Source organism: Nitratireductor sp. (assembly GCF_017794765.1).
Lineage (GTDB): Bacteria > Pseudomonadota > Alphaproteobacteria > Rhizobiales > Rhizobiaceae > Nitratireductor.
The window spans coordinates 1,500,305-1,556,122 of the sequence record NZ_CP051236.1; the positions used below are offsets into that span (position 1 = coordinate 1,500,305).

Annotated in this window: 59 protein-coding genes (2 of these 59 only partly in view); 31 read left to right on the top strand and 28 right to left on the bottom strand. The window is 60.0% G+C overall.

Annotated elements, in window-relative coordinates; genetic code table 11:
• The 6 genes from HF949_RS07115 to lpxK all read left to right on the top strand — a co-directional run.
• Positions 1 to 1,150, top strand: partial view of a TldD/PmbA family protein gene (locus tag HF949_RS07115; protein ID WP_292899387.1) — the 3' portion only. It extends 197 nt beyond the left edge of the window; the window shows 1,150 of its 1,347 coding nt (coding positions 198-1,347); its start codon lies beyond the left edge, outside the window; its stop codon occupies positions 1,148 to 1,150.
• The gene (locus tag HF949_RS07120) at positions 1,137 to 1,952 is read left to right on the top strand and encodes a 3'(2'),5'-bisphosphate nucleotidase CysQ (RefSeq protein ID WP_292899389.1); all 816 of its coding nucleotides are present in this window, start codon (positions 1,137 to 1,139) and stop codon (positions 1,950 to 1,952) included. Before HF949_RS07115 ends, HF949_RS07120 begins: the two co-directional genes overlap by 14 nt.
• 110 nt (positions 1,953 to 2,062) lie before the next feature.
• On the top strand, positions 2,063 to 2,311 hold the full coding sequence (locus tag HF949_RS07125) for a DUF4170 domain-containing protein (protein WP_007010079.1): 249 nt from the start codon (positions 2,063 to 2,065) through the stop codon (positions 2,309 to 2,311).
• A gap of 25 nt (positions 2,312 to 2,336) precedes the next feature.
• On the top strand, positions 2,337 to 3,122 hold the full coding sequence (locus HF949_RS07130; protein WP_404933572.1) for a lysophospholipid acyltransferase family protein: 786 nt from the start codon (positions 2,337 to 2,339) through the stop codon (positions 3,120 to 3,122).
• A 3-nt stretch (positions 3,123 to 3,125) separates the two neighbouring features.
• Positions 3,126 to 4,445 carry a lipid IV(A) 3-deoxy-D-manno-octulosonic acid transferase gene (gene waaA / locus HF949_RS07135; RefSeq protein ID WP_292899392.1) on the top strand — a complete coding sequence of 440 codons (1,320 nt, stop codon included), beginning with the start codon at positions 3,126 to 3,128 and terminating at the stop codon, positions 4,443 to 4,445.
• Positions 4,438 to 5,478, top strand: a complete 1,041-nt coding sequence (lpxK, locus tag HF949_RS07140; protein ID WP_292899394.1) for a tetraacyldisaccharide 4'-kinase — start codon at positions 4,438 to 4,440, stop codon at positions 5,476 to 5,478. The genes waaA and lpxK overlap by 8 nt, the downstream gene beginning before the upstream one ends.
• A gap of 1 nt (position 5,479) precedes the next feature.
• Here the strand turns inward: lpxK and HF949_RS07145 are convergent, their stop codons facing one another.
• The 4 genes from HF949_RS07145 to HF949_RS07155 form a co-directional block, all read right to left on the bottom strand.
• Complete coding sequence (locus tag HF949_RS07145) at positions 5,480 to 5,710, bottom strand: DUF2093 domain-containing protein (RefSeq protein ID WP_065816268.1); 231 nt, start codon at positions 5,708 to 5,710, stop codon at positions 5,480 to 5,482.
• Positions 5,711 to 5,773: 63 nt separating this feature from the next.
• Positions 5,774 to 7,630 carry a DNA mismatch repair endonuclease MutL gene (gene mutL / locus HF949_RS07150; protein WP_292899397.1) on the bottom strand — a complete coding sequence of 619 codons (1,857 nt, stop codon included), beginning with the start codon at positions 7,628 to 7,630 and terminating at the stop codon, positions 5,774 to 5,776.
• Between the two features lie 393 nt (positions 7,631 to 8,023).
• Positions 8,024 to 8,653: a HEPN domain-containing protein gene (locus HF949_RS17600; protein ID WP_366931296.1), complete on the bottom strand. Its 630-nt coding sequence runs from the start codon at positions 8,651 to 8,653 to the stop codon at positions 8,024 to 8,026.
• Entirely contained in the window at positions 8,637 to 9,824 is a 1,188-nt protein-coding gene (locus tag HF949_RS07155) for a DUF262 domain-containing protein (protein ID WP_292899398.1), read from the bottom strand. The genes HF949_RS17600 and HF949_RS07155 overlap by 17 nt, the downstream gene beginning before the upstream one ends.
• Before the next feature lie 425 nt (positions 9,825 to 10,249).
• Here HF949_RS07155 and HF949_RS07160 point away from each other — a divergent pair, with 425 nt between their 5' ends.
• The 3 genes from HF949_RS07160 (at position 10,250) to tdh (ending at position 14,046) form a co-directional block, all read left to right on the top strand.
• Complete coding sequence (locus HF949_RS07160; protein WP_292900055.1) at positions 10,250 to 11,461, top strand: acyl-CoA dehydrogenase; 1,212 nt, start codon at positions 10,250 to 10,252, stop codon at positions 11,459 to 11,461.
• Positions 11,462 to 11,784: 323 nt separating this feature from the next.
• Positions 11,785 to 12,972: a glycine C-acetyltransferase gene (locus HF949_RS07165; protein WP_292899400.1), complete on the top strand. Its 1,188-nt coding sequence runs from the start codon at positions 11,785 to 11,787 to the stop codon at positions 12,970 to 12,972.
• Between the two features lie 39 nt (positions 12,973 to 13,011).
• Complete coding sequence (gene tdh, locus HF949_RS07170) at positions 13,012 to 14,046, top strand: L-threonine 3-dehydrogenase (RefSeq protein ID WP_292899402.1); 1,035 nt, start codon at positions 13,012 to 13,014, stop codon at positions 14,044 to 14,046.
• 3 nt (positions 14,047 to 14,049) lie between these two features.
• On the opposite strand, the gene HF949_RS07175 is transcribed toward tdh, so the two are convergent.
• From HF949_RS07175 to HF949_RS07185, 3 genes are read right to left on the bottom strand one after another with little or no spacing between them, the layout of a single operon-like run.
• Positions 14,050 to 14,457, bottom strand: coding sequence for a type II toxin-antitoxin system VapC family toxin (locus HF949_RS07175; RefSeq protein WP_292899404.1), 408 nt, complete (start codon positions 14,455 to 14,457; stop codon positions 14,050 to 14,052).
• Positions 14,454 to 14,711: a type II toxin-antitoxin system Phd/YefM family antitoxin gene (locus HF949_RS07180; RefSeq protein ID WP_040665463.1), complete on the bottom strand. Its 258-nt coding sequence runs from the start codon at positions 14,709 to 14,711 to the stop codon at positions 14,454 to 14,456. Before HF949_RS07180 ends, HF949_RS07175 begins: the two co-directional genes overlap by 4 nt.
• Before the next feature lie 51 nt (positions 14,712 to 14,762).
• Positions 14,763 to 15,209 (bottom strand): MarR family winged helix-turn-helix transcriptional regulator, encoded by a 447-nt coding sequence (locus HF949_RS07185; RefSeq protein ID WP_292899408.1) that lies wholly within the window; start codon positions 15,207 to 15,209, stop codon positions 14,763 to 14,765.
• Between the two features lie 109 nt (positions 15,210 to 15,318).
• Here HF949_RS07185 and hmgA point away from each other — a divergent pair, with 109 nt between their 5' ends.
• From hmgA to HF949_RS07220, 7 genes are all read left to right on the top strand, one after another.
• Positions 15,319 to 16,632 (top strand): homogentisate 1,2-dioxygenase, encoded by a 1,314-nt coding sequence (hmgA, locus tag HF949_RS07190; RefSeq protein ID WP_292899410.1) that lies wholly within the window; start codon positions 15,319 to 15,321, stop codon positions 16,630 to 16,632.
• Positions 16,633 to 16,723: 91 nt separating this feature from the next.
• The gene (locus HF949_RS07195; RefSeq protein WP_292899412.1) at positions 16,724 to 17,740 is read left to right on the top strand and encodes a fumarylacetoacetate hydrolase family protein; all 1,017 of its coding nucleotides are present in this window, start codon (positions 16,724 to 16,726) and stop codon (positions 17,738 to 17,740) included.
• Positions 17,741 to 17,743: 3 nt separating this feature from the next.
• Positions 17,744 to 18,079, top strand: a complete 336-nt coding sequence (locus HF949_RS07200) for a hypothetical protein (protein WP_292899414.1) — start codon at positions 17,744 to 17,746, stop codon at positions 18,077 to 18,079.
• Between the two features lie 24 nt (positions 18,080 to 18,103).
• Positions 18,104 to 19,054, top strand: a complete 951-nt coding sequence (locus tag HF949_RS07205) for an MBL fold metallo-hydrolase (RefSeq protein WP_292899416.1) — start codon at positions 18,104 to 18,106, stop codon at positions 19,052 to 19,054.
• 24 nt (positions 19,055 to 19,078) lie between these two features.
• On the top strand, positions 19,079 to 19,420 hold the full coding sequence (locus HF949_RS07210; RefSeq protein ID WP_292899418.1) for a hypothetical protein: 342 nt from the start codon (positions 19,079 to 19,081) through the stop codon (positions 19,418 to 19,420).
• A gap of 67 nt (positions 19,421 to 19,487) precedes the next feature.
• Positions 19,488 to 21,104, top strand: coding sequence for an FAD-dependent oxidoreductase (locus HF949_RS07215; protein ID WP_292899420.1), 1,617 nt, complete (start codon positions 19,488 to 19,490; stop codon positions 21,102 to 21,104).
• Position 21,105: 1 nt separating this feature from the next.
• Positions 21,106 to 21,303 (top strand): DUF2783 domain-containing protein, encoded by a 198-nt coding sequence (locus tag HF949_RS07220; RefSeq protein WP_292899422.1) that lies wholly within the window; start codon positions 21,106 to 21,108, stop codon positions 21,301 to 21,303.
• A 44-nt stretch (positions 21,304 to 21,347) separates the two neighbouring features.
• Here HF949_RS07220 and HF949_RS07225 read toward each other — a convergent pair whose 3' ends face one another.
• The 3 genes from HF949_RS07225 to hppD all read right to left on the bottom strand — a co-directional run bounded on the left by HF949_RS07225 (position 21,348) and on the right by hppD (position 24,683).
• Complete coding sequence (locus HF949_RS07225; protein ID WP_292899424.1) at positions 21,348 to 21,743, bottom strand: c-type cytochrome; 396 nt, start codon at positions 21,741 to 21,743, stop codon at positions 21,348 to 21,350.
• A 26-nt stretch (positions 21,744 to 21,769) separates the two neighbouring features.
• Positions 21,770 to 23,395: a flavin monoamine oxidase family protein gene (locus HF949_RS07230; protein WP_366931297.1), complete on the bottom strand. Its 1,626-nt coding sequence runs from the start codon at positions 23,393 to 23,395 to the stop codon at positions 21,770 to 21,772.
• A 175-nt stretch (positions 23,396 to 23,570) separates the two neighbouring features.
• Positions 23,571 to 24,683, bottom strand: coding sequence for a 4-hydroxyphenylpyruvate dioxygenase (gene hppD, locus HF949_RS07235; RefSeq protein WP_292899426.1), 1,113 nt, complete (start codon positions 24,681 to 24,683; stop codon positions 23,571 to 23,573).
• A gap of 146 nt (positions 24,684 to 24,829) precedes the next feature.
• On the opposite strand from hppD, the gene HF949_RS07240 reads away from it, so the two are divergent.
• The 4 genes from HF949_RS07240 (at position 24,830) to HF949_RS07255 (ending at position 28,606) form a co-directional block, all read left to right on the top strand.
• A complete protein-coding gene (locus HF949_RS07240) occupies positions 24,830 to 25,297 on the top strand; it encodes an Lrp/AsnC family transcriptional regulator (RefSeq protein WP_229447771.1) in 468 nt (155 codons plus the stop codon).
• Positions 25,298 to 25,501: 204 nt separating this feature from the next.
• On the top strand, positions 25,502 to 26,551 hold the full coding sequence (locus tag HF949_RS07245; protein WP_292899430.1) for a TRAP transporter substrate-binding protein: 1,050 nt from the start codon (positions 25,502 to 25,504) through the stop codon (positions 26,549 to 26,551).
• A 205-nt stretch (positions 26,552 to 26,756) separates the two neighbouring features.
• Complete coding sequence (locus HF949_RS07250; protein WP_292899432.1) at positions 26,757 to 27,287, top strand: TRAP transporter small permease; 531 nt, start codon at positions 26,757 to 26,759, stop codon at positions 27,285 to 27,287.
• Positions 27,284 to 28,606 (top strand): TRAP transporter large permease, encoded by a 1,323-nt coding sequence (locus HF949_RS07255; protein ID WP_229447768.1) that lies wholly within the window; start codon positions 27,284 to 27,286, stop codon positions 28,604 to 28,606. The genes HF949_RS07250 and HF949_RS07255 overlap by 4 nt, the downstream gene beginning before the upstream one ends.
• 65 nt (positions 28,607 to 28,671) lie before the next feature.
• Here the strand turns inward: HF949_RS07255 and HF949_RS07260 are convergent, their stop codons facing one another.
• The 14 genes from HF949_RS07260 to ccoN all read right to left on the bottom strand — a co-directional run bounded on the left by HF949_RS07260 (position 28,672) and on the right by ccoN (position 41,558).
• Positions 28,672 to 29,010, bottom strand: a complete 339-nt coding sequence (locus HF949_RS07260) for a TIGR01244 family sulfur transferase (protein ID WP_292899435.1) — start codon at positions 29,008 to 29,010, stop codon at positions 28,672 to 28,674.
• Positions 29,011 to 29,018: 8 nt separating this feature from the next.
• Entirely contained in the window at positions 29,019 to 29,465 is a 447-nt protein-coding gene (locus tag HF949_RS07265; protein ID WP_292899437.1) for a DUF6691 family protein, read from the bottom strand.
• A gap of 3 nt (positions 29,466 to 29,468) precedes the next feature.
• Positions 29,469 to 29,891: a YeeE/YedE family protein gene (locus HF949_RS07270; RefSeq protein WP_292899438.1), complete on the bottom strand. Its 423-nt coding sequence runs from the start codon at positions 29,889 to 29,891 to the stop codon at positions 29,469 to 29,471.
• Between the two features lie 97 nt (positions 29,892 to 29,988).
• A complete protein-coding gene (locus HF949_RS07275) occupies positions 29,989 to 32,061 on the bottom strand; it encodes a 3-hydroxyacyl-CoA dehydrogenase NAD-binding domain-containing protein (RefSeq protein WP_292899439.1) in 2,073 nt (690 codons plus the stop codon).
• A gap of 40 nt (positions 32,062 to 32,101) precedes the next feature.
• Positions 32,102 to 32,899 (bottom strand): 3-oxoadipate enol-lactonase, encoded by a 798-nt coding sequence (gene pcaD, locus HF949_RS07280; RefSeq protein WP_292899441.1) that lies wholly within the window; start codon positions 32,897 to 32,899, stop codon positions 32,102 to 32,104.
• Positions 32,900 to 32,986: 87 nt separating this feature from the next.
• Positions 32,987 to 33,400 (bottom strand): OsmC family protein, encoded by a 414-nt coding sequence (locus HF949_RS07285; protein WP_292899443.1) that lies wholly within the window; start codon positions 33,398 to 33,400, stop codon positions 32,987 to 32,989.
• A 73-nt stretch (positions 33,401 to 33,473) separates the two neighbouring features.
• Positions 33,474 to 33,641, bottom strand: a complete 168-nt coding sequence (gene ccoS / locus HF949_RS07290; protein WP_292899445.1) for a cbb3-type cytochrome oxidase assembly protein CcoS — start codon at positions 33,639 to 33,641, stop codon at positions 33,474 to 33,476.
• Positions 33,638 to 35,917 carry a cation-translocating P-type ATPase gene (locus tag HF949_RS07295; RefSeq protein ID WP_292899447.1) on the bottom strand — a complete coding sequence of 760 codons (2,280 nt, stop codon included), beginning with the start codon at positions 35,915 to 35,917 and terminating at the stop codon, positions 33,638 to 33,640. The genes ccoS and HF949_RS07295 overlap by 4 nt, the downstream gene beginning before the upstream one ends.
• Positions 35,914 to 36,411, bottom strand: coding sequence for a FixH family protein (locus HF949_RS07300; protein ID WP_292899449.1), 498 nt, complete (start codon positions 36,409 to 36,411; stop codon positions 35,914 to 35,916). Before HF949_RS07300 ends, HF949_RS07295 begins: the two co-directional genes overlap by 4 nt.
• Positions 36,408 to 38,000 (bottom strand): cytochrome c oxidase accessory protein CcoG, encoded by a 1,593-nt coding sequence (gene ccoG / locus HF949_RS07305; protein WP_292899451.1) that lies wholly within the window; start codon positions 37,998 to 38,000, stop codon positions 36,408 to 36,410. The genes HF949_RS07300 and ccoG overlap by 4 nt, the downstream gene beginning before the upstream one ends.
• 140 nt (positions 38,001 to 38,140) lie before the next feature.
• The gene (gene ccoP, locus HF949_RS07310; protein WP_292899453.1) at positions 38,141 to 39,007 is read right to left on the bottom strand and encodes a cytochrome-c oxidase, cbb3-type subunit III; all 867 of its coding nucleotides are present in this window, start codon (positions 39,005 to 39,007) and stop codon (positions 38,141 to 38,143) included.
• 1 nt (position 39,008) lies between these two features.
• On the bottom strand, positions 39,009 to 39,161 hold the full coding sequence (locus tag HF949_RS07315) for a CcoQ/FixQ family Cbb3-type cytochrome c oxidase assembly chaperone (RefSeq protein WP_007009020.1): 153 nt from the start codon (positions 39,159 to 39,161) through the stop codon (positions 39,009 to 39,011).
• Positions 39,162 to 39,173: 12 nt separating this feature from the next.
• A complete protein-coding gene (gene ccoO, locus HF949_RS07320) occupies positions 39,174 to 39,905 on the bottom strand; it encodes a cytochrome-c oxidase, cbb3-type subunit II (RefSeq protein WP_025030523.1) in 732 nt (243 codons plus the stop codon).
• 12 nt (positions 39,906 to 39,917) lie between these two features.
• Positions 39,918 to 41,558: a cytochrome-c oxidase, cbb3-type subunit I gene (gene ccoN, locus HF949_RS07325; RefSeq protein WP_292899456.1), complete on the bottom strand. Its 1,641-nt coding sequence runs from the start codon at positions 41,556 to 41,558 to the stop codon at positions 39,918 to 39,920.
• Positions 41,559 to 41,715: 157 nt separating this feature from the next.
• Here ccoN and hemN point away from each other — a divergent pair, with 157 nt between their 5' ends.
• Complete coding sequence (hemN, locus tag HF949_RS07330) at positions 41,716 to 43,092, top strand: oxygen-independent coproporphyrinogen III oxidase (protein WP_292899458.1); 1,377 nt, start codon at positions 41,716 to 41,718, stop codon at positions 43,090 to 43,092.
• A gap of 340 nt (positions 43,093 to 43,432) precedes the next feature.
• On the opposite strand, the gene HF949_RS07335 is transcribed toward hemN, so the two are convergent.
• Positions 43,433 to 43,741, bottom strand: a complete 309-nt coding sequence (locus HF949_RS07335) for a DUF6455 family protein (RefSeq protein ID WP_292899460.1) — start codon at positions 43,739 to 43,741, stop codon at positions 43,433 to 43,435.
• A 182-nt stretch (positions 43,742 to 43,923) separates the two neighbouring features.
• On the opposite strand from HF949_RS07335, the gene HF949_RS07340 reads away from it, so the two are divergent.
• From HF949_RS07340 to HF949_RS07375, 8 genes are all read left to right on the top strand, one after another.
• The gene (locus HF949_RS07340; RefSeq protein WP_292899462.1) at positions 43,924 to 45,411 is read left to right on the top strand and encodes a PAS domain S-box protein; all 1,488 of its coding nucleotides are present in this window, start codon (positions 43,924 to 43,926) and stop codon (positions 45,409 to 45,411) included.
• A complete protein-coding gene (fixJ, locus tag HF949_RS07345; protein ID WP_292899464.1) occupies positions 45,404 to 46,021 on the top strand; it encodes a response regulator FixJ in 618 nt (205 codons plus the stop codon). The genes HF949_RS07340 and fixJ overlap by 8 nt, the downstream gene beginning before the upstream one ends.
• 121 nt (positions 46,022 to 46,142) lie before the next feature.
• Complete coding sequence (locus HF949_RS07350; RefSeq protein WP_292899466.1) at positions 46,143 to 46,514, top strand: DNA-binding response regulator; 372 nt, start codon at positions 46,143 to 46,145, stop codon at positions 46,512 to 46,514.
• A 67-nt stretch (positions 46,515 to 46,581) separates the two neighbouring features.
• Positions 46,582 to 47,250, top strand: coding sequence for a helix-turn-helix domain-containing protein (locus tag HF949_RS07355; protein ID WP_292899468.1), 669 nt, complete (start codon positions 46,582 to 46,584; stop codon positions 47,248 to 47,250).
• A 417-nt stretch (positions 47,251 to 47,667) separates the two neighbouring features.
• Positions 47,668 to 48,462: an ABC transporter permease gene (locus tag HF949_RS07360; protein ID WP_292899470.1), complete on the top strand. Its 795-nt coding sequence runs from the start codon at positions 47,668 to 47,670 to the stop codon at positions 48,460 to 48,462.
• The gene (locus HF949_RS07365) at positions 48,459 to 49,184 is read left to right on the top strand and encodes an ABC transporter ATP-binding protein (protein WP_292899472.1); all 726 of its coding nucleotides are present in this window, start codon (positions 48,459 to 48,461) and stop codon (positions 49,182 to 49,184) included. Before HF949_RS07360 ends, HF949_RS07365 begins: the two co-directional genes overlap by 4 nt.
• Before the next feature lie 176 nt (positions 49,185 to 49,360).
• Positions 49,361 to 50,509: a UDP-galactopyranose mutase gene (gene glf, locus HF949_RS07370; protein ID WP_292899473.1), complete on the top strand. Its 1,149-nt coding sequence runs from the start codon at positions 49,361 to 49,363 to the stop codon at positions 50,507 to 50,509.
• Complete coding sequence (locus tag HF949_RS07375; RefSeq protein WP_292899475.1) at positions 50,500 to 51,519, top strand: glycosyltransferase family 2 protein; 1,020 nt, start codon at positions 50,500 to 50,502, stop codon at positions 51,517 to 51,519. Before glf ends, HF949_RS07375 begins: the two co-directional genes overlap by 10 nt.
• A gap of 22 nt (positions 51,520 to 51,541) precedes the next feature.
• Here the strand turns inward: HF949_RS07375 and HF949_RS07380 are convergent, their stop codons facing one another.
• Genes HF949_RS07380 through HF949_RS07390 form a run of 3 tightly spaced genes read right to left on the bottom strand, consistent with a single transcriptional unit; the run spans position 51,542 to position 54,088 of the window.
• On the bottom strand, positions 51,542 to 52,720 hold the full coding sequence (locus HF949_RS07380; RefSeq protein WP_292899477.1) for a glycosyltransferase family 2 protein: 1,179 nt from the start codon (positions 52,718 to 52,720) through the stop codon (positions 51,542 to 51,544).
• Between the two features lie 10 nt (positions 52,721 to 52,730).
• Entirely contained in the window at positions 52,731 to 53,408 is a 678-nt protein-coding gene (locus HF949_RS07385) for a sulfotransferase (RefSeq protein WP_292899479.1), read from the bottom strand.
• 5 nt (positions 53,409 to 53,413) lie between these two features.
• Positions 53,414 to 54,088 (bottom strand): FkbM family methyltransferase, encoded by a 675-nt coding sequence (locus HF949_RS07390; RefSeq protein ID WP_292899481.1) that lies wholly within the window; start codon positions 54,086 to 54,088, stop codon positions 53,414 to 53,416.
• A gap of 259 nt (positions 54,089 to 54,347) precedes the next feature.
• Here HF949_RS07390 and HF949_RS07395 point away from each other — a divergent pair, with 259 nt between their 5' ends.
• Positions 54,348 to 55,196: a hypothetical protein gene (locus HF949_RS07395; protein WP_292899483.1), complete on the top strand. Its 849-nt coding sequence runs from the start codon at positions 54,348 to 54,350 to the stop codon at positions 55,194 to 55,196.
• Positions 55,193 to 55,818, top strand: the 5' portion of a protein-coding gene (locus HF949_RS07400; RefSeq protein WP_292899485.1) for a glycosyltransferase. The gene runs 391 nt beyond the window's last position; the window shows 626 of its 1,017 coding nt (coding positions 1-626); it begins with the start codon at positions 55,193 to 55,195; its stop codon lies off the right edge, out of view. Before HF949_RS07395 ends, HF949_RS07400 begins: the two co-directional genes overlap by 4 nt.

Here is a 55,818-nt window from a genome sequence, read left to right on the forward strand (position 1 = left end):
CAGGCAGGTTGCCAGCGTGTCGGCTCCGGCCAATGCAGACCCGACACCACTGGCGGAGCGCGCCGTCGCCATGGCGAAGGCATCGCCGGAAGACCCGTATCAGGGGCTGGCCGAGAAAAACCTCCTCGCGCGTACCATCCCCGACCTCGATCTTTTCGATGGAACGGACGTATCTGCCGAGCGTCTGAAGGAAGACGCTCTGGCCGCCGAGGCAGCGGCGCTCGATGTGCCTGGCGTTACCAATTCATCCGGCTCGGGGGCGAGTGCGGGTTCCGGCGGCCTGGTTCTGGCGACGTCTGAGGGATTTATCGGAGCCTATGAAGCGACACGCTTCTCCCGCTCGGTGAGTGTTCTGGCGGGTGAAGGCACCGGCATGGAACGCGATTACGACTACTCCTCGCGCCTGCACTTTCTGGATCTCGAGGACCCGGAAAAGATCGGCCGCAGCGCTGGCGAACGGGCCGTCCGGCGGCTTAATCCACGCAAGGTGGATACAGGCCGCTACCCGGTCGTTTACGATCCGCGTGTTGCGCGCGGCGTTGCCGGCCATCTGGCATCCGCAATCAATGGGGCCGCGGTTGCGCGCAAATCCAGTTTCCTGCGCGACATGATGGGCAAAAAGGTTGCTGCCGCCGGCATCACGGTAACGGATGATCCGCAGCGTCGGCGGGGCTCTTCCTCTCGCCCGTTCGACGGCGAGGGCGTTGCCGGCGAAAAACTCGTCATGATCGAAGACGGTGTCCTGAAACACTGGTTCCTGTCGACCGCGGTTGCGCGACAGCTGGGGCTGCCGGCCACCAATGGGCGCGGGACACGTGGATCTTCTTCGGTTAATCCGTCTTCCACCAACCTGGCACTTGAACCTGGCACCCAGTCCCCCGAGACTCTGATCAAGGGGATCCGTTCTGGATTTTACGTGACGGAGGTGTTTGGGCAGGGGGTCAATCTCGTAACCGGTGAATACAGCCGTGGTGCTGCCGGCTTCTGGATCGAGAACGGCGAGATCACCTATCCGGTCTCCGAGGTTACCATCGCCTCGAACCTGAAAGACATGTTCTTCAACATGACGGCAGCCAGCGACATTGATCGAAGCTTCGGGACAGCCGCTCCCACCCTGCTTGTGGAAGGCATGACGCTTGCCGGAAAATAGCCCGCACGACCAGACACTTCAGGCCGATCTCGATCTGATCGCAGCCGCAGCGCGGGAGGCAGGCAATATTGCACTCAAATATTTCCGCCGTGACCCGGAAGTATGGTGGAAAGAAGGTGTTTCACCGGTCAGTGAAGCCGATTATGCGGTCGACAGCTTTTTGAGGAGCGAGCTTCTGGCAGCGCGTCCCGATTATGGCTGGCTATCGGAGGAGACGGCGCTTGCAGAGCAGGAATTGGCCCGCGACAGGGTGTTCGTCGTGGATCCCATAGACGGAACAAGGGCGTTTATCGACGGGCGGCCGATCTGGTGCGTCAGCATCGGTGTGGTGCATCGCGGTGTGAGTGTCGTTGGGGTGCTTGAATGCCCGGAGCTTTCCGAAACCTACCAGGCACTGACGGGCGGTGGCGCATTCCGCAACGGCGACCGTCTGACAGTAAAGTCTGCGCGCGATTCATTTGTTGTTGCCGGCCCCAAGGCGATGGTGTCCGGCTTGCCGTCCAGTCTTTTGCAGAAAACCCGGACCCATGGCTACATCCCGTCACTTGCCTATCGCATCGCCATGGTTGCGAGTGGGGCGCTTGATGCGACCTTCGTGAAGCCGAATTCCCATGACTGGGACCTGGCCGCAGCCGACGTGATCCTTCGTGAGGCAGGTGGCGCGATATGCGATGCTGAGGGCAAAGCGCCCTCATACGCCGGACCAGAGCCGAAGAAGGGGGCGCTCGCTGCGGGCAGTGGTTCACTCCTGCAGGCCATGAAGCGTGCCCTGAGGGGCGAGCAGCCGGAAGCCTCGCCATGACCGGAAGCGGTGAAAGCCGGCTCTAAACGGTTCCAAAATCGCAGGAATTACTCTACACGGGCGGTTAGCGATTTGCTTGTTGCCACATTCGTCTGCAAATGGGCTTGACCATGTCTGAGAAAAAAGAGAATTCCCAGCTTCTGCATCTGGTCTTTGGCGGCGAATTGACGTCGTTGACCGGGGTGACCTTCCGCGATCTGGACGAGGTCGACATTGTCGGCATCTATCCGGACTACAAATCCGCGGAGAAAGCCTGGCGCGCCAAGGCGCAGGAGACCGTTGACAACGCGCATATGCGTTATTTCATTGTTCACCTTCACCGCCTGCTCGACCCCGCCTCCGATGAGACCCGGGGATAGCCCCAGGGGTAGCAAGGAACCGCATATGGAAAACAAGGCGACCGCGCCTTCCCCTGCCATGACCGCCAATCGGAAGAAGACTGGCCGCCGCCCTTTAAAGGAGCTGTGGCGCCGTGTTCGCAAACCGCTGGCCAGGTCCCGCTTCGTGAAACAGGCGCTGGCAACGCTCATGGCGGGCGCAATTCGCCTGATTGACCGCACGAATCCGCGCGTGAAGGGATCGCATGATCTGCAGGCGGCTATCGATGCGCATTCGCCGGCAATTGCCGCTCTCTGGCATGGGCAGCACATTCTGGGACCGGCCATCAATCCCCGGCGTCACAAGATTGTGGCGCTGTTTTCCCGCAGCGCCGATGCGGAGCTGAACGCGCTGGTGGCGGAGAAACTCGGTTTCGAGACCGTACGCGGATCCGGTGGCCGGAAAGGCGAACGTGATATCCGCAAAGGCGGCGCCAAGGCGCTCATCATGCTGAAAAGGACCATCGACCGCGGATGCAATGTGGCGATGATCGCAGACATACCGCATGGTACGCCGCGCGAAGCCGGGCTTGGAATTGTTACCCTTGCCCGCATTTCGGGCCGTCCGATCGTGCCTGTTGCGATCGCCACGAGCCGACGCAAGGTGCTGGAGCGCACCTGGGACAAGACGACGATCAACCTGCCATTCGGCCGCAGCGCGGTAATCCTGGGCGAACCCATCTATGTGAAGCCCGACGCCGATGACACGATGATGGAAGAAAAGCGCCGCGAGGTGACCGACGCACTCAACGAGGCAACGCGGCAAGCCTATTCTCTGGTCGATGGTCAATGAGCCATGAGTGAACGCTGGGCTCGCGCCATACTCACAACCTATCGCTGGGCGGGGGCCGCAGCCTTCCCCATGGTTGGCGGCTACATCGTCTGGCGTGCCGGCAAAGGCAAGGAAGACCGGGTTCGCCGGCACGAGCGCTATGGCCGCGCGGGCCACCCGCGCCCCGATGGCCCGCTGATCTGGATGCACGCGGCCAGTGTGGGTGAAACCATGGCCGTGACCGGCCTGATCGAGCATCTTCTGGGCTACGGGATCAACATTGTCCTGACCACTGGAACCGTGACCTCGGCACAGGTTGCGGAAGAACGCCTCGGCGGCGACGTGATCCACCAATATGTGCCGCTCGATCTGAAACCGGCTGTCAGCCGGTTTCTAAACCACTGGCAGCCGGACCTGGCCATCATGGCAGAGTCCGAGATCTGGCCGATGACCATTCTCGAACTGGGCGCACGGCGTGTGCCACAGGTGCTCGTCAATGGCCGGCTTTCGGACCGTTCCTTCGAGCGCTGGAAGAAGCGGGCCTATCTCGCCGAGGCGCTGTTTGAAAATCTCGCGCATGTGGTGGCGCAGTCTGAAGTGGACGGCGAACGTTTCCGAACCCTCGGCGCAAGGCCGGTCACGGTCTCCGGCAATCTCAAGGTCGACACCCATGCACCGCCGGTGGAGAAGGAAGCGCTGGCGACCCTTGAAGAGCAGATCGGCGAACGGGAAACGTGGGCCGCCGTCTCCACACATGAGGGTGAGGAGACGATTGCCGCCGATGTGCATACCAAACTCAAGTCCCGTCACGCCGACCTTTTGACAATCATTGTGCCGAGGCACCCCGAACGGGCCGAAGGGCTGGAGGAAGAGTTCACGGCACGCGGTCTGAAGGTCGCGCGGCGCAGCCGTAACGATACGGTCCTGCCGGAGACGGACATTCTGCTTGGCGATACGATCGGCGAGATGGGACTTTATCTCAGACTGACCGAGGTGGCATTTGTCGGGCGCTCTCTTGCGCAATCGGGCGGGCAGAACCCGATCGAGCCGGCGCGGCTCGGCACGGCGGTGCTTTCGGGCTGCAATGTGCAGAATTTCCGCGATGCCTATCGCCGCCTCATCGACGCCGGCGGCGCGCGGCTGGTGCGCGATGGCGAGATGCTGGCCGGTGGCGTGAACTTCCTGCTCAACAATTATGCGGCACGCCGCACGATGATCAAGGCAGGCCGGGCGGCGGTCGACGACATGTCGGGCGCGTTGAACCGGACGCTGCAGGCGCTCGATCCCTATATCCATCCGCTGATCGTCAAGAGCAGGCTCGAGGGCGACGAGGGTCATGGCTAGCGAGGCACCTCCATTCTGGTGGGAGGCGGCGGACTGGCGGGCCTGGAGCCTTTTGCCGCTGTCAGCGCTCTACGGCCTCGTGGCCGGATACCGGATGGCCTCTGCAAAGCGCGCCAGGGTGGATGTGCCGGTCCTGTGTGTCGGCAATTTCACCGTTGGCGGCGAGGGCAAGACGCCGGTCTCCATCGCGCTTGCCAAACAGGCAAAAAAGCTTGGCCGGAAGCCGGGTTTCCTAACGCGCGGGCATGGTGGCTCAATGGGGGGTGGCTCGATGACGGTCGCGCATCTGGTGGATGCGAAGAAGGATCTCTCGCGCCATGTGGGTGACGAGCCGCTGCTTTTGGCGAGGCATGCGCCGACGCTGGTCGCCCCCGACCGCCTGATGGGCGCGCGGGAGCTGATCGGCATCGGCTGCGATTTCATCATCATGGATGACGGCTTCCAGAGTGCGCGGCTGCACATGGATTATGCGGTGATGGTGGTGGATGCGCGGCGGGGGCTGGGCAATGGCCATGTGATCCCCGGCGGTCCCATGCGCGCGCGGCTGATCGACCAGCTGCGCTATGCGGATGCGATCCTCACCATGGGCGAAGGGAGTGCGGCCGATCATGTGGTGCGCAGGGCCTCGCGGGCGGGACGACCGGTGTTGCAGGCGAGACTGAAGCCGCGCGGTGTGCGCGCGATCCGGGGCGGGCGGTTCCTGGCCTTTGCCGGGATCGGCAACCCGAAGAAATTCTTCGACAGTGTCGCGGAAGCCGGCGGCACGGTGGTGGAGGCGCGGAGCTTTCCGGACCACCACCCCTTCGATGATGACGAGGCGCGCGACCTGATCGCGGCGGCGGAGAAAAACGGGCTTGAGCTCATCACCACCGAGAAGGATCTCGTGCGGCTCAGGGGCGGAAGCGAGGCGCTTTCCGCGCTGGCCGAACACTGCCGCGTGCTGCAGGTGGAAGCGCAGTTCGATGCGCCCGACATGCCGGTGACCATCATCGAAAGCACGATCGAGGCCTGGCGCGAGCGCATTCTGAAATAGGTTAGCTACGCTTCCTGAGTTCCGGATGCATTTCCAGCTCGCGGGCGAGCGAGGTGTCAGCGTTCACATAGGCTTCCTGCCGCGCGACGCTCCAGTATTTCAGATCGTCGAGCTGGATCGGCTGTTCGGTGACGGCGCAGCGCACAAAGGCGCCGGGCGTCATGACCTGAAAATCGCCATCCAGATAGCGAATGCGCGCCTCGCGGGCGCCGGGTCCTTCAAAACGGTTCATCGGTACAACCTCTCATCGGGGTTCCTTGCGCCATATTTCGAAGCAGAGGTCAAGCGCATCGCCTCACCGCCGCCCGAACAGTCGCTCGATATCGGTCAGCTTCAGTTCGATATAGGTCGGCCGGCCGTGATTGCATGTGCCGGAGCCGGGCGTCGCCTCCATCTGGCGGAGCAGCGCGTTCATCTCTTCGGCCCTGAGCCGCCGCCCCGAGCGCACCGAGCCATGGCAGGCCATGGTGGCGGCGATGTGGTCGATCCGCTCTTTCAGCGTGTCGGCGGTGTCGTTCTCGGCAATCTCGTCGGCGAGATCGCGCACCAGCTGCGGCACATCCACCTTGCCAAGCATGGACGGCGTTTCGCGCACGGCGATGGCGCCGGGGCCGAACCGCTCCAGCCCCAGGCCGAACCGGGCGAGGAAGTCCGCATGGGCGGACAGCCGGTCGGCATCCTCCTCCGGCAGGTCGACAATCTCCGGCAAAAGCAGCATCTGCGCGGGGAGCGGACGGGCATGCAGCGCCTCTTTCAGCGCTTCATAAACGAGGCGCTCATGGGCGGCGTGCTGGTCGACAATGACGAGCGAATCCTCCGTCTGCGCGACGATGTAATTCTCATGCACCTGCGCCCGTGCGGCCCCCAGCGGCGCGCGCATCAATTCGGGTGCCGCCTCCACTTCGCCCGCGCGCGCATCGGCGGAAAGCGCTGACCCCACATCGAATGCCGCCTGGCCGGGCTCGGCAAGGCCCGATGCCGTGCTCATCTCCAGCGGACGGGTGGGGGAGGTGGCTGCACTCCAGCCATGCGCAGGGCGCGGCGGCGGCGTGTAGCGCTGTGGCGTGGCGTGGCCCGCTGCCCGCTGCTCCGGCCTCTGGAAGGCGGCGAACATGGCGTCGGCCCCGGAGGTGGAGGCGCGCATGCCGCTCATCTCCAGCGCATGGCGGATCGCGCCGACGATCAGCCCGCGCACCAGCCCCGGATCGCGAAAGCGCACATCGGCCTTGGCCGGGTGCACATTGACATCGACCAGCGCCGGATCGAGCGTGATGAACAGCGCCGCCACCGCATGCCGGTCGCGCGGCAGCGCGTCCATATAGGCGCCGCGAATGGCGCCGGTCAGAAGCTTGTCGCGCACGGGCCGGCCATTCACATAGAAATATTGCAGCATCGCATTGCCGCGCGAGAAGGAGGGGATCGACGCATGGCCCGAAAGCGCCACGCCCTCACGCGCGGCCTCGATGGGCAGCGTGTTGTCGGCAAAGTCGCGGCCCATCACCTGCGCGATGCGGCGCAGAAGCCCCTCGCCATCGGCGGGCACGGCGGGCAGCTCCAGCGTGTTGCGGTCGGAGCCCGTCAGCGTGAAGCGCACATGGGGGAAGGCGAGCGCCATGCGCTTCACCACCTCGGTGATGGCGGCAGTTTCGGCGCGCTCGCTCTTCATGAATTTGAGCCTTGCGGGCGTGGCGAAAAAGAGGTCGCGCACCTCCACCGTCGTGCCGCGATTGGCGGCCACGGGCTTCACCACTGAGACGCGCCCGCCCTCGACGGAAATCTCCGCCGCACTGTCGGCCCCTTCGGGCCGCGAGCGCAACGAAAGCCGCGCCACCGAGCCGATGGAGGGCAGCGCCTCGCCGCGAAAGCCGAGCGAACGAATGTCGTGAATATCGTCGGTGAGTTTCGACGTGCAATGGCGCGAGACGGCGAGCGGCAGCTCTTCGGGCGGCATGCCGCCGCCATTGTCGGTGACGCGGATCAGCGAAAGCCCGCCGCCGGCTGTCGCCACCTCGATGCGTGTCGCGCCCGCATCGAGCGCGTTTTCCACCAGCTCCTTCACCACGCTCGCGGGGCGCTCGATCACCTCGCCAGCGGCGATCTGGTTGATCACGGTATCGGTGAGCTGGCGAATGGTGCGGGGGGCTGTGGTCATGGGGGCGATTTTACGGGGATTCGGGGGTGGGGAGAAGGGTGGGGTGGTGAATACAACCCCCTTCTCCCCGCAGGTGGGGAGAAGGGGGCGCAGGCGCTGATGCCTTTCCACAGGCGCGGCATCTCTGTGCCTTCACCCTCATCCTGAGCTTGTCGAAGGGCGGGGGTGAAGGCACGCACCGCGCTTGACGCTGTTCCGTTCATGCCGCCCTCGCCCTTCGACAAGCTCAGGATGAGGGCTGTGGAACAATTCCATGGGTGTCAGGTAGGGATTTGTCTGTCAGAAAAGGCTCATGCTCCGGGGGTCAGAAAGAGCATGAAAGGATGATATTGAATTCCGAAAATATGCTGAAAATTATAATTATTCAAATATCAATAAGTAAACATATCAATGTTAACTATTCATCCCCTCGTATAGCTGTAGACATGCAGCTTGATCAATAATCAGAAGACCTCGCAGAATCTCCGTTGTCTCTGATAGAACAGAGTTTCGTGTTTCGTTTGTTTTCATTTTGAACTTATGAGCAATAGATCCTCTTTTGGTTCCGAAGGCGTTCAATGCTGCAGAAACAGTAAGATTAGTTTCCTCTGGGTCGATGCCGATCGGTAAAAGCAAACTCCTCTGATTTGCTGTTGTAATTCCATGATTAGATTTAACATCAATATTGATATTCGAGACTGCTATCGAGGCGAAGTCAAGTAAATTGGAGGCAACCGAGGATTTTATTTTACGCCGTGAAATTTCGTCGTCGACTTGCTTAATTGCCTCGTGCGCGACGATACTAAGCATGGCGCGACAAACTCGTTTTTCCTTCTTAAATTGTGTGTGGGCTTCTCGAGATATGAGCAAGACGATGTCCTCAATGTACTGCTCAAATGCAGAGTGAGAAAGTAGAATATACGACTGAACTTTTAAGTGGTCGAGCTCAGTTCGGCATTCACTCTCAGGTACTCTGATCAATATCTTTTTGATGTTTTTCAGAGATGTTCGTAGCGAGATGTAAGGATCAGTTGGTGACTTCATCTGCAATAGCCGGAATGTTTATAAGAATTCCTGATCTTTTAGAAATTTCATCATAAAATAGTGTAAATCTTGTCTTAGTTGATGTTATAGATTTTGTTGTAGTTTCTACAGATCGCCTAAAGTCATCAATATCTGAAACGTCTTTATAGCATTGAATGAAATTTATTTTATTTTCCAAAGCCCATTCCCTGACTTGATTGTGAGAAAGGGCGCCGACAAGTACATCAAAAATGGCTCTATTAAATTGATTTTCGTATTCACCGTTTGTGAATTTTCTACAAAATTTCCTATCAGGAAATATTTTAAGACCCGCATCAATGGCTTCATTCATGTTGTCCAGATGAGATATGACATTATTCACCTCACTGGGGTTTTGGGCAAAGGCGTTATTATACTGAATGCAAAGCTCGTCGATGAAGTTCTTAAGGTCGCCAGCGTAAACGATGTCTGGATCTGAAAACGCTAGAAAGCGGGCTGCCAGTTCGACGTCGTTCATACGTGGATCTGGTCGCTGTTTTGAAATCAGTTGATGTAGCGGGCCTATAGTTTCAGTCCACTGAATAAGGAACTTCAAGAAATCGCCAGGATGCAATGACATGCGAAGTTCCATGGGAGAGAGCTTTACAGAGCCGGAATTCAAACGGTGAAATATTTCATAAAGAACACGTTCGTCCTCCCATCCTCGGATTACAGCAGTGCGTTGCGTTTGATTAAGTAATTCGAAGCTCCATTGATCGTTTTTCTCTATTTCGTCCCAAGTTTTTCCCTCTAGTTCCTTTAGAACGCGAAGTTTTTTTAGTCTGAATGCCTGTCCACTGGGGAGTGAGCCGTCAATGAATTCTTTAATTGTTAAAAGGCGTTGTTTTCCATCAAGTACTAGGAATGATCTAGTGCTGCCACTGCTGGCAGAGAGCAAAATCTGTGGGATAGGGACGCCCAAAAAAAGCGATTCAATAAAGCTTATTTTAGTCTGTGTTGACCATACATTGCGGCGTTGAAATTCGGGTGTAAGATCTATTTGATTTCCAATTTGCCGATATAAAGTTTCGATCGTCCAATCGGTCGGCGAAATGAGCAGGGACGAAAAATCAGCGGCCGTTACATTGGGTGTGCCAGCCTCTTCCGTGGGCTCTTGTTCTTCGAACGGTTCATCTCTGTCTTCGTAGGCCAAGCGGATCTCCAGTGTAACTTTGGCAGCCTAAGTTGGTTGCATCCCAGTCAATCAAATCCTAATGATTGATGCTATTCAAGTCATGGAATTCCCAATTGACAGCACTCTTCGTCAGTTTGCCAGAGCGGCGGTTGTCTCCATCAGGTTGAGTATAGGTAGTAGCCTGTACCGAACGCCATGCCCCCTGCCCCCCCCATCCATCCCCTCCCGTCACAATCCCCTTCCAAAAAATCATTTTAAGCTTGAAGCAATTTGGCATAGGATGCTGTATGCTCCGCTCAGGCGTCAGGAGTGCAAGCGCCCTTGCGGCGCGCAGGGCACCCTCTGGCGAAGGGTTTTTCCGCATTTGCGCGGAGGTCAGGTGAGACCATCTGGCTGCAGACGGCTTGAAAGAGCGCAACCGCATCAGGAAGGCATGAATGACTATGGAAGCACAGAAATCCGCGGCGAAATCGTCCAAATCGACATTCGTGTGGGACGATCCCTTCCTCATGGAAGAGCAGCTCACCGATGAAGAGCGCATGATCCGCGATGCGGCCGCCGCCTTCGCCGCCGACAAGCTCAGCCCCCGCATCGAGCATGCATACATGAACGAGGAAACCGACCCGGAAATCTTCCGCGAGATGGGCGCGGCGGGGCTTTTGGGCGTGACGGTGCCGGAGGAATATGGCGGCGTGGGGGCCGGCTATGTGTCCTACGGGCTGGTGGCGCGCGAGGTGGAGCGCATCGATTCGGGCTATCGCTCCATGATGAGCGTGCAGTCCTCGCTGGTGATGTACCCGATCCATGCCTATGGCTCGGAAGAACAGCGCAAGAAATATCTGCCGAAACTGGCGTCGGGCGAGTGGATCGGCTGTTTCGGCCTCACCGAGCCGGATGCGGGCTCCGATCCCGGCGGCATGAAGACGCGCGCCGACAAGATCGACGGCGGCTACAGGCTCACCGGCTCGAAAATGTGGATCTCCAATTCGCCGATTGCCGATGTGTTCGTGGTGTGGGCGAAATCGGCGGCCCATGGCGGCAAGATCCGCGGTTTCGTCTTGGAAAAGGGCATGAAGGGGCTTTCCGCGCCGAAGATCGGCGGCAAGCTTTCGCTGCGCGCCTCGATCACCGGCGAGATCGTGATGGATGGCGTGGAAGTGGGCGAGGATGCGCTTTTGCCCAATGCGGAAGGGCTTGGTGGGCCGTTCGGCTGTCTGAACCGCGCGCGCTATGGTATTTCCTGGGGCGCGATGGGGGCGGCGGAAGATTGCTGGCACCGCGCGCGGCAATATGGGCTCGACCGCAAGCAGTTCGACAAGCCGCTGGCGCAGACGCAGCTTTTCCAGAAGAAGCTCGCCGACATGCAGACGGAAATCGCGCTCGGGCTTCAGGGGAGCCTGCGGGTCGGCCGGCTGTTTGACGAGGGCAAGATGGCGCCGGAGATGATCTCGGTCGTCAAGCGCAACAATTGCGGCAAGGCGCTGGAGATCGCGCGCATGGCCCGCGACATGCATGGCGGCAACGGTATCCAGATCGAATATCACGTGATGCGCCATGCGCAGAACCTGGAGACGGTGAACACCTATGAGGGCACGCATGACGTTCACGCGCTGATCCTCGGCCGCGCGCAGACGGGGCTGCAGGCGTTTTTCTGATCGGGTGACGCGCGTATCGCGCTGGTGAATTGAGAAGGGGCGGGTGCTGCGGTGCCTGCCCTTTTTTGTTGCGGGTGGCACTCGCCCCTCATCCGCCTGCCGGCACCTTCTCCCCGTGAACGGGGAGAAGGAGGAGGTGGAGAGGCTGGGCTCGTTGTTTGAGATTGGCTGGAACGTTGAGGTCCCCCTCTCCCCGCGCGCGGGGAGAGGGTAAGGGTGAGGGGCGGGCGGCGGAGGAGCGTTGCAGAAAAGCAGGTGGTCGAAAGCGGTGTCACTCTGTAGTAGAGGAGGGAAAGCCTGTCCCCGTTCGATCCGAGGTGTTCATGACCGCGTCTTTTCTCTCCCATCTGCGCTTAGAACTCGATGGCCTGAAAGAGGCGGGGCTTTATAAATCCGAGCGGGTCATCACCTCCATGCAGTCGGCCAGGATCGAGAGCGGCGGGCGGACGGTGCTGAACTTCTGCGCCAACAATTATCTGGGCCTTGCCGACAATGAGGAACTGCGCGAGGCGGCCAAGGCAGCGCTTGACCGCTATGGCTACGGCATGGCCTCGGTGCGCTTCATCTGCGGCACGCAGGAAGAGCACAAGGCGCTGGAAGCGAAGATTTCCGGCTTTTTGGGCTATGAGGACACGATCCTCTATTCCTCGTGCTTCGATGCCAATGCGGGGCTTTTCGAGACGCTGCTGGGACCGGAGGATGCGATCATTTCCGATGCGCTCAACCATGCGTCGATCATCGACGGGGTGCGGCTTTGCAAGGCCCAGCGCCACCGCTATGCCAACAACGACATGGCAGCACTTGAGGAATGTCTGAAACGGGCCGAGGGCGCGCGCTTCAGGCTGATCGCCACTGATGGCGTCTTCTCCATGGATGGCATCGTCGCCAATCTGGGCGCGGTCTGCGATCTCGCCGAAAAATACGATGCGATGGTGATGGTGGACGACAGCCATGCGGTCGGTTTCGTGGGCGAGAACGGGCGCGGCACGCCGGAGCATTGCGGCGTGGAAGGTCGGGTCGACATCATGACGGGCACGCTGGGCAAAGCGCTGGGCGGGGCCTCTGGCGGCTATACCTGTGCGAAGGCGGAAGTGGTCGACTGGCTGCGCCAGCGCTCGCGGCCCTATCTCTTTTCCAACACGCTGGCGCCGGTGATCGCGGCGGCTTCGCTAAAAGTGTTCGACATGGTGGCGGGTGGGGCGGCCTTGCGCAAAAGGCTTTACGACAATGCGGCACGCTTTCGCGCGGGGATGGAGAAATACGGCTTTAAGCTTGCGGGCGCCGACCATCCGATCATTCCGGTGATGCTGGGCGATGCAGCCCTTGCGGAGAAAATGGCTGCGCGGCTTCTGGAGGAGGGGATCTATGTGATCGGCTTCTCCTTCCCCGTGGTGCCGAAGGGGGCTGCCCGCATCCGCACGCAGATGTCGGCGGCGCATTCGGCCGAGGATATTGACCGCGCGGTGGAGGCGTTCGCAAAAGTGGGGCGTGAGCTTGGGGTGATCGCGTAGGCGCGGATCGCAGATTTCGCTTTGGAAGGATAATCGACCATGTCCAACATGATGAAGGCGCTCGTGAAATCCAGACCCGAGGAAGGGCTTTGGATGGAGCGTGTTCCGGTGCCCGAGGTGGGGCCCAATGACGTGCTCATCAAGGTCAGGAAAACCGCGATCTGCGGCACGGATGTGCATATCTGGAACTGGGACGAGTGGGCGCAGAACACCGTGCCGGTGCCGCTGGTGACTGGGCATGAATTCGTCGGCGAGGTGACGGAGGTTGGCTCGGCGGTGACGGAGTACAAACCCGGCCAGCGGGTTTCGGGCGAGGGGCACATCGTGTGCGGCCATTGCCGCAACTGCCGGGCAGGCCGCGGGCATCTTTGCCACAACACGCTGGGAGTGGGCGTTCACCGCGCCGGCGCGTTTGCCGAGTTCATAGCACTGCCGCAGCACAATGTGGTGCCCATTCCCGACAACATTCCAGATGAGATCGCGGCGATCTTCGATCCGCTGGGCAATGCCGTTCACACCGCACTTTCCTTCGATCTCGTTGGCGAGGATGTGCTGGTGACGGGGGCGGGGCCGATCGGCATCATGGGCGCGCTGGTGGCGCAGGCCGTGGGCGCGCGCAAGGTGGTCATCACCGACATCAATCCCGGCCGGCTGGAGCTTGCAAAGAAGCTCGGCGTTCAGCACACGGTGAATGCGGCAGAGGAAACTCTGGCGGAAGTGATGCGCCAGCTCGGCATGACCGAGGGGTTTGATGTGGGGCTTGAAATGTCGGGCGCAGCCCCCGCCTTCCGCGACATGATCGACGCCATGAACAATGGCGGCAAGATCGCCATTTTAGGCATCGCACCGGCGGGCTTCGAGATCGACTGGAACAAGGTCATCTTCAAGATGCTGCATCTGAAGGGCATCTATGGGCGCGAGATGTTCGAGACCTGGTACAAGATGATCGCGCTGGTGCAGACGCGGCTCGACGTGCGCGATCTGATCACCCATCGCATCAATGTGGATGATTTCCGGGATGGTTTCGATGCGATGCGCACCGGCAAGGCCGGCAAGGTGGTGATGAGCTGGTAGCCGCTACGAGGCGAACAGGGATATGCTTTCTGCGACTGCAGCCGAGGCGAGTTTGCGGTCGAGTGTCGCCAGCGGCACTGCGTGGCGCTGGGCGATCTCCAGATAGGAGGCGTCATAGACCGTCAGCCCGTGCGCGCGGCTGAGGCGTAGCATCGCCGCAGGGTCGATGTCGTCGTCGATGAGGATTGGATGGTCGTAAAGCGCGTCGAGGATGGTCTGTGTGATGGCCGGCGTGTGTCGTTTTCGGCGCTCGCACATGACAAGCAGGTTGCATATCTCGAACCACCAGATCGGCGGCACGATGGCCTGCGAGGTGAGAAGGCTTTCCTGCACGGCAAGGGCCAGATCATGATCCTCGTCGGGCAAAAGCCAGGCGGCGGTTATCGACGCGTCGAGCACGAACCGCGTCAATAGCGGTGACCCTCATGTTTCCATGCAAGCATGTCGTCCAGTGACGTCGCTGTTTTGGGAAGGGTATCGCGCAGGGAGCGCAGCTTCCGGACCGCATTGTCAGCGCGTGTCTGCGCAGCCGTCTCGATCTGATCGGGGACAATGCGCGCCACCGTCTTGCCGTGCCGTGTGATGAGTATGGTCTCACCCCGTTCGACATCGCCAAGTAGGGCGGCGAACCGGGACTTTGCTTCTGTTGCAGTCAGTGTTTTCATCTCAATGGTCATTTTAACTGGTCAATTTGACCATAATATGGGATGTGAACGCTAATCCGTCAACACGGCGCGCTCCAGCGCCGCGAGGCCTTCAAGGAGTGCGGCGCGCTCCTTTGGCTTCATGCGGGCCAGCAGCTTCGTCTCAAAACCGTGCGCGACTGGCACCATGTCTTCATAGGCTTTCTGGCCGGTCTTGCTGAGTGTCAGTCGCTCGACGCGACGATCCTGCGGGTCGGGCGTACGCACCAGCCAGCGGCGTGTTTCCAGAGCGGCAACCGCGCGGCTCACCTTGGTCTTGTGCATGGACGAATGCGCACCGATCTCGGTTGCCGTCATCATGCCGAACTGTCCGATGGTGGCAAGTGTGCGCCACTCTGGCCGCGTCAGACCGAGGCGGGCGCGGTAGGCCTGGGAGAAATCGCGGCTGATCGCATCGGTGAGACGCGTAAGGCGATAGGGAAGGAAATGTTCCAGGGCAAGCGTGGGCCTATCGGTCATGACGATCCTTCCTGAAGCGCTGTGTTTTCCTTGTGTCTCGTTGATAGTTACATTCGCCATGGTTACGATTGCAACCAATTCCTGACTTCCCCATTGCATGGAGGATCGAATGACCGTGCAGTACATGCCGGGTTTCGGCAATGATTTTGAGACAGAGAGCCTGCCGGGCGCTTTGCCACAGGGGCAGAATTCACCGCAAAGGCCGGCCTATGGCCTCTATGCAGAGCAGCTTTCGGGTTCCCCCTTCACCGCCCCGCGCGGCACCAATGAACGCTCCTGGCTCTACCGTATTCGCCCGAGCGTGAAGCACACCGGGCGCTTTAAGGCGGTGCATTTCGATGAATGGAAGTCTGCGCCCAACATCAACGACCATCAACTGTCGCTTGGGCAGTTGCGCTGGGATCCCACCCCGATCCCCAACGAGGAAACCGCTTTTCTTTCCGGTGTGCGCACCATGACGACGGCGGGTGACGTCCAGGGGCAGGCCGGCATGGCCGCCCACATCTACGCCTTCAACACGTCGATGGTGGACGATTATTTCTTCAACGCCGATGGCGAACTGATGCTGGTGCCGCAGGAAGGCGGCGTGCGGCTGAAGACCGAGATGGGCATCATCGAGATCGAGCCCGGCGAAATCGCCGTCATGCCGCGCGGCATGATCTTTCAGGTCGAGCTGATGGACGGGCCGGCGCGCGGCTATATGTGCGAAAATTACGGCGCCAAGTTCACTCTGCCGGATCGCGGTCCGATCGGCGCGAACTGCCTCGCCAACCCGCGCGATTTCAAGACGCCGGTTGCCTGGTATGAGGAAAAGGAAAAGCCCTGCCGGCTGTTCGTCAAATGGTGTGGCCAGTTCCATATGACCGAAATTGGCCATTCACCGCTCGATGTGGTGGCCTGGCATGGCAACTACGCGCCCTACAAATACGATCTCTCCACCTTCTCGCCGGTGGGGGCGATCCTGTTCGATCATCCCGATCCGTCGATCTTCACGGTGCTGACTGCCCCTTCTGGCGAAGAGGGTACGGCCAATATCGACTTCGTCATCTTCCCGCCGCGCTGGATGGTGGCCGAGCACACATTCCGCCCGCCCTGGTATCACCGCAACATCATGAGCGAGTTCATGGGGCTGATCAAAGGTCAGTATGATGCCAAGGAAGAGGGTTTTGTGCCGGGTGGCGCCTCGCTGCACAACATGATGCTGCCGCACGGACCAGACGCTTTTGGCTTTGAAAAGGCGAGCCATGGCGAACTGAAGCCGGTGAAGCTGGAAGAGACCATGGCCTTCATGTTCGAGACGCGCTTTCCCCAGCACCTCACGCGTTACGCTGCCGAGACAGACACGCTGCAGGAAAACTACATCGACTGCTGGAAGGATCTGAAAAAGCGTTTCAACGGCACACCGGAAGGCGACTGGTCCTGATCGACCGGAGCGGCCACAAAAGATATGATCGGCGTCGGTCCGCTGGACCTGCGCCGATTGCGCGTCTCCCCCAACGCATAAAGGACACTGCATGAAACTCGCCACGCTCAAGAACGGAACGCGCGACGGCAGGCTGGTCGTCGTCTCTCGTGACCTGACACGCTGCACGGATGCCTCCTTCCTCGCTCCGACGCTGCAGGCGGCACTGGACGACTGGGCGCGCATAGCCCCCCACCTGGCGGCGCTTTCCGAAAGCCTTGATCACGGCTCGGTACCTGCCGAACGCTTTCATGAGCATGATGCGCTTTCGCCATTGCCGCGCGCTTATCAGTGGGCGGATGGTTCGGCCTACGTCAATCACGTGGAACTGGTGCGAAAGGCGCGTGGCGCCGAAATGCCGGCGAGCTTCTGGGAAGATCCGCTCATGTATCAGGGTGGGTCCGATGCGTTTCTGGCGCCGCGCGACCCCATTCGCATGGCCGACGAGGCCTGGGGTATCGACATGGAAGGGGAGGTGGCGGTCATCGTCGACGACGTTCCGATGGGCGCCACACTGGAAACGGCACGAGAAGCCATCCGGCTTGTCATGCTGGTGAACGATGTTTCGCTGCGCGGGCTGATACCGGCAGAACTCGGCAAGGGTTTCGGCTTCTTTCAATCGAAGCCGTCTTCGGCCTTCTCGCCGGTCGCCGTTACGCCTGACGAACTCGGCGGTGCATGGGACGGCGGCAAGGTCTCGCTGCCGCTATGCGTGGACTATAACGGTAAACCCTTCGGCAGGGCCGATGCAGGCGTCGACATGACCTTCGACTTTCCGACGCTGATTGCCCACGCCGCCAAGACGCGTCCGCTCTGCGCTGGCACGATTATCGGTTCGGGCACCGTTTCAAACAAGCTGGATGGCGGACCCGGAAAGCCCGTTGACGACGGCGGTGTCGGCTACTCCTGTATTGCCGAGATCCGCATGATCGAGACGATAACACACGGTAAACCGAAGACGCCTTTCTTGCGCTTCGGTGACACAGTGCGTATCGAGATGAAAGACAGTGGGGGCCATTCCATCTTCGGCGCAATTGAACAGCGCGTCGAGGATTATCAGGAGCCCTAAAGAATGGCACTGAACCCTCTCAAGCGCACGGCGCTTGTTTTCGCGGCATTCAATCTGGTCGGGATTTCAATCCTGGCATGGGCGTTGAAGTCAGTTTTCGATGCGCTTTACGCCACTTCGCCTCAATGGATGGGAATTCTGCTGTCCTTGGTGTTCGTGGTAACCGTCATCGGCGTGAACGTGTTGCTGTCGATGCGTGCATATCGAATCGACAGCGGTTCGATGCTGACACGGGTGATGATCGTCTGGACGCTGATCTCGGCGGTGTCTGCAGTCGTGTTCAGTGCGCTCGATCCCTGGAGCATCATGAAGTCCCTGGCAGTCATGGTCGGGGCATAGTGTATTCAACGAGAAAGGCGCGTAATGGCCAAAGAGTTCGCATCCGCAGGTGATCTGACAGAAAAGACAATTTCGTTTGATGAAATCGGGCGGGACCTATGGGCTTTCACCGCCGAGGGTGATCCCAATTCGGGCATCATCATCGGCGACGAATCCGTGATGGTAATCGAGGCACAGGCGACGCCGAGACTGGCTGAAAAGGTGATCGAAAAGGTTCGCTCCGTCACCGACAAGCCGATCAGCCATCTGGTGCTGACGCATTATCATGCAGTGCGTGTTCTGGGTGCTTCTGCCTATAATGCGCCGACCATCATCATGAGCGACAAGGCGCGCTCCATGGTGGTGGAGCGGGGCAAGGAAGACTGGGATTCGGAATTCGTGCGCTTCCCACGTCTTTTTCAGGGGCACGAATCGATCCCCGGCCTGACCTGGCCGACGACCACGTTTTCCAGTTCCATGACGGTGTATCTCGGCAGGCGCCGGGTGGACCTCATGTTCCTCGGGCGGGCGCATACGGCCGGTGACATTGTGGCCTTCGTGCCGGACGCCAATGTGATGTTCACCGGTGACATCGTGGAGCATCATTCGGCCTGCTATTGCGGTGACGGTCATTTTCACGACTGGCCGACGACGCTGGAGGAAATTCGCGCATTCGATCTCGACGCCATCGCACCGGGTCGTGGCGGCGTGCTGGTGGGGCAGGCCATGGTCAATGAAGCGCTGGATCTGACCGGCGATTTCGTCGCGTCCACCTATCAGCCGGTGGCGCGCGTGGCGCAGGGCGGTGGCACGTTGAAAGAGGCGTGGGATGCCTGCCGCGCGGTGTGCGATCCGAAATTTTCCGACTATGCGATTTACGAGCATTGTCTGCCCTTCAACGTCGCACGTGCCTATGACGAGGCGCTCGGCATCGACACGCCGCGCATCTGGACGGCAGAGCGAGACAGGCAGATGTGGGAGGCGTTGCAGGGCTGATTGCCAGCCCCTGGGGAGGAAGCAGTGAACGGGTTCTGGATTGGCGCAGTATTCCTGATCGGTCTCGGGCTTGTGGCCGCGGGCTGGTGTGGTCTTCTGCGGCTCTCCTTCCTGCTAGAGAAGCAGCGCTTCGGCTGGCGTGAAGAGGAAGCGCTCACGCGTTTCCTTTCCATGCGCCGGTCCCCGGACAAGCGCGGCGAAAAACACATGCGCGCTTATATCCAGGGTGACTTGCGCTCCTTCGCAGAAGGGATTGGAGCCGGGGGGCGCTATCACGTGTCGCGCCTGATGGTGCGCTTGGGGTACGGGCTTCTGGTCGTCGCCATCGGTGGGTGGTTTTTCAGCACTGTGGTGGAGCTGTGGTGAACAAGGGAAACAGGATTTGGAGCCGCTCCTCCTGAGGGGAACGGTTGCAAAGGGAGGGTGAACATCAATGCCGCGTTATGCGTACAACCCCTTTCCATACACGAAACCTCCGGAACTCGCCGGCGGACATGTGGGGCAATATCCGGTTGTCATTGTTGGCGCCGGGCCTGTGGGGCTCGCCGCTGCGATTGACCTGGCGCAGCGCGGTGTCCCGGTGGTCGTGCTCGACGACAACAATGTCGTTTCACTGGGCAGTCGCGCGATATGCTGGTCGAAGCGTACGCTGGAAATCCTTGACCGGCTGGGGGTGGGCGAGCGCATGGTTGAGAAGGGCGTGACCTGGCAGGTCGGGCGGCTTTTTCACCGCGACCGGGAGGTCTGGAGCTTCGATCTCCTGCCGGAGGATGGTCACAAGATGCCCGCCTTCATCAACCTGCAGCAATATTACGTTGAGCAATATCTGGTGGAGCGCGCGGGCGAATTGTCCGGCCGGATCGATCTGCGCTGGAAAAACCGGGTGGTAGGGCTTGAGCAGACGGGCGGCGATGTGCGGCTTCGTGTGGAGACACCAGACGGCGACTATGAACTGGATGCCGCGTGGGTGATAGCCTGCGACGGCGCCCGCTCGCCCGTGCGCTCCATGATGGGACTGGACTTTGCGGGCCAGGTGTTTGAAGAGCGCTTTTTGATTGCCGATGTGGAGATGAAGGCGGATTTCCCGTCTGAGCGCTGGTTCTGGTTCGAACCATCCTTCCACAAGGGCCAATCAGCGCTTCTGCACAAGCAGCCGGACGATATTTACCGTATCGACCTGCAGCTTGGCCCGGATGCCGACCCGGAGGAAGAGAAAAAACCTGAAAACGTCATCCCCCGTATCGAAAAGGTGATCGGGCATTCGAAGTTCGAGCTCGACTGGGTTTCGGTCTACACGTTCCAGTGCCGCAGGCTGGAGCGCTTCGTGCATGACCGGGTGATTTTTGCCGGCGACAGCGCGCATATCGTTTCGCCCTTCGGCGCGCGCGGTGGCAATGGCGGTATTCAGGATATCGACAATCTCGGCTGGAAGCTGGCGCTTGTGGTGAAGGGCGAGGCACCGGTTTCATTGATCCAGACCTATGACGAAGAGCGCATTCTGGGTGCGGATGAGAACATTCTCCACTCAGCGCGCTCGACCTCTTTCATGACACCGAAGAGCGCGATGGAGCGCGTTTTTCGCGACAGTGTGCTCGCGCTTTCAGCGAAGCATGATTTCGCCCGGCGGCTGGTGAACTCGGGCCGTTTGTCGAAGCCATGTTCGCTGGCGGGATGTCGGCTTCAGACCGCGTGGGAGGGCGAGGGGCCGCTTGCGCCGGGCGAGGCGCTGCCGGATGCCCCCGTGCGGGCAGGCGGGAAGCCGTCCTGGCTGCTCGGCGAAACGGGTGGTGGCTTCGTGCTGCTGGCCGTCGATTGCGAACCACCCCTCGGTCTGCCGGCGGGACTGCATGTGGTGCAGGTGACGCGCCCCGGCGGAACGGCAGTGGATGGTGTGGCGCATGTCGAGGATTGCGAGGGCGCGGTTACTGCGCGCTATGGGTCGGGAAGGCTCTATCTGGTGCGGCCCGATCAGCATGTCGCGGCGGTCTTCAAGGCGGCAGATGCGCATCGGGTCGCGGCGGCAATGACCCGGGCGATGGGGAGGGATTGAGATGGACAAAAGTGAGATCGGCCGGGACCGGCTGGGGGCCGCGGGCGATGATTTCTACGCCGCGCTGATGGCAGCGCATGAAGGATTGAGCTTTGAGGAAAGCGCACGGCTCAATGCGAAACTCGTGCTGCTTCTGGCCAACCAGGTGGGTGATCTGGATGTGATCCGCGCGGCGCTTCGGGCCGCGCGCGGTGACTAGGCAAGACAGGCGGGCCGGTTCGGGATCATCGTCCGTGACCGTGTTCAGGGCCAGGGCGGGACGATCTGGTCCACCGTCACTTCCTCGGTATAGGTGTTGCCGAAATTGGTCCGGATGTAGGTGACCACATCGACGATCTGCTGGTCGGTGAGCACATCGCCCATGGCGGGCATGGCCTTCTGCCCATATGTGATGACGAAGATCGCATATTCCGGGTATTCGAGGTTTTGATTGTTGGCCAGGGAGGGATAGCGGCCTGCACCGGCAGCGCCTTTTCCGTCGGGCATGTGGCAACCCTGACAGACGGATTTGTAAATCTGTTCACCGCTGGTGACTTTAATCTTGTCCGTATCCGCGGCTGGTACGCCATCCTCGGCATACGCATGGGCGATAAACATTATCGAAGCGGCGATGCATAGCGCGAGGGCTTTCAATTGCATGGCAGGGTCCTTTGCACGCCGTCCGGTCAGCCGTTCATGACCCGGTCATGGAGGCGGGAGATGGCGTCAAGGCCGGAAAGAAGCGCGCCTTCCTGCCATCCCGGCAGATAGGATATGTGCTCTCCGGCCATTAGTGTGCGACCGTCGAACCGTGTTGCCCGGTCGTAATCGGCTTTCCTGTTGTTCCAGGTTCCGTAACAGCCCAGTGCCCAGGGCACGCGATGCCACACGACGCTCGCCCCGGTGGAGAATTCGCTGCGGTATTGCGGATGTATTATGGCACCGTATTCCAGCGCCTTGCGGATGCGTTCTTTCGGCGCCATGGCCGTGAATTGATAGGCTCCCGCATCCTGACTATAGCCGCCGACAAGCACGCCCTTGCCGCCGGAAAGGTAGTCGTTCGAAGGATAACCGATCAGCGAGATGGGAAGATCGGTGTAGGAGATGCCGCCGTAGATGTGCTCGTCCTCCTCCCAGAAACGGCGGTTGAACTCGAGACCGAACTTGACGGAGCCAGCGTAATGAACCTTGTCGATCACGCCCTTCATCCCGTCTGAGAAATTGTTCTCGATCTGGCCGAGTATGGAAAAGGGGATGGTGCAGATGCACCACTCGGCCCGGGTTTCCTGAGGCTCGGCGTCGCTGGCGGTGTCCTCATAGATGGCGGTTACGCCGGTCTCGTCCTGCTTTATGGAGATGACCTTTGTATTGTAGCGGACAAGGTCCGTGATCTCCCGCTCGAATGCCTGGGCAATCATGTCCATACCGCCGACGGGCTGAAACATGGTTTCCTGATGATTGACAGTCTCGGCTTCACCAAGCCACCGCCACAGACCGGATTGAAGAAGGTCGTCCGAAGCGATTGGTTCGGAGGGGCGGGGGGCTGCGTTCGCTCCCCCACCCGGCCATGACTGGAAGCCGCGGAACTCGCTGGTGTGCTGGCTTTTGACGTAGCCGAAATCTCTGTCGAGCACACCGTTTATGCGCAGCGCTTCCAGGAGCATCTCCTTGTCCTCATCGCTCACCAGTTCGCCCAGATTGCCCTGATCGACAGCTTTGGCGAGGAGCTCGGATGTGTGACCGCGAAAATCGGTCGCGATCTCACGGAACCTCTGCGGTTTGCCGCCAAACGCGGCGGTGGAGTGGAGGTAGGCGTTGTGATTTCTCTGTATGAAAGGTTCGAGCCTGACGCCGAGACGCCGGCAGTAATCAAGAATGGCGTGGTGATGGTGGGGAATGCGCCAGGGGCCGGGGTTGAAGTAATTGCCTTCGGCATATTCGATGTCCTGGCGGAAACCGCCAAGCTCGGTATAGGTGTCGCCTCCGCGCAGGGTCCAGCACCGCCCCCCGGCTTTTTCCCGGTACTCGAGTACCTCGACTTCATAACCGGCCGCCCGCAATTCCAGGGCAGCGACCATGCCGGCGAGCCCCGCGCCGAGGATCAGAACCTTCGCCGCCCCGGGGTCGCCCTGGAGGTTCACCGGTCCCTTGTAGGGGGAAGACCGGGCATGCCCAAGCGTGGTCATCGCCTGATAGAGAGCAGCGCTGCCGGCGGTTGCGCCGATCATCGTCAGGAGATCGCGGCGTGTTACCTGTCCCAATGCCCGCTGCATGTTCTTGCGCTCCTTGCCTTTCTGGCCAGGAGACATCATCGCGCCTTCTGGCGCGTCAAAAAAGGTAATATTGAGTAAACGTTTTGAACTATTTCATGTTTTCGGGAGAATGAATGCTCTTACCGGGTGTAACAGAAGCAGTATTTTAAGTAGTCGGCAAAAAAGGCCGTCATGGACGGCCTTTCCAAATCTTTCCCAACGTTATGCGGGCGTTTTACTCGGCCGCATCGACCTTGATAACGCCGCGGCGGATCTGGTCTTCCTCGATGCTTTCGAACAGGGCGCGGAAATTGCCCTCGCCAAAGCCTTCGTCGCCCTTACGCTGGATGAACTCGAAGAAGATCGGACCGATGACGGTCTTGGAGAATATCTGCAGGAGGATCTTCGTCATGCCGCCATTCACCACGCCTTCGCCATCGATCAGGATGCCGTGCTTCTTCATGCGCTCGATGGGCTCGTCGTGGCCCTGAACACGGTCAAAGCTCTTCTCGTAATAAACTTCTGGCGGGCCGGGCATGAATTTAAGCCCATTGTCCGCGAGCCTGTCGGTGGCGTCGTAGATGCCATCGGTGCCGACCGCGATGTGCTGGATGCCTTCGCCGTTGTACTTCTTCAGATATTCGACGATCTGGCTGGTGTCGTCCTTGGATTCGTTGAGCGGGATGCGGATCTTGCCGCAAGGGCTCGTGATCGCGCGGGAGACAAGGCCGGTGATGCGGCCATCGATGTCGAAATAGTGGATCTGCGAAAAGCCGAAAAGCTCGCGGTAGAAATCCCACCACTTGTCCATGTTGCCGCGATAGACATTGTGGGTGAGGTGATCGAGGTAATAGAAGCCGACGCCCTCAGGACGCGGATTCTGCTCACCAAGCCATTCGAATTCTGCGTCGTAGGCAGACCCTTTCTCGCCATAGCTATCGATGAAGTAGATAAGCGAGCCGCCAATGCCGACAATGGCGGGCACGTCGAGCGTCTTGTCGTCGCCTTTGTAGGGTTCCGCACCCTTGGAGACAGCATGATCGAACGCATGTTTCGCATCGACCACACGCCAGGCCATGGAGGGAGCACAGGGACCGTGATCCTCGACAAAGCGCATGGCGTGGCTGCCGCGCTCTGCGTTGACGATGTAGTTGATATCGCCCTGCCGCCAGACGGAAACCTTCTTCGTCTTGTGGCGGGCAACTTCCGTGTAGCCCATCCTGGTGAACAGCTCGGCGAGTTTTTCCGGCTCCGAATGGGCGAATTCAACGAACTCGAACCCGTCCGTGCCGGCGGGGTTTTCTTCGCTGATTTTCGGCGGCGGTGCGTCGTGGGGAAACGGACCCATGGCTTTTATCCTCCTGATCTGGGAACATCTGGACGTGTCCGAATGTCATGCACGCATTTTACGCCGCATGGGCTGCACGCGGCTTGCATTCTGGGTCGTATTTTGTGAGAAGTGCGCACTTACCGTGCATGAAGGAGGAAAATTGCATGGCTGATGCGCGTGTTGATGGTTATGACCGCAAGATATTATCTCTCTTGCAGGTCGATGCGCGACTGACCAACAACGATCTCTCGGAACGGGTGAACCTGTCGCCCTCACAATGTTCACGCCGCCGGCAGCGTTTGGAGGAAGAGGGATATATCCGCGGCTATGCGGCCATGCTTGACCGGGACAGGCTGGGCTTCCCGCTCGTCAACATCATCACCGTGACACTGGCCACGCACAACCCCGACAATGCGCGCCGTTTCGGTGAACTGCTCGCCCGCCTGCCGGAGGTACAGGAGGCGCACGCACTCACCGGTGAAATGGACTACATTCTCAAAGTGGTTACGCCCGACCTGAAATCGCTCTCGGAATTCGTCAACGGCGTGCTTCTCCCGCACGATTCGGTGCAACACGTGAAGAGCGCCATAGTACTCGAAACACTCAAGGAAACCGGTGCCCTGCCGCTTTGATGTTTTTTGTTACGAATATGGCCGGAAATGCCTCTTTATTGTTACATAATTTCCGCTAAAGTCTCGGTGGACGGGAGGCGGGATTCCAGTGGATACTCGGCTCCCAGGCGGTCGCGCAGGGCTTGGAGAGACCGGGCGCGGTCCTGCCGCAGAATATAGAGCGTCATCACCGACGTTTCGGGACATGCAATCGGGAGGAGAAGCATGAAACCATTTTCCGTCAGAAAACTGGCCCTGGCGGCTGCTGTTGCAGCAACCGGGCTTATCGGGGCCACCGCCTCGTCATTCGCGCAGGAGGTGACGCTGAGGCTGCACCAGTTCCTGCCGCCGCAGGCCAATGTGCCGAAGCTGGTGCTCGACCCCTGGGCCGACAAGGTGGAGCAGGAATCGGGCGGGCGCATCAAGATCGAGCGCTATCCGGCCATGCAGCTCGGCGGCACGCCGCCGCAGCTCTACGATCAGGCGCGTGACGGCATCGTCGACATCGTATGGACGCTGCCGGGCTCCAATCCGGGTCGTTTCCCGTCCACTGAAGTGTTCGAACTCCCCTTCATGATGACGAATGCCGAGGCCACTTCGCGCGCCTATTGGGATCTGTTCGAGAAGCACATGAAGGACACCGAGTTCAAGGACACACATGTGCTGGGTGTCTGGGTTCACGGCCCTGGCATGCTTCACTCCAAGGAGCCGATCGAGACGCTCGATGATCTGAAGGGCATGAAGATCCGCGCACCCACGCGCATCATCAACTCGTTGCTCGGCCAGCTTGGCGCGACGCCGGTCGGCATGCCGGTGCCGCAGATCACCGAGGCGCTTTCCAAGGGCGTGATCGATGGATGCGTGATCCCCTGGGAAGTCACGCCGGCGCTGAAAGTGCCTGAGCTCGTGTCGAACCATACTGAATTCGGCGGCGATCACGCGCTTTATACGACCACTTTTGTGCTGGCGATGAACAAGGCCAAGTATGACAGCCTGCCGGATGACCTGAAAAAGGTGCTCGACGACAATTCCGGCCAGGAATTTGCTGCCTTCGCCGGCAGGACGCAGGCGGGCGCGGACGTTCCGAGCCGGAAGATCGCCGTTGATCGCGGCAACAACATCATCGAGATCAGCGCTGAAAACACCGAAACCTGGAAAGAAGCGGCGGCACCCGTTTACGAACAGTGGGTGGCCGAAATGAAGGACAAGGGGATCGACGGTCAGATGCTGATCGACGAGGCCCGTGCCCTGATTGAAAAATACACCAGTCAGTGAGGCTGAACCGACCAGAAGAGACGGGGCGGGCTGCAAGGCCTGCCCCGTTTTTTGGGACACGCTATTGTGTCGAGGCCACGCTTGCGAAGGCAGCAACCGCTGACTAACGTTTTCAGGCCCGGCGCAACAATGACAAAACCAGGCAGGAATGCCATGGGACGCGCCATGGGACGCGCAGGGAACGCGATATGGGACGGAACGGGGCATGAGATTATCGATCATCGTTGTCTGGCTTGCCAGAGTCATGGCCATTCTGGGCGGCATCGTTCTGGCAGCGGTCATTATCATGACAGTGGCAAGCATCACCGGCCGGGCGCTGGTGCGTTTTGGCCTTGGACCGGTGCCCGGTGACTTCGAGCTGGTTCAGGCCGGTGTTGGCTTTGCGGTGTTCGCGTTCCTGCCCTGGTGCCAGCTCAATCGCGGCCATGCCACGGTGGACATCTTCACCACATTTCTGCCAAACAGCATGAACCATGTGATCGATCTCGTGACGGAGATCATCATGACGCTGGTGCTCGTGCTGATCGCCCGCCAGCTCTATTACGGCATGCTCGACAAGCTGAGCTACAGCGAGACCACCTTCATCCTCCAGTTTCCGCTCTGGTGGCCCTATGCAGCCTGTTTTGTGGCGGCGGTCATTGCGGTGATCATATCGTTCTACATGATCCTCGTGCGCTATCGCGAACTGAAGGTTGGCACACCGATGCCAAAGCCCGGAGAGGGGAGCGTCCATTGACCAATCTTGAAATCGGCCTCTGGTCTTTTCCGCTTCTCCTTCTTCTGATCTTTCTGCGCCTGCCCATCGGTCTTGCGATGCTCCTGTGCGGGCTTGGCGGAAGCTGGATCGTGTTCGGCAATGTGACGCCTGTGCTGGCCAAGCTGAAGAACGAAACCTATTCCACCTTTTCCGGCTATTCGCTTTCCATTGTGCCGCTGTTCCTGCTGATGGGGCAGTTTGCAACGCTGGGCGGCATGTCGCGGGCGCTGTTCAAGGCGGCTGAAACCTGGATGGGGCACAAGCGCGGCGGTGTTGCCATGGCGGCGGTGGGTGCATGTGCGGGCTTTGGCGCCATCTGCGGTTCCTCGCTGGCGACGGCGGCGACCATGAGCCAGGTGGCGCTGCCGGAACTGCGCCGCTATGGCTATTCGGGTGCACTTGCCACGGGAACGCTCGCGGCAGGCGGCACGCTCGGCATTCTCATTCCGCCATCGGTGATCCTCGTCATCTACGCGATCCTGACCGAGCAGAACATTGCCAAGCTTTTCGTGGCCGCTTTTGTGCCCGGCGTGCTGGCTGCCTTCGGCTATATGCTGGCGATCTCGATTTATGTGCGGCTTTGGCCGGACTCGGCCGGAACACGCGAGCGTGCGCCCTATTCGGAGCGGATGCGGGCGCTGCTCGATGTCTGGCCGGTTCTGGTGGTGTTTCTGGCGGTGGTCGGCGGCATTTATCTTGGCGTTTTCACGCCGACCGAGGGTGCCGCCGTGGGTGCCGCCGGCACCGGGCTGATCGCGCTCGTGAATGGCGGGCTGACGCGTGAGACCTTTGTGGAATCGATCCTTGCCACGGCAACCGCCACGGCGATGATCTTCTTCATCGTGCTGGGGGCCGGCTTCTACAATTCGTTTCTGGCGCTGGCGCAGGTGCCGCAGCAGATGGCGGCATTCGTGAGTGAGCAGGGCTACAGCCCGTGGATGGTGCTGACGCTCATCCTGCTGCTCTATCTCGTGTTCGGCTGCGTGATGGACTCGCTCTCCATGATCCTGCTCACCATTCCGATCTTTTTCCCAATCGTCACGATCCTCGATTTCGGGCTGGGAGCGGAGGAGTTTGCCATCTGGTTCGGCATTCTCGTTCTGATCGTGGTGGAGGTGGGGCTGATCACGCCGCCGGTGGGCATGAACCTCTTCGTGCTCAACTCCATGGCCAAGGACACGCCGATTTCGGCGACCTATCGCGGCGTGATGCCCTTCGTGATCAGCGACATTCTGCGCGTGGCGCTTCTGACGCTGTTCCCGGCGATCTCGCTGTTCCTGATGCGCTGGCTTTACTGACGGCGGAGTGGGGGCGCTTGCGTCGATGGGGTGCGCTGTTGCCACCCCAAGTCGCTTTGGAGTGGTTAGAGACCGCGCTCCTGAATGATGCCGTAGAGATTGGCCGAGCGGGTGCCGCTGCGGCAATAGGCGAAGACCGGGCCCGGCAGTTCCTTAAGGGCGGCGGCCATGTCTGTCACATCGTCGAGCGTCATGGCACCGGAGACGACCGGCACATGACGGAAGGCGAGGCCGGCCTCTTTCGCGGCTTTTGAAATAGTCTCGACCGTGGGTTGGCCGGCATCCTCGCCATCGGGCCTGTTGCAGACGATGCTTTTGTATCCAGCCTGTTTGATGGCGGCGACGTCTTCCGGCGCGATCTGCGGGGATACCGCGTAATCGTCCGAGATCTTCTTGATATCCATGGTTTTCCTCACTGACTGACGCGTTTTTCGGCGGCAGAGAAGCGCCGTTTGAGGGATTTGGCAACGAGAATTCCGGCGATGAGCGAGGCGAGGAACACGATCGTGTCCGAATAGCCGAGCCCAAGGGCCGGGATCGCCGCACCCGGGCAGAAGCCGGCAATACCCCAGCCAATGCCGAATACGGCGGCACCGCCGATCAGTTGCGGGTCGAGATCGCTTCGCGCCGGAAGCTGGAAGCGCTCGGCGAAAAACGGTTTTTCGCGCGCGCCGAAGAGGAGGCGGTAACCGAGGGCCGCGACCGCAAGCCCACCGCCCATCACGAAGGCGAGGCTTGGATCCCAGGTGCCCGCGACATCGAAGAAGTTCAGCACTTTTGCGGGATTGATCATGCCGGACAATGCGATGCCAGCACCAAAAAGAAGGCCGGCGATGAGGGCTGCGACAAGCTGTTTCATCGATCAGCCTCCGATCACGTGACGAATGATGAACACGGTGACGAGAGCGGTGGCCATGAATGTGATGACGGCAACGATGGAACGGATGGAGCCGCGCGACATGCCGCAGACACCATGTCCGCTGGGGCAACCATTGCCGAAGGTGACGCCGATGCCGACAAGAACACCGCCGATGACGAGCGCGGCGGTGGAGACGGGCACCTGGAAGGGGATTGCCGTACCGCTCAGCATCAGAAACAGAGGCGCGGCGATGGCGCCGATGATGAAAGCGGCGCGCCAGTGCCAGGCGTTTTCCTGAGGTGGAAGGAGGCCTGACAGAATGCCGGTCATGCCGGCCACCCGGCCGTTGAAGGCCATGAGCACCACTGCGGCAAGGCCGATCAGCGCGCCGCCGGCGAGTGAGGCTATGGGGGTAAACTCGGTCATCCTGACCGCTCCGTTGTTTGAATGGACAGCGCTCTGAATATGGGGCTGCCCGCCCAAATGCCAAGGGTTGATGGTGGCGCAGTTGCCCGGGGAGATCCTACACAAGATCGCCGAAGCCGCCGCCCGTGAGCGCGAGCTGGCGAAGGATGGGAGCGGGTTCGAAAACGCGATTGCCGGTCTTCCGGTGCCAGTGCTCCAGCCGCTCGACGATTGTCTTGATGCCGAAGCGCTCGGCCCAGAACATCGGCCCGCCTTTGGCGACCGGGAAGCCGTAGCCATTGACCCACACGACGTCGATGTCGGAGGCGCGGGCGGCGATGCGCTCTTCGAGGATCTTCGCGCCCTCGTTGATCATCGGGTAGAGCGTGCGCTCAGTGATCTCTTCCGCGCTGATCTCGCGGCGTTCGACGTCAAGCTCGGCTGCCTTCTTCTCGATGAGCTCCTGAACGAAGGGATCCGGCTTTGGTGTGCGGGAGTCTTCTTCATAGAGATAAAAGCCGCGCCCGGACTTCTGGCCGAAATGGCCTGCCTCGCACAGCGTGTCGGCGATGGGCGCGGTGAGGCCCTGCGACTGGCGGTGTTTCCAGCTGATGTCGAGACCGGCGAGGTCGACCATCTGGAACGGCCCCATGGGCCAGCCGAAATCGGTGAAAACCATATCCACCTGTTCGGGTGTCGCGCCGGACAGAAGCAGGTCTTCGTTCTGCTCGCGCCGGGCCGCAAGCATGCGGTTGCCCACAAAGCCGTTGCACACGCCGACGACGACGGGAACCTTGCCGATCTTTCGGGCGAGCGCGAGCGCCGTCTTGATGACATCAGGCGCTGTCTCTTCGCCGCGCACGATCTCCAGTAGCTTCATCACATGGGCGGGCGAGAAGAAATGGAGGCCGACCACATCCTGCGGACGCTTCGTGGTGGCGGCGATCTCGTTCACATCGAGATAGGAGGTGTTGGAGGCGAGTATGGCGCCGGGCTTCAGAACGCTGTCGAGCGCGGTGAAGACCTGACGCTTCACGCCCATCTCCTCGAAGACGGCCTCGATCACGATATCGCAGTCGGAAAGGTTGGCATAATCCGTGGTGCCGGTGATGCGCCCCGTGCGGGCCTCTTTTTCCTCAGCCGTGATGGAGCCGCGCTTTACCGATCCCGAATAGGTCTTGTTGATGTGGGAAAGGCCGCGCGCGATGGCGTCCTCGTTCATTTCCAGAATGGTGACGGGAATACCGCCATTGGCAAGCGCCATGGCGATGCCCGCCCCCATGGTGCCGGCACCGATGACGCCGGCGCGCGCGATCTTGCGGGCCTCGGTCTCGCGCGGGATGCCCGGCACGCGGGTTGCCTCGCGGGTAGCGAAGAAAAGATGGCGCTGGGCAGCGGATTCTTCGCTGTCGCGACGCTCCAGAAAGAGTTCGCGCTCGCGGTTGAGGGCTGCATCGAACTTCATGGTGATGGCGTTGCGGACGGCTTGTGCCGCCGTCTGCGGCGCGGTGAGACCGCGCGCTTTTTTCGTCGCTGCCTTCACGGCCTCATCGAAGGCGGCGAGGTCAATGGCAAGTTTTTCGCTGCGGGCGCGGATATGGATATGCGGTTTTTCGGAGGCGGCCATGTCGCGGGCGAAGGCCACGGCCTCGGCCAGAAGATCGCTCTCGGCCACGCGGTCGACCGCCCCGAGCCGTACGGCTTCGTCCATGCCGATGGGCTTGCCGGAGACGATCATTTTCAATGCGGCTTCAGGCCCCACCAGACGCGGCAGGCGCACCGTGCCACCGGCGCCGGGAATGAGGCCGAGGTTCACCTCGGGCAGGCCGATCATGGCGGTCTTTTCTGCAATACGGTAGTGGCAGCCGAGTGCCAGCTCCAGCCCACCGCCAAGCGCTGTGCCATGGATCGCGGCGATGGTGGGCTTGTCGATGCTTTCAAGCTTTTCGATCAGGTCGGGAAGGCTTGGCTCCTTCGGCGGCTTGCCGAACTCGGAAATGTCGGCACCGGCAATAAAGGTGCGACCCGCGCAGGTGATGACGATGGCCTGAACCGCATCGTCTGCATTCATTTCGCCAAGCGCCTCGAAGAGCGGCGCGCGCAGCGCGTGGCCGAGCGCGTTGACCGGCGGATTGTCGAGGGTGAGGACGGCAATGCCATTGTCGCGGGTGATCTTTACGGTGTCGCTCATTCAGGGTCCTCTTGTCATCCTAGATGCGGGGCGCGGCGGCTCAGGCTTCTGGCGTGGTTTCGCGCAGGAAATCTGCAATCAGCGTGGCCGTCGCCTCGGGCTGTTCGATACATGGCAGATGCCCGGCATCCTTCACGATCTCAAAACGGGCACTGTTGATCAGGCTCGAAAGCTCGCGCACGAGATCGGGCGGGGTGGAGCCATCCTGGTCGCCCACGATGCAGAGTGTGGGGAGCTTTAGGGCGCGGGTGTCCTCGGTGAGATCGGCGTCACGCAGGGCTGAGCACGTGCCTGCATAGCCATCGACCGTGGTGCGGGTGAGCATGGCCGTGTAGCCGACGAAAGCATCGTTGTCCGGTGCGCGGAAAGAGGGCGTGAACCAGCGCTGGAGAATACCGTCGGCGATGGATGCGATGCCTTTGGTGTTCACGGCTTCGATCCGGCTGTTCCACAGATCGTCGTGGCCTATTCTATGGCCTGTATCGCAGAGTACGAGACGGGAGACGAGATGCGGCCAGCGCGCGGCGAGCCCCTGCGCGATCATGCCGCCAACGGACAGGCCGACAATGGTCGCGCCTGTGATGTCGAGATGGTCGAGCAGGGCTGCGAGATCGTCGACGTGATCCGTCAGCGCATAGGGTTGGGGCGTGGCTTCGGACAGGCCATGGCCGCGCTTGTCATAAAGGACGATGCGGTAGTCGGCTTCCAGCCGTTCAACGACGGCGTTCCAGATCCGAAAGTCGGTTCCAAGCGAGTTGGAAAAGACGAGAACGGGTTTGCCGACCGTCCCGCGCACTTCGTGATGAATGACGACGCCGTTGACGCGCGTGAAGTTCATGCACCTGCCTCCCATGGTTTGCCGCAAGGCGGGTTCTGTATGAGAGAAGGGAAAGGCGTCGTCAATGATTTGAAGACCGAAACGCCGTTAGCCAGCCATCTTCATGTTGACTTCACCATTCAGCGAGTTCGATACGGTGCAGCGGGCCTTGGCGCGCTTGATCAGCTCCGCGCACTCTTCCTCGCCGGGCATGGTGTCGAGCGAGACGGTGGCGTCATAGCTGCCGATGCGGTCCGGCAGATCCTCGGCCTTCTTGCCGGAAACCTCGACGGAGACCTGTCCAACATCGATCTTCATCTCCTGCGCGGCATGGTGGAAGGAAAGGGCAAGGCAGGCACCAAGCGCGGAGATCATGAAGTCGACGGGCGACCCCGCCTCTTCCGCAGATGGCGAGGTGATGGCGACAGTCTGCCTGGGCGCGGTATCGACATGGATCACCTTGCCGGGGCCGATGGCGGTGGTGAACGGGCCATAGGTTTTTGCTTTGATGCGGATCGCCATGAGAAACTCCAGAAAGGCAATTCAGATCGTCCACATGTAGTGATGTGGCGTGGTCGCGTCCAGCGACAGAGTGTCAGGGGCTGTCTTGTCGCTGATGAGGTGGCTCGTCTTCGAGCAGGATGCGCTCGGCAGCGCCGTCAAGATCGTCATACTGGCCGCTCTTGAGCGACCAGAGAAAGGCGGAGAGGCCGGCGGCTCCCAGAAAAAGCGCTATCGGGATCAGCACCACGAGATTGGTCATGCTGCCGCCTCGACAAACGGTCGTGCATTGTTGCCTGCCGACTCAGGAGCTTCGGTGCCAACAGCGAGACGCCGGTCGGTGCGCAGACGCAATGCGTTGCCAATGACAATCAACGACGAAAGAGACATGGCAATGGCCGCCACAAGCGGCGTGACATGACCGAGCACCGCAATCGGCACAGCAATAAAATTGTAGGCAATGGCGAGTGCGAAATTCTGCCGGATCAAACGGCCGGCGCGACGCGACACGTCACGGGCGAGCGGCACGGCCAGCATGTTCTCGCGCAGGAAAACGAAATCGGCGGCATTGCGGCCAATGTCTGCTGCCGTGGCAGGGGCCATGGAGACATGGGCGGCGGCGAGGGCGGGAGCATCGTTCAGCCCGTCGCCGACCATCAGAACCCTGCGGCCTTCGGAGGCGAGCGCGCGCATGCGCTCAAGCTTGTCGCCGGGAAGGACACTTGCCTGAAATTTCTCCACGCCCAGCCTGGCGGCGATGTCCTTCACCTGATCGGCGCTGTCACCGGAGATGATTTCCACGGCGACGCCGTTTTCTTTCAAATGAGCAATGGTCTCTTTGGCCCCGGGGCGCAGCCGGTCCTCGAAACGGAAAGTAGCGTATTCCTCGCCATTACGGGAAAAGACCGTGCCGCCTGCGTGGTTCTCATGCTGGCTTCCGAGCGACCAGCCTGCGCGGCCAAGCCGCCAGACGGTCTCGCCCGCGCGGGCTTCGATGCCGAGGCCCGGAATTTCCTCGACACTGTCGAACGCATCCGCTGCTCGCAGCGAACCGGCAGCGCGCAGAACGGCGCGGGAAAAGGGGTGGCGGGAATGCGCTGCAAGGGAGGCTGCGGTTGCCAGCGCCTGCGGCGGTATTTCGTCCGCATTGCGCAGCTCGGGGATGCCGAGCGTCAGCGTTCCGGTCTTGTCGAACACGGCGGTGTCGATCTCGGCGAGGCGCTCCATCGCCGCGCCATCCTTGACCATGATGCCGTTTTCGAAGAGACGCCGCGCGGCAACCACCTGCACGATGGGAACGGCAAGGCCGAGCGCGCAGGGGCAGGTGATGATGAGCACGGCAATGGCGATGGTGATGGCGCGGTGCCAGTCGCCACTTGCCGCCATCCAGCCCAGAAAGGTGAGGAAGGCGGCGGCGTGAACGACGGGCGAATAAAGTGCCGAGGCGCGATCTGCCAGTCGGCGATAGCGTGCGCGCCCTCCTTCTGCCGCCTCCATCAGGCGCATCATCTCGGCGAGGAAGGAGGTGTCGGCGGTGGCGGTTGCCTCAACGATGAGCGGCTGGGTGAGATTGAGCATGCCGGCGCGTAGATCGCTGCCGGGTTTCACCGGCTGTGGTGCGCTTTCGCCGGTGGCCATGGAGCAGTCGAGTTCGGACGAACCGCTCATGACGATCCCGTCGACGGGCACGCGCTCACCGGCGGCAACGACCAGTTTCATTCCGGCTGCTATCTCCTGTAGCGGGAGGTAATCGCGTCCGCCATCTGCGGCGATGACCAGTGCGCCGCGCGGCGCGAGGCGGGCGAGCCCCTTGACGGCGGTGCGGGCACGCTCGCGCATCACGTGGTCGAGCGTGCGGCCGATCAGAAGGAAGAAGAGGAGCGAAACGGACGCATCGAAATAGGCGTGCTGGCCGCTGTTGATGGTCTCATACAGGCTGAGGCCATAAGCGAGCGAGATTCCCAGCGCGATGGGCACGTCCATGTTCATGCGCCCGTGGCGGAGCGCGTTCAGTGCCGAGCGGTAGAAAACGCCACCCGCAAATACCAGCGCGGGCAGGGCGATCAGCGCTGAAAGCCAGTGAAAGAGGTCGCGCGTCGCCTGTTCCGCACCTGACCAGACTGAGACGGAAAGAAGCATGATGTTGCCAGCGGCAAAGCCGGAGACCGCCACGGCGCGGATGAGCTGGGAGAGAACCGGATCCCTGCCGGTTTCCACACTGTCGAAAAGGTGGGCGGCATAGCCAAGCCGGTTCAGCGTGTCGACGATGGGCGGCAGCGCCCCCTCGCGCCATTTCACGCTGACGCGCTTGGTGGAGAGATTGACGCGCGCACCTGCCACGCCGTCGAGCCTGCCAAGCGCGGTTTCGATTGTCTGAATGCACGCGCCGCAATGAACGCCGGGCACGGAAAGATCGGTCTGTTTCAGCCCGTCTCCGACAGAGCGACTTGCGAGGACGAGTTCTTCGGCGCGCGGGCCGGCTTCACGGGCCTGTTCGGCTTCCAGCGCCATTTCGGTGCCGGGGGCGCAGCAGCTCATCTGAGTTCTCCGCCGGCAATGGTGATGCGCCGCACATCGCGATAGGGATGGGCGAGGCCCGCGTCTGCAGTGATGTTGATGACCCAGGTGCCGTCGCCGGGGCCGTGATCGACGCCGAAACCGCCATCGGGAAGACGTTGCATTTGAAGGGTAACGTCTTCATCGGCGGTGACAGGACGGTGCATCACCATGGTAACGCCGTCGAGTGGGATCGGGTCGCCGCTCGCATCGAGAAGGCGGTAGGTGATAGCGTCTCCCTCAACGGAAAGCTCGCCCTTCCAGCCGAGTGCTGCCTGCTGGCGGCCTTCTTCCGCGCGCTTGTTGAAGGTCTGGCTCGCCACATAGGCGTTTTTCACGATCAGGCCAGTCCAGCTCGACTGCGCGTAAAAGGCCATTGTCAGATTGACCGTAATGATGACCCCGAAGAAGGCGACCATGATGGCGAGCATGTGCCAGCCGGTGAATTCCTTCTGTTTCTGCACTTTGCCGCTCATCGTGAACCCTCCGGGATGTTGAAGCTTGCCCTGTAGACATCGCTTTCGAAACTCGCCTTGTCTTCGACGACGAAGCGGAAAGATGTGCCGGCCTCGCTCAGACGATCTGCCGGCAGGGTGACGAAGATGCGCACTTCGCGCAGGCGGTCCGGTTCGACAGGCACTGCCGCAGAACGGTCGTCCGGCTGGTCGAGCCCGACCACATTCATGGTGGCGCTGGTGAGACCTTCGAGCGAAACGAGGATCACGCGGGGTTCTGGGATCATGTTCAACAGCTTGACCGTGTAGCCATTGCGCACCGAACCATCCGACAGAAGCACATATTGCGGATTGCGGTCGTGGAGCACGTTGACCTCCAGCCGGTCGCGCGTCAGCAGGGCATAGAGCATGACGAGGCCAACGAGCGACCACGCACCGAAATAGACGAAGGTGCGCAGGCGAAAGATCTTGCGCCAGTGGAAATGCGCGACCTTCTCGGAGAGCCCGCCGCCTTCCCGGCGCACGCGGTCGGGGTTGATGGTCTCCGTGCCGCCGGCTGTCGCCAGCGCCATATTGGCATTGTAGTCGGAAAGCGTGGCATAGGAGATGAGACCGCGCTCGCGTCCTAGCTTGTCCATCACGCCATCGCAGGCATCGATGCACAGCGCGCAGGTGATGCATTCGAGCTGCTGGCCGTCGCGGATGTCGATGCCCATGGGGCAGACGGCAACGCAGGCATTGCAGTCCACGCAGTCGCCCACGGTCCTGCCCTCGGCGGCTGCCTTCTTGGCATGGCGCGAGCGGGGCTCGCCGCGCCAGTCGTTGTAGGTGACGGTGAGCGAATTTTCGTCCAGCATGGCCGCCTGAATGCGTGGCCACGGGCACATATAGGTGCAGACCTGCTCGCGCATGAGGCCGCCGAAGAGATAGGTGGTTGCGGTCAGCACCGCGATGGTCATGTAGGCGACCGGGGCTGCCTCGCCGGTTGCGAGATCGATGAGAAGCGATGGCGCGTCGGCGAAATAGAAGACCCAGGCGCCGCCGGTCGCCACGGCGATAAGAACCCAGATCAGGTGCTTTACGGTGCGTCTGGCGAGCTTGTTGGCGGTGAATGGTGCGGCATCAAGCTTGATGCGGGCATTGCGGTCGCCTTCGATGGCGCGCTCGACAACGAGAAAGAGGTCGACCCAGACGGTCTGTGGACAGGTATATCCGCACCATGCCCTGCCCACCGTGGAGGTGATGAGGAAAAGGCCGATGCCGGCCATGACAAGCAGGCCCGCGATATAAAAAAATTCCTGCGGCCAGATTTCGATGAAGAAGAAATAGAACCGCCGGTTGGCAAGATCGATCAGAACCGCCTGATCGGGTGCGTAGGGACCACGATCCCAGCGCAGCCATGGCGTCAGATAGTAGATGCCGAGCGTGACGAACATGATCAGCCATTTGAAGCGGCGGAACTGCCCGGAAGCGCGTTTCGGGAAGATTTTCTTCCGTGGAGCGTAAAGCGGCTGGCGTTTTCCGGCAGTGTTTACCGCTTCCGCATCAATGCGCTCGACTGCGCCCCCCGAGGCGGTGTTGCTGGCTGCGGTTTCGGTGGCAAGTGTCATTTCGGCGGCTCGCAAACTGCTCTGTGAGCGTACTGTCTAGTCGCCGGAAACATCTCGGGCATTGATCCCGATCAAAGCGGGAGGCTGGGAGGCCGAACCCCGGCCTGTTTGGCCGGGATTCGCTGTGCGTGTGGGCGTGTCTATTCGCCACCGCCGAGCGAATAGACGTAGACCGAAAGCTGCTTGACCGTCGAGTCGCCAAGCCGCTCCTGCCAGGCCGGCATGACGCCGTGTCTGGGCTGGCGCACCTGTGCTGCGATCTGGGCTTCGCTGGAACCGTAGAGCCAGATCGCATCGGCAAGGTTCGGTGCGCCGAAGGTGACGTCGCCCTCACCGGCATCGCCATGGCAGGAGGCGCAATTGTCGGCGTAAACCTGCGCACCTGCTTCGGCCAGAGCCGGATCGGACGGCGTTCCGGTGAAGGAGACGACATGGGCCGCCACCTGGCGTATCTCCTCACCGCTCAGAATATCGCCGAAGGCCGGCATTTCGCCAAAGCGCGTGTCGTCGTCGCCGTCAAACCTGACACCGTGCGCGATCGTCTGGTGGATGGCTTCAATGTCGCCGCCCCACAGCCAGTCGTCGTCGTTCAGGTTCGGATAACCGGCGGAACCCTGCGCGCCGGACCCATGGCACTGCGAGCAGTTGACCTTGAAAGCGGCGTCACCGGCTGCGGTGGCAAAACGGCGCAGCGTCTCGTCGGCGAGGATTTCATCCAGCGGCTTTTCAGCGATGGCTGCGCGCAAATCCGCCTGCTCAGCCGAGACGGCGTCCATGGTGGTGGTGAGCTCCTGACGGCTCGAATAACCCAGAACGCCCTTGGTGGCGTCGCTGATCAGCGGCCATGCCGGATAGGCGATCGTGTAGCCTATGGACCAGACGATCGTGGCATAGAAGGTCCACACCCACCAGCGGGGCATGGGGTTGTCGAGTTCGCGAATGCCGTCCCACTCATGGCCGGTGGTCGAGACGCCCGAGACCTCGTCGATATGTTTGTTCTCACTCATCTCAATCGTCCTTCAGCGGGATGCGTGCGGCTTCATCGGCGCTCTTCCTGCTTCCGGGGCGGAAGGCAAAAAGAACCGTGCCGACGAAGAAGAGGGCCATGAAGAGAAGGCCCCAGCTATCGGCGAACTGGCGGAGCGCGGTATAGGCTTCCATGATCTTTCCTCCTCAGCGATAGCCGGCGGCTTCGTCATAGGTCGAGAAATCGACCAGCGTGCCGAGCATCTGCAGATAGGCGACGAGCGCATCCATTTCGGTGAGCGCATCGGGGTTGCCGTCGAAATCGCCGAGCACCGCCTTGGGATAGCGTTCTTCGAGACCGGATGTGTCCGCGTTGGGGTCGGCCTGGGCGCGAATATCCGCATTGGCGTTGGCGATCATGTCTTCCGTATAGGGCACGCCGACACGCAGATTGGCGATCAGCTCGGTCGAGAAATCGTTGATCTCCAGCGGCGTGTCCTTGAGGAAGGCGTAGCTGGGCATGATCGATTCCGGCACCACGGAGCGCGGCTCGATCAGGTGATCCACATGCCATTCATTGGAGTAGCGGGCGCCCACGCGGGCGAGATCCGGCCCCGTGCGTTTCGACCCCCACTGGAAGGGATGATCGTACATGGATTCGGCGGCGAGGCTGTAATTGCCGTAGCGCTCCACCTCGTCGCGGAAGGGACGGATCATCTGGCTGTGGCAGGTGTAGCAGCCCTCGCGGATGTAGATGTTGCGACCGGCGAGCTCCAGCGGCGAATAGGGGCGCATGCCCTCCACCTTCTCGATCGTGTTCTCCAGATAGAAGAGGGGCACGATCTCGACGATGCCGCCGATTGTCACCACCAGGAACGATCCGACCAGAAGGAGCGTGGCGTTCTTTTCGATGATCTTGTGTTTGTCCAGCAATGCCATCGTCAGGGCTCCTTAACCGGCACTTTGAAGGGAAGGGGCGGGTTGGGCGACGGCGCCGCCGATCGGCGCTTCCTTGCGCTCATGGCCAAGGATGGTCATGGCCAGATTGTAGGCCATGACGAGGCCACCGAGCAGGAAGAGCACACCGCCGAGCGCGCGCACCACATAATAGGGGTGCATGGCGGCAACGGTTTCGGCGAACGAGTAGACCAGGAAGCCCTGATCGTCGTATTCGCGCCACATCAGGCCCTGCTGGATGCCCGACACCCACATGACGGCCGCGTAGACGACGATGCCGAGGGTGGCGAGCCAGAAGTGCCAGGTGACGAGCCGCAGCGAATAAAGCCGCTCGCGGTTCCACAGTTTTGGCACGAGATAGTAGAGCGCGCCGAAGGTGATCATGCCGACCCAGCCGAGTGCACCCGAATGCACGTGGCCGATGGTCCAGTCGGTGTAGTGCGACAGCGAGTTGACCGCCTTGATGGACATCAGCGGGCCCTCGAAGGTGGACATGCCGTAGAAGGCGACGGCCAGAACCATCATGCGGATGATCGGGTCGGTGCGCAGCTTGTCCCAGGCGCCCGAAAGCGTCATCAGGCCGTTGATCATGCCGCCCCAGGAGGGCATCCACAGCATGATGGAGAACACCATTCCGAGCGTCTGCGCCCAGTCGGGCAGGGCGGTGTAGTGGAGATGGTGCGGGCCGGCCCAGATATAGAGGAAGATCAGCGCCCAGAAGTGGATGATCGACAGGCGGTAGGAATAGACCGGGCGGTTGGCCTGTTTGGGAATGAAGTAGTACATCATGCCCAGGAAGCCGGCGGTGAGGAAGAAACCAACTGCATTGTGGCCGTACCACCATTGCGTCAGCGCATCCTGCACGCCGGCGAAAAGCGAATAGCTCCTGGAGCCGAAGGGCGAGACCGGAACCGCCAGGTTGTTCACCACATGCAGCATGGCGATGGTCACGATGAAGGACAGGTAGAACCAGTTGGCCACATAGATATGCGGCTCCTTGCGCCTGAAGATCGTGCCGAGGAAAACAATCAGATAGGCGACCCAGACGACGGTGAGGAACAGGTCCACATACCATTCAGGCTCTGCATATTCACGACTTTGGGTGATGCCGAGCAGATAGCCGGTTGCCGCCATGACGATGAAGAGCTGATAGCCCCAGAACACGAACCAGGCGAGGTTGCCGCCGAAGAGGCGGGCCCGGCATGTGCGCTGCACCACATAGAAGGACGTGGCGATGAGCGCGTTGCCGCCGAAGGCAAAGACGACCGCGGATGTGTGCAGCGGGCGCGTGCGGCCGAAATTGAACCAGGGCTCGATGTTGAGGTCCGGATAGGCAAGCTGCAAGGCGACCACCACGCCGACGAGAAAGCCGACTATGCCCCACACCGTCGTGGCGATGACGCCATAACGCACCGGACCGTCCATATAGCCATCCGTATCCCGCCTGAGCGGGATTGAGGCTGCGTCGGCCGGCGCAAAGCTCGTGTTGCGCATCAATACGATCGCCGATCCAAGCAGGACAAAGAACAGAACCCACATATGGGCCTGAAAGGCTGAATCCTGCGCCAGACCCGCAGCGGCCAGTGCTGCAAATGCAGCAAGGCTGACCAGTACGATCTCGGTGCCAAATCTCATTGCTGTTTCCCCAGTTCAGAAAAGCTTGCGGGAATCCGTTCCCCGATTCTCACGCGTCACACTTCGGGCAATGAGGGCGGTGGCGCCTTGATCTGCGTCAAAGCCAGCTCTGCCGTGGCGTGAAAAGACACGTTTCGGACAACAGGGGATGATTGCCATGCAGCGCGCAGGAGAACAGGTCAGCGGAACCGGACCCGCCGCCCGCTATGCGGAGGCGGTGCCGCGCTACACGAGCTATCCCACGGCACCGCATTTTCATGCGGGCGTGACCGGCGAAACCTTTCGTGGCTGGCTGGGCGAGACGGGTGAGGAAGAGGCTCTTTCGCTCTATGTGCACATCCCGTTCTGCGACCGGCTGTGCTGGTTCTGCGCCTGCCACACCAAGATGACGCGCCGCTATGAGCCCGTGGCTGCCTTTCTCGATGCGCTTTTCTTCGAGATCCGCACGGTGGGTGACATTCTGAAGGGGCGCGGACGTGTCCGTGCGCTCCATTTCGGCGGCGGCTCGCCGACCATGCTGCGCGCAGACGACATTGTGCGACTGGGCAGCGCGCTCAAAACGGCCTTCAATTTTGCCGACAATGCCGAAATCAGCGTGGAGCTCGACCCCAACGACATGGACGAGGCGCGCTTCGATGCGCTTGCTGAAATCGGCATGACGCGCGCGAGCCTCGGCGTTCAGGATTTTGACCCGCGGGTCCAGAAGGCGATCAACCGCGAACAGACGTTTGAACAGACCAAAGCGGTGGTGGATGGCGTGCGTGCGCGGGGTGTGCGGTCGGTCAATCTCGATCTGCTCTACGGCCTGCCGCACCAGACATGCGAGAGCGTCGCCGACACCATCCGCCAGGCGCTGACGCTTTCACCGGACCGGATTGCCCTTTTCGGCTATGCTCATGTGCCGTGGTTCAAGAAGCACCAGACCATGATCGACGAGGCCTGGCTGCCTGGGCCTGAGCAGCGCTTCGAGCAGCAGCAGGAGACAGCGCGCATCATTTTGGGCGCAGGCTATGAGGCGATCGGGCTTGACCATTTTGCAAAGCCGGACGATCCGCTGGCGGTGGCCGCGCGGCAAGGGCGGCTCTTCCGGAATTTTCAGGGTTATACCGAGGATGCGTGCCGCACACTGATCGGTCTTGGTCCTTCCTCGGTGTCGCGCCTGCCAAAGGGCTACGCACAGAACATGCCGGCGACTGCGCAATACGAACGCAGCGTGCGCGAAGGCGAACTTGCGACCGTGCGGGGCATTGCACTCAGCGAAGAAGACCACGCCCGCGCCTGGGTGATCGAGCGCCTGATGTGCGATTTCGCGTTTTCCGGCGAGGAAGCCGTGCAACGGTTTGGTGCGTGCGGGAGAAGGATCGTTGCCGAGGCGCGGGCTCTGTTGCGTGAACGTGGAAGCGCAACGGGAATGAGGGAGAATGAGGGAATTTTTATGGTTGAAGAGGAAGCGCGACCGCTGGTCCGCTCAACGGCGGCCCTGTTCGACCAGTATCTGACGCGGGGAAGCGCGCGCCATTCTGTTGCGGTTTGATGCGAGCGCGCTCAAGCATCTGCATATTCTGTTCAATTTGAGCCAGCGCAAATCCTTGGTCCACACAGCCCGTTATCCTGTGTGTGTGCGTGAAACGGGCGAACTGCGAACGCACTTTCCAGATTTGCCGCCGTGCCAGACTGGCCGTCATGTCTCACCATGGAAGGCGCTGCCGCCTGATCAGCGGCGTAGACACGGCGGCGGCCGGGCGGACTTGGGGGAAGAAACCGCCCGGCCCACCTGTAGCCCCGAACATCTGTCCCCGATACATGGTGGTGCTTCAGCGATTGCAGCGGAGAATAAGTTTGCAAGTCTATGGTGACAGACGACGCCTGCACTGTCAGAGGCTGGCGTCGTTCGTCTCGGGACGACGGGTTCCACCGTCATCTTTGAGGGCCTGTGACATTGCCTCGAAAACCCCCGCATTGGGACAGAACGCGGGAGGTGTATGGGCTGGCTCTCCGGCCGTCGCGGCCAGCCACACCTCACAGGAGGCCGCGTTGCTGCAGAGCCGGCAGGAGCGGATCGCCGAAGCGAATGTCAAGCCGAGTCGCTCTCTGGCGAGATGCTGGATATCAACGTCGCAACGGTCCATCATTTTGCCCATCAGTTTCGCACGGGTCTCGATGTTCTTTGAAATGCGCGTCATGTCCAAGATCCTCTTTGATCAGCCAATCTGGCGTTCTTGAACTCAGATGTCTTTGCGCTGGATCAAACGGTCGCTCGAAGCGATGCCATCTACACGGCAACCCACGTCAGCACGTCACTTGCGGGATGGCCTGCCTGTGGAAATAATGCGTGCATTGAGACGCGGCGGGCGAAGGGGCGAGCGTGAGTCCTGAATTCAATTTGGCCGAACCGGCACGGCGCGCCGGTCTTACAGGTTACGCTGTCGCAGTGGGAGGGAGCGTTGCCCTGCTCGTAGCACGGCTCTGGCTGGACACGGTATTCGGCAGCACCTGGATTTTTTTCCTCGGATCACTGACCGCACTCTATGCCGCGATCTTCGGTGGCCGTGCCGCGGGCCTGCTGGCGGTGATGCTGGTCACCGGCGCCATTGCACTGATCGGTGTTTTGACATCGCTGCCTGTATCGGTGCCGGTCTTTGCCGCGCTCGTCGCGTTTCTTGTGCTGCTCGCTCACGTCGGCGGCGCCTATTTCAGCGCCCAGGACGCCAGCAGGCAGATGCGCCGGCAACTCGCGGCACGGGACGCGCATCTCAGCTCTATTCTCGACACCGTGCCGGACGCAACGGTGGTGATCGACGACAAGGGCATCATGGTCGCATTCAACCGCGCTGCGGTCCGCCAGTTTGGCTATACGGAGGAGGAAGCACGCGGACGGAACGTCAGCATGCTGATGCCTGAACCGTATCAGGGGCAGCATGATGGCTATATCGAGCGCTACAAACGCACGGGCGAGCGGCGCATTATCGGCATTGACCGGGTGGTTGTGGGACGCCGTAAAGATGGCTCCACCTTTCCGATGAAGCTTGCCGTCGGTGAGATGCAAAGCGGCGGACATACCTATTTCACCGGTTTCATCCGTGACCTGACAGAGCGGGCCGAGACCGAGGCAAAGATGGAGCAGGTTCAGGCTGAACTCGCCCGTCTTGCAAGGCTGAATGAACTGGGGGAAATGGCGTCGACGCTTGCCCACGAACTGAACCAGCCGCTCTCAGCCGTTTCGAACTACGTTCAGGGCTGCAGGCGGCTCCTGAACGATCTCGATCACCCTTTGGCCGAGCGCATGCGCGACGCCCTTGAAGAGACCACGAGGCAGTCGCTGCGTGCGGGCCAGATCATCCGCCATCTGCGTGAGTTCGTGTCACGCGGCGAGAGCGAAAAGCAGGCCGAAAACCTTCAGAACCTTGTAGAGGAGGCAGCAGCGCTGGCGCTGATGGGATCGCGGGAGCTGGGCATTCGAACTGTGTTCGAGTTCGAACCGGATCTTGGCGAAGTTTTTGTGGACCGGGTCCAGGTCCAGCAGATTCTGATCAATCTGATACGCAACGCGATGGAAGCCATGCGCGAAAGCGACCAACGCGAGCTCACGGTCTCTGTAGCGCCCGACGGTGCCGGCTCGATCCACATCGACGTGTCAGATACGGGCTCGGGCGTGCCAGAGGAAATTGCCGAGAATCTCTTCAAACCCTTCGTTTCTTCCAAGCGGGGCGGTATGGGGGTCGGTCTTGCCATATCCAAGAGAATTGCCGAAGCCCATGGAGGCATGTTGAGACTGATGGAGAGCTCCGTCGGGGGAAGCAGGTTCCGTTTCACATTGCCGACGTTGGAAGAACAGGAAATGCACAATGCCTGAAGACGTGGTCATCCACATAGTCGACGACGAGGAACCGGTTCGCAAGTCACTCGCCTTTCTACTCACCATGTCGGGGCATGCGGCAAGAGTGCATGAATCGGCGAGCGCGTTTTTGAAGGTCGCATCAGGTCTGCGCAATGCGTGCCTGATCACCGATTTGCGCATGCCTGACATGAGCGGGGTGGAGTTGCTGCGCCGGCTGGATCAGGAAGGAAACCTCCTGCCGACCATTGTGATCACCGGCCACGGAGATGTGCCGATGGCAGTCGAGGCCATGAAGGCTGGCGCACTGGATTTCATTGAAAAGCCCTTCTCCGATGAGGTTCTGCTGGATGCTGTTTCACGCGCCATCCAGCAGTTGGAGACGAGACCGCAGGCTGACGCAGATGCAAGCATCGTACGAGAGCGGGTCTCGCTGTTGTCCGAGCGTGAGCAGCAGGTCATGCATCGCATCGTTGCCGGACTGCCCAACAAGACGATTGCTTTCGAACTCGACATTTCACCGCGCACGGTTGAAGTGCATCGGGCCAACGTGATGACCAAGATGCAGGCCCGCAACCTTCCCGAGCTGGTCCGGATGGCGCTTCTGGCAGACAATGCGGCGCGCTGAGAAGCGTCTCGTTCGTGCGGCATTTTGATCCAGCGCAATGCGCTGTGGCCGACCATGACCGACATTGCGTGCTGCCGTGGCGGATGGCGCGCATTCTCCCGGCAGTGAGGAGATGCCGGACGTGGCTGGACTGATTCTCGTGGTGGCGCCTGATTCCGCCTTTCGCCTGTCACTGCGCTTCATGCTTGAGACGGAGGGGTTCGACGTTGTTGTATCGGAGAGCATCGAGGAATCCGGCCGGCTGCGCATATATGCTGACTGCATGGTTGTGGATCATGAGGTCCTGACTGGCGCGGGACTGGCCGTCGCGCGGCTTGCAGCGGAAGGCGACCCTGTGGTTCTCCTGGCGGACACGCTTGACGAAATGCCTCAGGCCGAACACGTCCGCACCATCGAAAAACCGCTTCTCGGCAGCGCCGTGGTGAACGCGGTTCGGACGCTTCTGGAGGGGGCGGGCCACAGAGAAAAGCAGGCGCTACGTAGATTCCCGTAGGGGAAAAACCGAATTTCGTGCAGCCTTCGAACGCGGCACACATGGGCGTCACACAACGGAGGCACCCATGTTTGCACAGGCCGCAACTGCACCAAAGCTTACTGTTCCCTTCGGCGCAGGCCAGCTTCATGCCGAGGTGCGCAGGGCACCTGCGTCCTTCTCCCCCGACCAGCCTCATCAGGTCATGTTCTATGAAGCGAATGCGGAGATCTATGCACAGGGCGAACAGGCCACTGCGCTCTATCTGGTCGAGTTCGGCGCAGTCCGCCTCTATCGCCTTCTTGCCGACGGGCGGCGCCAGATCAGCGCCTTTCACGTGGCCGGCGAAGTGTTCGGGTTCGAAGCAGACGGCCAGCATCATTTCTTTGCCGAGGCTGTGGGGCAGGCCTGCATCCGTGTTTTCCGCAAGCCGGCCGGCGAGACGAACTGGCGCCAGACCCTTGCTGCGGCTCTGGCCGCACTGGTGCGGGCGCAGGAACACCTCCTGGTGATCGGCCGGCAGAACGCTGCCGAGCGCGTCGCCGCCTTCCTGCTCGACATGATGGAGCGCCAGAACAGCGACTGCGCCGTGCAGCTGCCCATGTCACGCACCGACATCGGCGATTATCTCGGCCTGACGATCGAGACCGTATCGCGAACGTTTTCAAAGTTTCGCTCCAGAGGACTTGTGCGCCTGGTGAACACACGCACGGTCGAAATACTGGATGCCGCTACGCTTCGCGCGATGTGTGATTGAAGTGGTTCCTGCCGGCGGCGGTGCCGGTCTCCGCACAGAAGATGGAACGCGGCAGCGCCCGATGACCGGTGGGCTTCTGCGGGGATTGTTCTGCTGGAGACGTCTATAGGGGCTGGTCACCCCCGACCATACGTTGTATGCGCACGGCTCAACCAAAGCAGGGAACGTCGCTGGATTGCCAGTTGTACGTGTCAGCATGATCGCACGATTGCGGACAGACCAGACCCGGGTGCCTCGCCCTCACGATTTCACGCCGTTTGACGCGCGGCAGGGCGCGTTTCCTCCGAAGTCGCCCGACTGCGTGCTTGCCGTTTGGAAAACAGGAACAGGATTGCGGAAGGGTATTGCGCCATCCCGGCTATTTATGGCTAACCGGCAATGTCTTTACTCCATGCTGCGTGAACGGGACTGATGCGGATGACCCTGAAAGAGGTGCTTAAAGGGGCAGTCGAAGAGATCGCATCGGGCTTTCGACGCTATCCGGTCTGGGTTGCCCTGGCCCATGAGAGCATTGGCGACCAGCATCGCCGGACGACCCTGGGCCCGCTCTGGCTTGTGCTGAACTATTTTCTTTTCGCCGGCGCCTTTGTGGTCGTGTTCGGCCACCGCAACGAGATCGAGAATTTTCCGGCCTATGTGGCGACTGGACTCTATGTCTGGTTGCTCATGTCCGAGGCCATCAACACGGCCGTGCCGCTTTTTCGACGGGAAGCCAACTACATCAAGGGGACGACGCTGCCGCTGTTCGTCTATGTGATGCGCCTTGCCATGCAGACGGTGATTCGCGGCGCCTATTCCGGCGCGGGCTGGATCGTGCTCATGCTGTTTCTCGTCCAGCCCTCGCTGGAGCAATGGCTGATGGCCTTTGCGGGATTGGCCGTCATCGTTCTGGCGCTGCCAGCCGTCATCACGATTTTCGCCCTGCTGGGCGCATTTTTCCCGGATTTTGAATTCATAACGAGCAATCTGGTGCGGGTCGGCATGTTCCTGACGCCGATCTTCTGGATCCATGGCAATGATGGCGGGCTGCGGCAGATGCTTTATGAGTACAATCCCTTCACGCATTTTCTCGCCATCGTCCGGCAACCCATCATTAGCGGAGAGTTGCCGGTGATGGAGCTTCTGCTGTGTCTGGGGATCTCCGCCTTTGCCTGGGTCTTCGCATTCTTCCTGCTGGGGGTGCTGCGCAAGAAAGTGGTGTTTGTCGTATGACGGTTTCGATCAAGGCCCACTCGGTCGGGCTGCGCTATCGCATCCTGCGTCCGCTCACCCTGCGGCCGAAGGACAAGAGGCTTCTGAAGACGGGCGGGACCATCTCCGGCTCCGGCCGCCGCCAGCATGTCCAGGCGCTCGAGGATGTGAGCTTCGAGCTCTCGGCGGGTGACCGGCTGGGGCTTGTGGGTTCCAATGGGGCGGGCAAGACGACCCTGCTGAAAATGCTCTACGGCATCATGGAGCCGACATCCGGAACGCTGTCGATCTCGGGCCGCGTCGATGCGCTGTTCAACATCAATCTCGGTTTCAGGCCGGAAGCCACCGGCCGGCGCAACATTGAGCTGCGCGGGCTGATCAATGGCTGGACCCGGCGGCAGATCGAGGAGGCCATGCCGGAGATCATCGAGTTCTCCGAGCTTGGCGACTTCATCGACATGCCTTTCAAGTCCTACAGCCAGGGCATGGCCGCGCGGCTGGCCTTCTCCGTGGCAACGACGCTGACGCCTGAAATCCTGCTCATGGACGAGTGGATCGGCGCCGGCGACGCGGCCTTTCAGAAAAAGGCCGGCGAGCGGATGAACGCGCTGACGGGGCAGGCGGGCATCGTGGTGCTGGCCAGCCACAACGACAAGCTGATCCAGCGTGTCTGCAACAAGGTTCTGGTGCTGGAGAAGGGGCGGGTAAAGAAATTCGCGCCGCTGGAGAAGAAACGCGCCTAGCGTGTAACGCGTCTGCCTGCAACGGCGTGTTGCCCAATGGATGGTCACGAACAATTTCCGTCTGTAACCCTTGAGATGCGCGGCATGGCGCGATAGGAAAAGCACCGGTTTCGCCGTTGTATCGGCAATGATTCTTTGTACCGGAAAGTCCCCTTCATCTACCAAGGGTAGCAAACGTGGATTTCAGTCAGTACGACCTGGTCATTGTCGGTGCGGGCTTTTTCGGAGCCACCATCGCGGAGCGGGCCGCAAGCGAGCTTGGCCGTCGCGTTCTCGTCATCGACCGACGCGATCACATCGGCGGCAACGCCTACACGCACACCTGCCCGCGTACGGGCATCGAGATCCACAAATATGGCGCGCATCTGTTTCACACGCCCAACAAGGTTGTGTGGGATTATCTGAACCGCTTCACCGCGTTCACGGATTATCGCCACCGTGTTTTCACCTCCTACAAGGGGCAGGCCTATATGATGCCGATCAATCTCGGCACGATCTGCCAGTTTTTCGGCCGCCGGATGAGCCCGGACGAGGCGCGCGCGCTGATAGCCGAGCAGGCAGGTGAGCTGGCCGGCCACGATCCGCAGAATCTGGAGGAAAAGGCAATCTCGCTGATCGGCCGTCCGCTCTACGAGGCGTTCATCCGCGGCTATACGGCCAAGCAATGGCAGACAGACCCGCGCGAGCTGCCGGCGTCGATCATCACCCGGCTGCCGGTGCGCTATACGTTCGACAACCGCTATTTCAACGACACGTATGAAGGCCTGCCGGTGGACGGCTATACGGCGATCTTCGAACGCATGCTCGACCATGAACGGATCGAGGTGCGCACGGGCATCGATTATTTCGAGATCCGGGAGCAGATCCCGGCGGGCACGCCGGTTGTCTATACCGGCCCCATCGACCGTTATTTCGACTATCGCGCGGGCGAATTGAAATGGCGCACCATCGACTTTGAGGAAGAGGTGCTCGATATGGGCGACTTCCAGGGCACATCGGTGATGAATTATGCCGATGAGGACATTCCCTATACGCGCATTCTGGAGTTCCGCCACTTCAACCCCGAGCGCAGCTACCAGACGGAAAAGACGGTGATCACGCGGGAATACTCCCGCTTTGCCGAGCGCCGCGACGAGCCCTACTATCCGATCAACACAGCGCAGGACAAGGAGACCTACCGGGCCTATCGTGAACTGGCGGATGCGGAAGAGAATGTGATCTTCGGCGGCCGCCTCGGCACCTATCGCTATCTCGACATGCATCAGGCGATCGGGGCTGCGCTGAAATGCTTCGAGAACGAGATCAGGCAGGTTATATGTGTCTGATAAGTGTTGTAATTCCGGTATTTAACACTTCAGAATTTCTCGAATGGCTGCTCGAGAGTATTTCAAGGACTCAAGGGATCGACCTCGAATTCATCTTTGTGGACGACGCTTCTCGGGATGACTCATCGGCAAATCTGAAGCGCTTCATCCAGAAACACACCTGGTTGAACGCGCATTTGCTTGTTCACCAGAGAAACAGTGGGCTCTCTGTGGCGCGTCGATCAGGATATGAACGGGCCTCCGGTGAGTATATCTGGTTTTTGGACTCGGACGATCATTTCAACGCGGAAGCGTTGCGGAAAGTCTACGAAATTGTACAGACAAGGCGATTTGACGCCGTCATTTTCGACCATCGCGAGTGCCGTCTCGAAGACGGGGAGATGAGATATTTGAGTGTGGTGAGGCGGTCGCACGCAGCCGAGCATTCAACGTCCGATGGGCGCGGGGCCATGATCTCCTGTTTGAGGGATCGCAATGTTTACGCCTGGGGCCTGATAGCGCGGAAAGGCACCTTCCAAAACCACTTCTTTCCACCTGGCAGACTGTTTGAGGATATTCCGACCATTCCTATGGTTCTCGCCTCCTGCCATTCTGTGAAATATGCCTCGCAGGCGGTAGTGAACTATCTGCTGCGGCCAGATAGCATCATGCACAATGTGAACATGAAAAGCTGCATCGATTTGATGCTCGCAGGAGAGCGGTTGAGATTGCGTGCCGCGCGTTTTCAAGGAGGACTTGATGGAAGATCACTCCAGGAGATCGAGTTGTACCGCGCACTGTGCCTCTTGTGGGCCGCAAGGAGGGCACATGCGGGAGGCCAGTGGGAGATGCCAGGGTTTCGTAAAATTTTAACACGGCAAGTAAAGCTCTATAAAAAGCTTAGCGGAGCAAGCGGTATTTGTCTCAATACGAAGACGATGGCCAGAAGACGAATGAAAGAAGTATTTCATTATACAATAATGATGCTGAGTGTCAGGATGTATAGGGTCGTTTTGGCTTTCAGGGGGTGATTGGGGATTGTAAATTATGAACTCAGGCCAGCCGTCTTTGGATCGACTTAACGAGACGGTTGAATCGTCTTGCCGAGCGACGCTTCGCGGCGATCATACCAGCTCTCCATACGACACTTGGTGATATGAGGTCTTTCAAGACGCTGAAATTGTTATCACAATGTCTCCATTTCCACTTCGTCTTGATCACCCACAGATAATGCCTAAGAACGTCTTTGGTAGCTTCCTCACCGATCGTGGTTGAGTCTACGGTTTTTACAAAGTTTTTAATTCTGACAGCGTCTTCATTGCTGATAGTGTATGGCCTCCAATGCTCGTGCTGCAGGTATTTAACAACCGAAGCCGCCCTGAGCCATTCGGATTCTTCTCTGGTTAACGAGAGCGTCTTGATACACCACTGACAAAGTGAAATGATATCGTATGCGTGAGATTTCATTTCACTCGCAAAATCTTTTGTGAGAAGAATGTCCTCTCTCTCTGATCTTCTACGTCGTGCGCTTATCGCAGCTAGCTGCGCCGAAACACTCTGGATCCGACCATTTTGCGCATCCTTTCCGGAGACACTTCCGGTATGTACTCGATACTCGCCAAGCACCTGGGGCAGGTTTTTCAGCTTTCCCACCTCTTCTAGCCGGAAATACAGCTCGGCATCTTCGGAGTGGAGTATGTGACGGTACCCTCCCACCTGATCAAACGCTGAACGCCGCATCATGAGAAACGGATGCACTAAGTAGTGTTCGCGTGCCGGGACCGAATAAAGATCACTCACCCGGTTCTCTGCTATGTTGATGCCACCATGCTTAGGATAGCCGGACTCGTCGATTACCACGATTGAATTCGATACAGCGACGATTTCGTCGTCATCGTCGAGCGCTTTTACCTGGAGCGCGAAACGATGAGCATAGCTAATGTCGTCCCCATCCATCCGCGCCAGATACTTGCCGGATGCGTACTGAGCTCCGTGGTTGAGAGCATCAACGATGCCTTGATTCTCGGTATGAAGCGGAATGATACGGGGGTCTGCCTCCGCAAAAAGATCGACTATCTCTCGTGTTTTGTCAGTTGAGCCATCATTAACAATGATTATCTCGAAGTCTTTAAAAGTTTGATCCTGAATAGATTTTATTGCTTCACTTAGATAGACTTCGCAATTGTATACCGGCATCAATACGGAGACGGATACGGGGCGTTTTGGCTTCATGAACCGTTGCTCAATGCGTTAGCTTTTCGGACAGGATTGCTTTGATCTTCTTCGAGTCGAAGGGTTCTTCACATTGGTCGAAGAATTTCTTGAGGTAGCGATAGTCAGTTAGTGTGCGCTGATGGTTCGCGAGAAATGTTCTCTCCGGATGTTTGTGTGAGTAATTTTCGAAACGTTCGTCCATCTGGCGAACCATTGAGAGCACTTGATCTTTGGGACTGTTCTTGTGCCAGGCGCTCTGGGAAACTTCCTCCGCATTGCGTGTATTGAAGACAATGCGAACATTGGGGAAGTATGCATGCAGGAAGTCGAGTGCATCATCAAAATTATCACCCAACTCTGAGAAGCGGATCTCCTTGAACCCTACCCACCGGACGTCGACTGGAGGATTCAGGATATGCTTGATGAATGTGTCAGCCAAGCTACGGCTATAGCTATCCAATTCAATGCACTCTGCCCCAAACCAAGGGTTGCGTGATTTGGTTGGGGCGCTACCGAACTCAAAGCGTGCCCGCCTTGCTCTTTGGTGTGCTCGGTACAGAGGATTAATGGCCCCGTTGTTTTCCCCCCTGATGCAAGAACCGGGGATCGTTTGCACAATCCTCTGCAAGAGTGTCGAACCGGAGCGGCCGTATGTTACAATGACAATAAAGCCTCGAAGTCTCGGGTATGAATCAAATATACTCATTGTAACTACCTAAGGACGTGACTGAATAGAACTACATTATTTTCAGAATGCCATGCATCGTAATGAAAATCTTTTTCTGATAGTGAGTCGAAAATTCTCTTCATCCCTACTCTTCCAAGAAGGTTCTGATGCAGCTCCATATAAATCTTTTTCACGCCAGTAAGAGGAGGATTTTCATTGAACAACTGTGACTCTCCTCCTTCAATATCCACGATAAGCATTGTAGGCTTATACCGTGCCAAAATTTCTTTCATTGAAACGACCGGAACATCCACCGTGTCTTTATACCCCCACGGTTCTTTGCTGAGTGAGGATGCCCAAAAATCATCGCGAACGTAGAATGGTACCGTTTCACTTGTCTTCCTGGGGAGAACGACGGCGTTTATAACTTCTGCGGTAACGCCGTTCAGAGAGTGTGTTTTTTCAATTATTGGGATAAGAGTAGGGTTTGCTTCGAAGACAACTATTTTCTTCGCTTTTTTCTGCAAGTGACAAAGTGTAGATATATATCCAATGCCACCACCGAGCTCGACGATAATATCACCGTTCTGAACAATTCTCGGAATCTGCTTGGATTCAGTGGTTTCATACTCATTTGATCTGAGAATGTCAGCCATTTTTGTGGAAATATCATCTTCAGATATTTCCAGCTTAACGCCATTTATTTGTTTTTTAAGCATAATGAGCCCCAGTCCTTTGCAGCATTCTGAATCGATTCAACCTATCATTTTTCGCGTTGGCTGTGTGCTCGTTACCGGGTTCGATAATGTGATTCTGACTTTACAATCATGAGGTGTATTGAACGATCCGGTCGCAAAATCCAACAGGTTTATGTATGAACCAACTCAAATTTTGTTTTATCCACGTTGGAAAGTGTCGAAAATTTTGATTGCGAGTGAAAGCACAGCCGGTTCGCGCATACGCGTTGCGGTCGTCTCCATGGATCCCGCGTTGCCAGAAGAACGCCTGCTTGCGCGGCAGCAGGGGCTTTTGGCCGGCGATGTGGTCCGCGTGGTGGCAGCGGAAGCGCAGGAGGACGCGGCCTTTGCGCTGCACTCCATCCCCTCCCGCCTCAACATGGGCGGTGCCGGCGGGTTTTCCTATGCCATCCTCTCGGCGCTGGCCGGCGGGGCCGAGTGGGTCTGGATCATGGATGATGATGCCTTTCCGGTCGGTGAGGATTGCCTCAAAACGCTTCTGGAAGAGGCGAAGGCGCGGGGGCTGGAGGTCGTTTCGCCCATCATCGTCGCGCCAGAGGACCAGCAGCGCCTGTCCTTTCCCTTCCGCGTGCGCGGAAAGCTGACGCATGACCGCGCGGCGGTGGAGACGCTGGACTTCATCCCCTCCATGGCCCAGTTCTTCAATGGTGCGCTTGTGCACTGCGATGTCTTCTTCAAGGTCGGCCTGCCCGACATGCGGCTCTTCATCCGCGGCGATGAGGTGGATTTCATGGTGCGGCTCAGGCGCGCGGGCATCCGCTTCGGCACGGTCACCAATGCCGTGGTGGCCCACCCGCCGGGCTGGGGCGAGATCGTCCCGATCATTTCCGGCCGCGTCAATGTTCTCATTCCCGAAACCGAGTTCAAGCGCTATTACTTCTTCCGCAATCGCGGCTATCTGGCGCGTCGACACCGGCGGCTGAAGAGCTTTGTGGGAGATCTGGTGCTCTATCCTTTTGTCTATATCGTCAAGCGGCGGTTCGACTGGGCGGGGCTCGCTTTCTGGTGGCGGGCCTTCCGCGACGGACTGGCCTATCGCTTCGACCGCGCGCCGCATCTGAACCCGTGACCGGCGTCGAAAAGGGCAAAGGCAGGCGGATCGCCAGGGGCGTGGCGGTGGTGGTCGTCACCTATCGGCGGCCCGCCATGCTGGCGCAATTGCTGGAAAGCGTGGCGGGCTCGACCCTTTTGCCGGAGCGCCTCGTCATCATCGACAATGCCAGCGGCGACGAGACGCCCGCCGTGGTGGAGGCGGCGCGCGCTGCCCTTGGGCCGGTCGAGCTCGACTATCGCCTGCTTGAGCGCAATCTGGGCGGAGCAGGCGGCTTTCACGAGGGGGTTCGCCTGGCCCACGCGGCCGGCGCGGAATGGATGTGGCTGATGGACGACGATGTGGCGCTCGCCCCTTCCGGGCTCGAGACGCTGCTTGCCCATGCCGGCCGATATCGCTGCCTGATGGGAGAGCGGGAGAACAGCGACGGCAGGCCGTTCTTCTTCCAGAACGTCTTTTTTCCCGCCCTTGGCGTGGCGCTGCCGCGCCCCGGCAATCTCTTTCGACGCGCCGATGTGTGGCACACGAACCTCGCCACGTTCGAGGGCCTTTTCGTGCACCGCTCGGTGGTCGATGCGATCGGCTTTCCCGATCCGCGCTTCTTCATCACCTGGGACGATCTCGCCTATGGCTGGCTGGC

Bases quoted from the DNA above. Each gene is read 5' to 3' on its own strand.
- HF949_RS07250 (WP_292899432.1), top strand. From the start codon at position 26,757: ATGAGATTATCGATCATCGTTGTCTGGCTTGCCAGAGTCATGGCCATT.
- HF949_RS07270 (WP_292899438.1), bottom strand. From the start codon at position 29,891: ATGACCGAGTTTACCCCCATAGCCTCACTCGCCGGCGGCGCGCTGATC.
- HF949_RS07380 (WP_292899477.1), bottom strand. From the start codon at position 52,720: ATGAAGCCAAAACGCCCCGTATCCGTCTCCGTATTGATGCCGGTATAC.
- hppD (WP_292899426.1), bottom strand. From the start codon at position 24,683: ATGGGTCCGTTTCCCCACGACGCACCGCCGCCGAAAATCAGCGAAGAA.
- ccoS (WP_292899445.1), bottom strand. From the start codon at position 33,641: ATGACCAATCTCGTGGTGCTGATCCCGATAGCGCTTTTTCTGGGAGCC.
- HF949_RS17600 (WP_366931296.1), bottom strand. From the start codon at position 8,653: ATGAAGTCACCAACTGATCCTTACATCTCGCTACGAACATCTCTGAAA.
- HF949_RS07195 (WP_292899412.1), top strand. From the start codon at position 16,724: ATGAAACTCGCCACGCTCAAGAACGGAACGCGCGACGGCAGGCTGGTC.
- HF949_RS07355 (WP_292899468.1), top strand. From the start codon at position 46,582: ATGTTTGCACAGGCCGCAACTGCACCAAAGCTTACTGTTCCCTTCGGC.
- HF949_RS07225 (WP_292899424.1), bottom strand. From the start codon at position 21,743: ATGCAATTGAAAGCCCTCGCGCTATGCATCGCCGCTTCGATAATGTTT.
- HF949_RS07200 (WP_292899414.1), top strand. From the start codon at position 17,744: ATGGCACTGAACCCTCTCAAGCGCACGGCGCTTGTTTTCGCGGCATTC.
- HF949_RS07265 (WP_292899437.1), bottom strand. From the start codon at position 29,465: ATGAAACAGCTTGTCGCAGCCCTCATCGCCGGCCTTCTTTTTGGTGCT.
- HF949_RS07220 (WP_292899422.1), top strand. From the start codon at position 21,106: ATGGACAAAAGTGAGATCGGCCGGGACCGGCTGGGGGCCGCGGGCGAT.
- tdh (WP_292899402.1), top strand. From the start codon at position 13,012: ATGTCCAACATGATGAAGGCGCTCGTGAAATCCAGACCCGAGGAAGGG.
- HF949_RS07375 (WP_292899475.1), top strand. From the start codon at position 50,500: ATGTGTCTGATAAGTGTTGTAATTCCGGTATTTAACACTTCAGAATTT.
- HF949_RS07365 (WP_292899472.1), top strand. From the start codon at position 48,459: ATGACGGTTTCGATCAAGGCCCACTCGGTCGGGCTGCGCTATCGCATC.
- HF949_RS07285 (WP_292899443.1), bottom strand. From the start codon at position 33,400: ATGGCGATCCGCATCAAAGCAAAAACCTATGGCCCGTTCACCACCGCC.
- HF949_RS07205 (WP_292899416.1), top strand. From the start codon at position 18,104: ATGGCCAAAGAGTTCGCATCCGCAGGTGATCTGACAGAAAAGACAATT.
- ccoN (WP_292899456.1), bottom strand. From the start codon at position 41,558: ATGAGATTTGGCACCGAGATCGTACTGGTCAGCCTTGCTGCATTTGCA.
- HF949_RS07240 (WP_229447771.1), top strand. From the start codon at position 24,830: ATGGCTGATGCGCGTGTTGATGGTTATGACCGCAAGATATTATCTCTC.
- HF949_RS07125 (WP_007010079.1), top strand. From the start codon at position 2,063: ATGTCTGAGAAAAAAGAGAATTCCCAGCTTCTGCATCTGGTCTTTGGC.
- ccoG (WP_292899451.1), bottom strand. From the start codon at position 38,000: ATGACACTTGCCACCGAAACCGCAGCCAGCAACACCGCCTCGGGGGGC.
- HF949_RS07245 (WP_292899430.1), top strand. From the start codon at position 25,502: ATGAAACCATTTTCCGTCAGAAAACTGGCCCTGGCGGCTGCTGTTGCA.
- HF949_RS07165 (WP_292899400.1), top strand. From the start codon at position 11,785: ATGACCGCGTCTTTTCTCTCCCATCTGCGCTTAGAACTCGATGGCCTG.
- ccoP (WP_292899453.1), bottom strand. From the start codon at position 39,007: ATGAGTGAGAACAAACATATCGACGAGGTCTCGGGCGTCTCGACCACC.
- hemN (WP_292899458.1), top strand. From the start codon at position 41,716: ATGCAGCGCGCAGGAGAACAGGTCAGCGGAACCGGACCCGCCGCCCGC.
- ccoO (WP_025030523.1), bottom strand. From the start codon at position 39,905: ATGGCATTGCTGGACAAACACAAGATCATCGAAAAGAACGCCACGCTC.
- HF949_RS07160 (WP_292900055.1), top strand. From the start codon at position 10,250: ATGGAAGCACAGAAATCCGCGGCGAAATCGTCCAAATCGACATTCGTG.
- HF949_RS07315 (WP_007009020.1), bottom strand. From the start codon at position 39,161: ATGGAAGCCTATACCGCGCTCCGCCAGTTCGCCGATAGCTGGGGCCTT.
- HF949_RS07185 (WP_292899408.1), bottom strand. From the start codon at position 15,209: ATGACCGATAGGCCCACGCTTGCCCTGGAACATTTCCTTCCCTATCGC.
- fixJ (WP_292899464.1), top strand. From the start codon at position 45,404: ATGCCTGAAGACGTGGTCATCCACATAGTCGACGACGAGGAACCGGTT.
- HF949_RS07130 (WP_404933572.1), top strand. From the start codon at position 2,337: ATGGAAAACAAGGCGACCGCGCCTTCCCCTGCCATGACCGCCAATCGG.
- HF949_RS07300 (WP_292899449.1), bottom strand. From the start codon at position 36,411: ATGAGCGGCAAAGTGCAGAAACAGAAGGAATTCACCGGCTGGCACATG.
- HF949_RS07275 (WP_292899439.1), bottom strand. From the start codon at position 32,061: ATGAGCGACACCGTAAAGATCACCCGCGACAATGGCATTGCCGTCCTC.
- hmgA (WP_292899410.1), top strand. From the start codon at position 15,319: ATGACCGTGCAGTACATGCCGGGTTTCGGCAATGATTTTGAGACAGAG.
- HF949_RS07395 (WP_292899483.1), top strand. From the start codon at position 54,348: ATGGATCCCGCGTTGCCAGAAGAACGCCTGCTTGCGCGGCAGCAGGGG.
- waaA (WP_292899392.1), top strand. From the start codon at position 3,126: ATGAGTGAACGCTGGGCTCGCGCCATACTCACAACCTATCGCTGGGCG.
- HF949_RS07390 (WP_292899481.1), bottom strand. From the start codon at position 54,088: ATGCTTAAAAAACAAATAAATGGCGTTAAGCTGGAAATATCTGAAGAT.
- HF949_RS07260 (WP_292899435.1), bottom strand. From the start codon at position 29,010: ATGGATATCAAGAAGATCTCGGACGATTACGCGGTATCCCCGCAGATC.
- HF949_RS07360 (WP_292899470.1), top strand. From the start codon at position 47,668: ATGACCCTGAAAGAGGTGCTTAAAGGGGCAGTCGAAGAGATCGCATCG.
- HF949_RS07215 (WP_292899420.1), top strand. From the start codon at position 19,488: ATGCCGCGTTATGCGTACAACCCCTTTCCATACACGAAACCTCCGGAA.
- HF949_RS07230 (WP_366931297.1), bottom strand. From the start codon at position 23,395: ATGATGTCTCCTGGCCAGAAAGGCAAGGAGCGCAAGAACATGCAGCGG.
- HF949_RS07335 (WP_292899460.1), bottom strand. From the start codon at position 43,741: ATGACGCGCATTTCAAAGAACATCGAGACCCGTGCGAAACTGATGGGC.
- HF949_RS07180 (WP_040665463.1), bottom strand. From the start codon at position 14,711: ATGAAAACACTGACTGCAACAGAAGCAAAGTCCCGGTTCGCCGCCCTA.
- mutL (WP_292899397.1), bottom strand. From the start codon at position 7,630: ATGACCACAGCCCCCCGCACCATTCGCCAGCTCACCGATACCGTGATC.
- HF949_RS07295 (WP_292899447.1), bottom strand. From the start codon at position 35,917: ATGAGCTGCTGCGCCCCCGGCACCGAAATGGCGCTGGAAGCCGAACAG.
- pcaD (WP_292899441.1), bottom strand. From the start codon at position 32,899: ATGAACTTCACGCGCGTCAACGGCGTCGTCATTCATCACGAAGTGCGC.
- lpxK (WP_292899394.1), top strand. From the start codon at position 4,438: ATGGCTAGCGAGGCACCTCCATTCTGGTGGGAGGCGGCGGACTGGCGG.
- HF949_RS07385 (WP_292899479.1), bottom strand. From the start codon at position 53,408: ATGAGTATATTTGATTCATACCCGAGACTTCGAGGCTTTATTGTCATT.
- HF949_RS07145 (WP_065816268.1), bottom strand. From the start codon at position 5,710: ATGAACCGTTTTGAAGGACCCGGCGCCCGCGAGGCGCGCATTCGCTAT.